The organism is Burkholderia sp. WTPI3 (assembly GCF_021483755.1).
In the GTDB taxonomy this organism is placed as follows: domain Bacteria; phylum Pseudomonadota; class Gammaproteobacteria; order Burkholderiales; family Burkholderiaceae; genus Burkholderia.
Window position 1 is genome coordinate 56492 of sequence record NZ_JAGIXF010000014.1, and the last position, 56338, is coordinate 112829.

The 56338-nt window shown below is 68.0% G+C and carries 53 protein-coding genes (2 of these 53 cut by a window edge); 33 read left to right on the top strand and 20 right to left on the bottom strand.

The genetic code is table 11. The features are described 5' to 3' along the window. Nucleotides 1-556, top strand: partial view of a biotin synthase BioB gene (gene bioB, locus J7024_RS10185; RefSeq protein ID WP_124827778.1) — the 3' portion only. 464 nt of this gene lie to the left of the window's left edge; the window shows 556 of its 1020 coding nt (coding positions 465-1020); its start codon lies off the left edge, out of view; it ends in the stop codon at nt 554-556. 147 nt (nt 557-703) lie between these two features. On the opposite strand, the gene J7024_RS10190 is transcribed toward bioB, so the two are convergent. From J7024_RS10190 to J7024_RS10200, 3 genes are all read right to left on the bottom strand, one after another. Further along, nucleotides 704-1429, bottom strand: a complete 726-nt coding sequence (locus J7024_RS10190) for a copper homeostasis protein CutC (RefSeq protein ID WP_175750967.1) — start codon at nt 1427-1429, stop codon at nt 704-706. Nucleotides 1430-1478: 49 nt separating this feature from the next. Next, nucleotides 1479-2564 (bottom strand): IS630-like element ISBmu8 family transposase, encoded by a 1086-nt coding sequence (locus J7024_RS10195; RefSeq protein WP_007180368.1) that lies wholly within the window; start codon nt 2562-2564, stop codon nt 1479-1481. 108 nt (nt 2565-2672) lie between these two features. Next, nucleotides 2673-3959 carry a sensor domain-containing phosphodiesterase gene (locus J7024_RS10200; protein WP_124827776.1) on the bottom strand — a complete coding sequence of 429 codons (1287 nt, stop codon included), beginning with the start codon at nt 3957-3959 and terminating at the stop codon, nt 2673-2675. A gap of 291 nt (nt 3960-4250) precedes the next feature. Here J7024_RS10200 and J7024_RS10205 point away from each other — a divergent pair, with 291 nt between their 5' ends. Beyond that, a complete protein-coding gene (locus J7024_RS10205) occupies nt 4251-5918 on the top strand; it encodes a Na+/H+ antiporter (RefSeq protein ID WP_124827775.1) in 1668 nt (555 codons plus the stop codon). Between the two features lie 89 nt (nt 5919-6007). Here J7024_RS10205 and J7024_RS10210 read toward each other — a convergent pair whose 3' ends face one another. Together J7024_RS10210 and J7024_RS10215 are read right to left on the bottom strand one after the other, a co-directional pair. After that, nucleotides 6008-9580 carry an indolepyruvate ferredoxin oxidoreductase family protein gene (locus tag J7024_RS10210; protein ID WP_175770229.1) on the bottom strand — a complete coding sequence of 1191 codons (3573 nt, stop codon included), beginning with the start codon at nt 9578-9580 and terminating at the stop codon, nt 6008-6010. Nucleotides 9581-11379: 1799 nt separating this feature from the next. Then, nucleotides 11380-11937: a sugar O-acetyltransferase gene (locus J7024_RS10215; RefSeq protein WP_124827773.1), complete on the bottom strand. Its 558-nt coding sequence runs from the start codon at nt 11935-11937 to the stop codon at nt 11380-11382. A 445-nt stretch (nt 11938-12382) separates the two neighbouring features. Here J7024_RS10215 and J7024_RS10220 point away from each other — a divergent pair, with 445 nt between their 5' ends. Continuing rightward, nucleotides 12383-12997, top strand: a complete 615-nt coding sequence (locus J7024_RS10220; protein ID WP_175770228.1) for a glutathione S-transferase family protein — start codon at nt 12383-12385, stop codon at nt 12995-12997. A gap of 74 nt (nt 12998-13071) precedes the next feature. On the opposite strand, the gene J7024_RS10225 is transcribed toward J7024_RS10220, so the two are convergent. Continuing rightward, nucleotides 13072-14040, bottom strand: a complete 969-nt coding sequence (locus J7024_RS10225; protein WP_124827771.1) for an ion channel — start codon at nt 14038-14040, stop codon at nt 13072-13074. 178 nt (nt 14041-14218) lie between these two features. Next, the gene (locus J7024_RS10230) at nt 14219-15238 is read right to left on the bottom strand and encodes a sulfate ABC transporter substrate-binding protein (protein ID WP_124827770.1); all 1020 of its coding nucleotides are present in this window, start codon (nt 15236-15238) and stop codon (nt 14219-14221) included. A gap of 450 nt (nt 15239-15688) precedes the next feature. Here J7024_RS10230 and dapA point away from each other — a divergent pair, with 450 nt between their 5' ends. Continuing rightward, on the top strand, nt 15689-16582 hold the full coding sequence (gene dapA, locus J7024_RS10235; protein ID WP_175750964.1) for a 4-hydroxy-tetrahydrodipicolinate synthase: 894 nt from the start codon (nt 15689-15691) through the stop codon (nt 16580-16582). Between the two features lie 63 nt (nt 16583-16645). On the opposite strand, the gene J7024_RS10240 is transcribed toward dapA, so the two are convergent. Further along, nucleotides 16646-17683, bottom strand: a complete 1038-nt coding sequence (locus tag J7024_RS10240) for a LysR substrate-binding domain-containing protein (protein WP_175770227.1) — start codon at nt 17681-17683, stop codon at nt 16646-16648. A 97-nt stretch (nt 17684-17780) separates the two neighbouring features. Between J7024_RS10240 and J7024_RS10245 the strand changes: the two genes are divergently transcribed. Then, nucleotides 17781-19058 (top strand): MFS transporter, encoded by a 1278-nt coding sequence (locus J7024_RS10245; protein WP_124827767.1) that lies wholly within the window; start codon nt 17781-17783, stop codon nt 19056-19058. 41 nt (nt 19059-19099) lie between these two features. Here the strand turns inward: J7024_RS10245 and J7024_RS10250 are convergent, their stop codons facing one another. Then, nucleotides 19100-21301: a TonB-dependent receptor gene (locus J7024_RS10250; RefSeq protein WP_124827766.1), complete on the bottom strand. Its 2202-nt coding sequence runs from the start codon at nt 21299-21301 to the stop codon at nt 19100-19102. Between the two features lie 142 nt (nt 21302-21443). Continuing rightward, nucleotides 21444-22082, bottom strand: a complete 639-nt coding sequence (locus J7024_RS10255; protein ID WP_124827765.1) for a glutathione S-transferase family protein — start codon at nt 22080-22082, stop codon at nt 21444-21446. Between the two features lie 112 nt (nt 22083-22194). On the opposite strand from J7024_RS10255, the gene J7024_RS10260 reads away from it, so the two are divergent. From J7024_RS10260 to J7024_RS10270, 3 genes are all read left to right on the top strand, one after another. Then, nucleotides 22195-23115, top strand: a complete 921-nt coding sequence (locus J7024_RS10260) for a LysR substrate-binding domain-containing protein (protein WP_124827910.1) — start codon at nt 22195-22197, stop codon at nt 23113-23115. Nucleotides 23116-23262: 147 nt separating this feature from the next. Then, nucleotides 23263-23556, top strand: a complete 294-nt coding sequence (locus tag J7024_RS10265) for a hypothetical protein (protein ID WP_124827764.1) — start codon at nt 23263-23265, stop codon at nt 23554-23556. A gap of 49 nt (nt 23557-23605) precedes the next feature. Beyond that, nucleotides 23606-25726 (top strand): phosphocholine-specific phospholipase C, encoded by a 2121-nt coding sequence (locus J7024_RS10270; protein WP_175770226.1) that lies wholly within the window; start codon nt 23606-23608, stop codon nt 25724-25726. Nucleotides 25727-25780: 54 nt separating this feature from the next. Here J7024_RS10270 and J7024_RS10275 read toward each other — a convergent pair whose 3' ends face one another. Beyond that, on the bottom strand, nt 25781-26404 hold the full coding sequence (locus J7024_RS10275) for an RBBP9/YdeN family alpha/beta hydrolase (protein ID WP_124827762.1): 624 nt from the start codon (nt 26402-26404) through the stop codon (nt 25781-25783). Nucleotides 26405-26649: 245 nt separating this feature from the next. Here J7024_RS10275 and J7024_RS10280 point away from each other — a divergent pair, with 245 nt between their 5' ends. Genes J7024_RS10280 through J7024_RS10300 form a run of 5 tightly spaced genes read left to right on the top strand, consistent with a single transcriptional unit; the run spans nt 26650 to nt 29729 of the window. Beyond that, entirely contained in the window at nt 26650-27087 is a 438-nt protein-coding gene (locus J7024_RS10280; protein WP_175750961.1) for a VOC family protein, read from the top strand. Nucleotides 27088-27091: 4 nt separating this feature from the next. Continuing rightward, on the top strand, nt 27092-28033 hold the full coding sequence (locus tag J7024_RS10285) for a 2-hydroxyacid dehydrogenase (protein ID WP_124827761.1): 942 nt from the start codon (nt 27092-27094) through the stop codon (nt 28031-28033). Nucleotides 28034-28062: 29 nt separating this feature from the next. Then, on the top strand, nt 28063-28995 hold the full coding sequence (locus J7024_RS10290) for a hydroxymethylglutaryl-CoA lyase (protein ID WP_124827760.1): 933 nt from the start codon (nt 28063-28065) through the stop codon (nt 28993-28995). Between the two features lie 24 nt (nt 28996-29019). Beyond that, a complete protein-coding gene (locus J7024_RS10295) occupies nt 29020-29526 on the top strand; it encodes a YbaK/EbsC family protein (protein WP_098550417.1) in 507 nt (168 codons plus the stop codon). Continuing rightward, nucleotides 29523-29729, top strand: a complete 207-nt coding sequence (locus J7024_RS10300; RefSeq protein ID WP_124827759.1) for a DUF1289 domain-containing protein — start codon at nt 29523-29525, stop codon at nt 29727-29729. Before J7024_RS10295 ends, J7024_RS10300 begins: the two co-directional genes overlap by 4 nt. Nucleotides 29730-29986: 257 nt before the next feature. Here J7024_RS10300 and J7024_RS10305 read toward each other — a convergent pair whose 3' ends face one another. Then, entirely contained in the window at nt 29987-30889 is a 903-nt protein-coding gene (locus tag J7024_RS10305; RefSeq protein ID WP_124827758.1) for a DMT family transporter, read from the bottom strand. 113 nt (nt 30890-31002) lie between these two features. Between J7024_RS10305 and J7024_RS10310 the strand changes: the two genes are divergently transcribed. Next, nucleotides 31003-31494 (top strand): Lrp/AsnC family transcriptional regulator, encoded by a 492-nt coding sequence (locus J7024_RS10310; protein WP_124827757.1) that lies wholly within the window; start codon nt 31003-31005, stop codon nt 31492-31494. Between the two features lie 58 nt (nt 31495-31552). On the opposite strand, the gene J7024_RS10315 is transcribed toward J7024_RS10310, so the two are convergent. Further along, nucleotides 31553-32449 (bottom strand): alpha/beta fold hydrolase, encoded by an 897-nt coding sequence (locus J7024_RS10315; protein WP_124827756.1) that lies wholly within the window; start codon nt 32447-32449, stop codon nt 31553-31555. Nucleotides 32450-32727: 278 nt separating this feature from the next. Between J7024_RS10315 and J7024_RS10320 the strand changes: the two genes are divergently transcribed. After that, entirely contained in the window at nt 32728-33687 is a 960-nt protein-coding gene (locus J7024_RS10320) for an NAD(P)H-dependent flavin oxidoreductase (RefSeq protein ID WP_124827755.1), read from the top strand. Between the two features lie 87 nt (nt 33688-33774). Here the strand turns inward: J7024_RS10320 and J7024_RS10325 are convergent, their stop codons facing one another. The 3 genes from J7024_RS10325 to J7024_RS10335 form a co-directional block, all read right to left on the bottom strand. Further along, nucleotides 33775-34737, bottom strand: coding sequence for a LysR family transcriptional regulator (locus J7024_RS10325; RefSeq protein WP_124827754.1), 963 nt, complete (start codon nt 34735-34737; stop codon nt 33775-33777). A gap of 167 nt (nt 34738-34904) precedes the next feature. Then, complete coding sequence (locus tag J7024_RS10330; protein ID WP_175750960.1) at nt 34905-35981, bottom strand: porin; 1077 nt, start codon at nt 35979-35981, stop codon at nt 34905-34907. Between the two features lie 345 nt (nt 35982-36326). Further along, a complete protein-coding gene (locus tag J7024_RS10335) occupies nt 36327-36812 on the bottom strand; it encodes a peptide-binding protein (RefSeq protein ID WP_124827752.1) in 486 nt (161 codons plus the stop codon). Nucleotides 36813-37159: 347 nt separating this feature from the next. Here J7024_RS10335 and J7024_RS10340 point away from each other — a divergent pair, with 347 nt between their 5' ends. The 5 genes from J7024_RS10340 to J7024_RS10360 all read left to right on the top strand — a co-directional run bounded on the left by J7024_RS10340 (nt 37160) and on the right by J7024_RS10360 (nt 42258). Further along, nucleotides 37160-38203 carry a bile acid:sodium symporter family protein gene (locus J7024_RS10340; protein ID WP_175750959.1) on the top strand — a complete coding sequence of 348 codons (1044 nt, stop codon included), beginning with the start codon at nt 37160-37162 and terminating at the stop codon, nt 38201-38203. Between the two features lie 533 nt (nt 38204-38736). Beyond that, nucleotides 38737-39756 (top strand): LacI family DNA-binding transcriptional regulator, encoded by a 1020-nt coding sequence (locus tag J7024_RS10345; RefSeq protein WP_124827750.1) that lies wholly within the window; start codon nt 38737-38739, stop codon nt 39754-39756. Then, entirely contained in the window at nt 39753-41033 is a 1281-nt protein-coding gene (locus J7024_RS10350) for an AGE family epimerase/isomerase (protein WP_124827749.1), read from the top strand. Before J7024_RS10345 ends, J7024_RS10350 begins: the two co-directional genes overlap by 4 nt. After that, nucleotides 41030-41938: a carbohydrate kinase family protein gene (locus tag J7024_RS10355; protein ID WP_124827748.1), complete on the top strand. Its 909-nt coding sequence runs from the start codon at nt 41030-41032 to the stop codon at nt 41936-41938. The genes J7024_RS10350 and J7024_RS10355 overlap by 4 nt, the downstream gene beginning before the upstream one ends. Before the next feature lie 98 nt (nt 41939-42036). After that, a complete protein-coding gene (locus tag J7024_RS10360; RefSeq protein WP_124827747.1) occupies nt 42037-42258 on the top strand; it encodes a hypothetical protein in 222 nt (73 codons plus the stop codon). A 63-nt stretch (nt 42259-42321) separates the two neighbouring features. On the opposite strand, the gene J7024_RS10365 is transcribed toward J7024_RS10360, so the two are convergent. Together J7024_RS10365 and J7024_RS10370 are read right to left on the bottom strand one after the other, a co-directional pair. Continuing rightward, nucleotides 42322-42516: a DUF2905 domain-containing protein gene (locus J7024_RS10365; RefSeq protein ID WP_031399528.1), complete on the bottom strand. Its 195-nt coding sequence runs from the start codon at nt 42514-42516 to the stop codon at nt 42322-42324. 10 nt (nt 42517-42526) lie between these two features. Next, nucleotides 42527-43717 carry a class I SAM-dependent methyltransferase gene (locus J7024_RS10370; protein ID WP_124827746.1) on the bottom strand — a complete coding sequence of 397 codons (1191 nt, stop codon included), beginning with the start codon at nt 43715-43717 and terminating at the stop codon, nt 42527-42529. 13 nt (nt 43718-43730) lie between these two features. Here J7024_RS10370 and J7024_RS10375 point away from each other — a divergent pair, with 13 nt between their 5' ends. The 10 genes from J7024_RS10375 (at nt 43731) to J7024_RS10420 (ending at nt 51301) form a co-directional block, all read left to right on the top strand. After that, nucleotides 43731-44474 (top strand): SDR family oxidoreductase, encoded by a 744-nt coding sequence (locus J7024_RS10375; protein WP_124827745.1) that lies wholly within the window; start codon nt 43731-43733, stop codon nt 44472-44474. Nucleotides 44475-44551: 77 nt separating this feature from the next. Continuing rightward, nucleotides 44552-44956: a dihydroneopterin aldolase gene (locus tag J7024_RS10380; RefSeq protein ID WP_096508897.1), complete on the top strand. Its 405-nt coding sequence runs from the start codon at nt 44552-44554 to the stop codon at nt 44954-44956. Further along, a complete protein-coding gene (gene ttcA / locus J7024_RS10385) occupies nt 44953-45963 on the top strand; it encodes a tRNA 2-thiocytidine(32) synthetase TtcA (protein ID WP_175750958.1) in 1011 nt (336 codons plus the stop codon). The genes J7024_RS10380 and ttcA overlap by 4 nt, the downstream gene beginning before the upstream one ends. 135 nt (nt 45964-46098) lie before the next feature. Beyond that, nucleotides 46099-47460: a bifunctional UDP-N-acetylglucosamine diphosphorylase/glucosamine-1-phosphate N-acetyltransferase GlmU gene (gene glmU, locus J7024_RS10390; protein ID WP_124827743.1), complete on the top strand. Its 1362-nt coding sequence runs from the start codon at nt 46099-46101 to the stop codon at nt 47458-47460. A 54-nt stretch (nt 47461-47514) separates the two neighbouring features. Then, nucleotides 47515-49332, top strand: a complete 1818-nt coding sequence (gene glmS / locus J7024_RS10395) for a glutamine--fructose-6-phosphate transaminase (isomerizing) (protein WP_124827742.1) — start codon at nt 47515-47517, stop codon at nt 49330-49332. A gap of 130 nt (nt 49333-49462) precedes the next feature. Next, a complete protein-coding gene (locus J7024_RS10400; protein ID WP_124827741.1) occupies nt 49463-49828 on the top strand; it encodes a type II toxin-antitoxin system RelE/ParE family toxin in 366 nt (121 codons plus the stop codon). Next, nucleotides 49821-50141, top strand: coding sequence for a helix-turn-helix domain-containing protein (locus tag J7024_RS10405; RefSeq protein WP_124827740.1), 321 nt, complete (start codon nt 49821-49823; stop codon nt 50139-50141). The genes J7024_RS10400 and J7024_RS10405 overlap by 8 nt, the downstream gene beginning before the upstream one ends. 89 nt (nt 50142-50230) lie before the next feature. Beyond that, nucleotides 50231-50683, top strand: a complete 453-nt coding sequence (locus J7024_RS10410) for a hypothetical protein (protein WP_175750956.1) — start codon at nt 50231-50233, stop codon at nt 50681-50683. Next, nucleotides 50683-50901, top strand: coding sequence for a hypothetical protein (locus tag J7024_RS10415; RefSeq protein WP_096508904.1), 219 nt, complete (start codon nt 50683-50685; stop codon nt 50899-50901). Before J7024_RS10410 ends, J7024_RS10415 begins: the two co-directional genes overlap by 1 nt. 199 nt (nt 50902-51100) lie before the next feature. Next, complete coding sequence (locus J7024_RS10420; RefSeq protein ID WP_021162112.1) at nt 51101-51301, top strand: heavy-metal-associated domain-containing protein; 201 nt, start codon at nt 51101-51103, stop codon at nt 51299-51301. A 45-nt stretch (nt 51302-51346) separates the two neighbouring features. Here J7024_RS10420 and J7024_RS10425 read toward each other — a convergent pair whose 3' ends face one another. Beyond that, the gene (locus tag J7024_RS10425) at nt 51347-52837 is read right to left on the bottom strand and encodes an aldehyde dehydrogenase (RefSeq protein WP_175761197.1); all 1491 of its coding nucleotides are present in this window, start codon (nt 52835-52837) and stop codon (nt 51347-51349) included. An 86-nt stretch (nt 52838-52923) separates the two neighbouring features. Then, the gene (locus J7024_RS10430; protein ID WP_124827736.1) at nt 52924-53475 is read right to left on the bottom strand and encodes a cupin domain-containing protein; all 552 of its coding nucleotides are present in this window, start codon (nt 53473-53475) and stop codon (nt 52924-52926) included. 458 nt (nt 53476-53933) lie between these two features. Between J7024_RS10430 and J7024_RS10435 the strand changes: the two genes are divergently transcribed. The 3 genes from J7024_RS10435 to J7024_RS10445 form a co-directional block, all read left to right on the top strand. Continuing rightward, nucleotides 53934-54116 carry a hypothetical protein gene (locus J7024_RS10435; protein ID WP_006488040.1) on the top strand — a complete coding sequence of 61 codons (183 nt, stop codon included), beginning with the start codon at nt 53934-53936 and terminating at the stop codon, nt 54114-54116. Between the two features lie 284 nt (nt 54117-54400). Next, a complete protein-coding gene (locus J7024_RS10440; RefSeq protein WP_124827735.1) occupies nt 54401-55186 on the top strand; it encodes a gamma-glutamyl-gamma-aminobutyrate hydrolase family protein in 786 nt (261 codons plus the stop codon). A 29-nt stretch (nt 55187-55215) separates the two neighbouring features. After that, nucleotides 55216-56338, top strand: the 5' portion of a protein-coding gene (locus J7024_RS10445; RefSeq protein ID WP_124827734.1) for a glutamine synthetase family protein. The gene runs 215 nt beyond the window's last position; 1123 of the gene's 1338 nt are visible here — the first part of the coding sequence; it begins with the start codon at nt 55216-55218; its stop codon lies beyond the right edge, outside the window.

Consider the following 56338-nt stretch of genomic DNA (forward strand, 5'->3'; position numbering starts at 1 on the left):
GGCGCAACAGCTCGCGAACGCCGGCCTCGACTACTACAACCACAACCTCGACACGTCGCCGGAGTTCTACGGCCAGGTGATCTCGACACGCACGTACCAGGATCGCCTCGACACGCTCGACCGCGTGCGCGACGCGGGCATCAACGTGTGCTGTGGCGGCATCATCGGCATGGGCGAATCGCGCCGCGAACGCGCAGGCCTGATCTCGCAGCTCGCGAACCTGAACCCCTACCCGGAATCGGTGCCGATCAACAACCTCGTCGCGATCGAAGGCACGCCGCTCGAAGGCACCGCGCCGCTCGACCCGTTCGAGTTCGTGCGCACGATCGCGGTTGCGCGCATCACGATGCCGAAGGCTGTCGTGCGCCTGTCGGCCGGCCGCGAGCAACTCGACGACGCGATGCAGGCGATGTGCTTCCTCGCGGGCGCGAACTCGATGTTCTACGGCGACCAGTTGCTGACCACGAGCAACCCGCAGACGCAGCGCGACCGCGCGCTGTTCGAACGCCTCGGCATCCGCGCGAGTCAGGCCGACGCGCTGGTGGAGAACGCGTAAGCGATTGCTTCGCGCAGCGCCTGCACATGAAGAAGCCGAGGCATGCCTCGGCTTTTTTTCATCCCGCGGACCCGTCCTGAAACAGGCTGCGCTGCGCGTCGTGCCCCTCGAGCGCCTGCTCTCCCGTGCGCGGTTTCGGTGTGCACGTCACACGTGCGCCGCCGCGCCGTCGAGTGCCGCGCGCACGCGCCCGACCTGCTGTTCGTCGACGGGCGCCAGCACCTCGCCGCGCGGCCGAACGCCCGAGCCGAAATGCACAGCGCGTACGCCGGTGGCGAGCACGAAATCGCCGATCGCATCGACCGTGAGCCCCGAGCCGGCCAGCACCGTGCACGTCGAGCCGGCTGCCTGCCGCACCAGGCGCGTGATCGTCGCAGCTGCGTCGAGCACCGACGGACGGCCGCCGGAAGTCAGCACCGACGTGACGGCCGGCACGCGCAGCAGCGCGTCGAATGCGGCATTCAGATCCCGCGACACGTCGAACGCGCGATGGAACGTCAGGTCGCGCCCGTTCGCAGCGGCCGCGATCCGCGCGAGCGCGTCGAGGTCGACGTCGCCGCGCGCATCGAGCGCGCCGAACACGACGCCGTTCGCGCCGGCCGCAACGGCCGCACGCACGTCGCGCTCGATCACGCGCAGATCGTCGGCGTCGTAGACGAACGAGCGGCTGTGCGGGCGCACGATCACGTTGACGGGAATCGGCACGGCGGCCACGACGGCCTCGATCAGGCCGATGCTCGGCGTGAGCCCGCCTTCGCTGATCGCGGTCACGAGCTCGAGCCGGTCGGCGCCCGCGCGGGCGGCGGCCTTCGCGTCGCCAACGGTCGTGGCGATCACTTCGAGGAGGACGGAGGAAGCGGCGGTTCGGTTCATCGGCGGCTCGCGAATCGTCAGGACAATTCGCGCATCCTAGTGGTCTGCGTCAAACAGATTGCATCTTATTCAGTTTGGCCCTGGCACGCGTGACTTTCGCGAGGATGTCGGAGGCTTTTGCTGTCCAGATGAATGGTTTCGGATGACGATTGTGCTTCTGCACGTACTGTTCGATTGTGCTGACCAATTCGGGTACCGAGCGGAACGCCGCACGTCGCAACTGGTTCACTGATAAGTCACGAAAGAAGCGTTCGACCATGTTGAGCCAAGAGGCACTGGTGGGCGTGAAATGCATGTGGAATCGCGGGTGCTTGGCAAGCCATGCCTGTACCTCGGGGTGCTTATGGGTTGCATAGTTGTCAGCGATCAAATGCAGCTCCTTGTCCTTGGGCGTGTTGCGATCGATCTTGCGCAAGAAGCTCAACCACTCCTGGTGACGATGTTTAGTCTGGCACTGGCCAATGACACTGCCATCGAGCGTGTTCATCGCGGCAAACAGCGTCGTCACACCATGGCGCTTGTAATCGTGCGTCATCGTTTGAGCGCGACCTCGCTTGAGCGGCAAGCCCGGCTGGGTCCGATCAAGTGCCTGGATCTGGGACTTCTCATCGCAGCACAGGACCAAGGCGTGCTCCGGGGGATCGAGATACAGCCCGACGATGTCCTCGAGTTTCTCGGCAAAGTGCTTGTCGTTCGATACCTTGAAGCTCTCTAACCGATGCGGCTTGAGGCCATGCGCCTGCCAGATGCGCCGCACGCTCGCCTCACTTATGCCGGCCACCGCTGCCATGCTGCGTGTGCTCCAATGCGTCGCGTTATCCGGACGTTGCTGCGTCGTCAGTGCCACAACGGTCTTGACCTTGCGCGCGGAGATCTTCGGCTTGCGCCCGGGTCGCGTCTCATCCCGCTCGATCCCCGTCACACCGTCAGCTATAAAGCGAGCGCGCCAGCGTGCGACCGTGCCTCGCCAGATAGCCAGGTCCGCACTGATCTCTTTATCTGTCTTTCCCTGCGCTGCGAGCAAAATCATCTTGGCGCGCTCAGCCAGTCGAACCGGAATCGTCCGGCCAGTAGCCCACGTCTTTAACTGTTTGCGCTGTGCTTCACTTAGCTCAACTTTCGCCGCGATTCGCATGAGTTCTCCCTCCGTATCAAGGAGACTCGTAAACCGCGATTAAGTTGCATTATTTGTGACGCACTACACTAGCCGAGCGGCGTGAACGGCGCCAGCATGCCGGGCGCGCTATGCGCCGCCGACCTCCTCGTCGCCCCAGTCGATATCGCCGCACAGCACGTGCTGCGCATCGCCGATGCGCACGGCCACCGACAGCGTCACGCACGGCTGCGCCTCGTTGATCGACAGGTACGGGCGCGTCACCTGCACGCGCCCCGGCTCGGCGATCGCCGTGCGGAAATACGGCCGGCGCAGCCAGTTCGCACCCTGCGCATCCGCGAGCGGCGAAAAGCGCGCTTCGGCGAGCGCACGATCCGCGCGCAGCACGACGTTGCGGCCCGACTGGCGGCCCCGCGCGTCGAGCAGGAAGCAGCGCGACGCATCGTCGAGCGCGAGGAAATTCCAGCACACCTCGTCGAGCGGCTCGCCGGCCGCCAGCCGCTCGGCCGCGCGCTCGAATGCGCGCAGGTATGGCGCGAGCCGCTGCGCGTCGCGCCGCTCGCGCGCCTCGGTCTGCTGACGGAAGCGCTCGGTCAGCTCGCCGATGCAGCCGGTCGCCGCCGCGCTGTCGGGCAGCCCGGGCGCCGGGCGGCCAAAGTAGTAGCCCTGCACGAAATCGGCCTCGCACGACAGCGCGATCTGCGCGTCGTGCTCGGTCTCGATCCCCTCGACGAGCACGAGCTTGCCGGCCTCGTGCAGCAGCGTGACGAGCCCGTGCAGGATCGCGGTGAGCCCGGTGCGGTGCGCCGCGTGCGACAGCATGATCCGGTCGAGCTTCACGATGTCCGGATTCAGTTGCCAGATCCGCTCGAGATTCGAGTGGCCCGCACCGAAATCGTCGAGCGCGATCAGGAAGCCCTGCGCGCGGAATGCGCGCACGGCGTCGGCGAGCCGCTCGACGTCGTCCGCGCGCTGTTCGAGCACTTCGAGCACGACGCGCCGCGGCGGCATGCCGAGGCGCTTCAGGTTCGCGAGCAGCGCGGCGGCCTGGAACGGGTCGGTGAGCACCTCGGGATGCACGTTGAGAAACAGCCACTCGCGCTCGGCGCCGAGCAACCCGAAGTTCTCGAGATGCAGCGCCTGCGCGAGCCGGTCGAGTTGCAGCAGTTCGCCCCGGCGCGCGGCCTCGCCGAACACGTCGAGCGGCGACACCGCGCGGTCGAGCCCGTCATGCGCGCGCAACAGCGCCTCGTAACCCACCGCGCGCTGGTGCGACAGGCTGAAGATCGGCTGGAACACGGTCGTGAGCGTCAGGTCGCGATACTGCGTCGCCAGACGCTCGAGGCCGGAGCTCATCTCCCGCTCGAAACGGTACGGCGACGCGGCGGCCGGACGCTCCTGTTGCTCGATCGTCATACCTTCCTCCTCGTGATGCAGTCGAATGCGGCTGACGAACGATACGGCGCACGCAATGTCATGGTGTAACCCTCGGTTGCCCGGCCCATGCCGGACGGCAGACAAGCATCAAGCAAGCTCCGTGCAAGCCGTGGACGCATGCGCCGCGCGCGCACACGGCGTCTTCGCCCCATCGTGACGCACGCCAGATGCACCGTTTCAGTGCGCACGCACCGGCGCACTCGAGCGCGCCCGTCACGCCGTCACGCTACACTCCGTACGGTCGTTTCATTCTGCACGCTTGCCGTATCGATGGAAATCGTCTTCACCGTCCTGATCCTCTTGCTCACCGTCGCGCTGTCCGGCGCGATCACGCGCGTGCTGCCGTTGCGGCTGCCGCTGCCGCTGATGCAGATCGCGTTCGGCGCGATGCTCGCGTGGCCGAAGCTCAACCTGCACGTCACGTTCGATCCCGAAATCTTCATGCTGCTGTTCATTCCGCCGCTGCTGTTCGCGGACGGCTGGCGGATTCCGAAACGCGAGCTGTACCTGCAGCGCCGCGCGATCCTGATGCTCGCGTTCGGGCTCGTGTTCATGACGGTACTCGCAGTGGGGTACTTCGCGCACTGGCTGATACCCGAGTTGCCGCTGCCGATCGCGTTCGCGCTCGCGGCCGTGCTGTCGCCGACCGATGCGGTCGCGCTGTCGGGCATCGCCGGCCGTGGCCGCATCCCGCCGCAACTGATGCACATCCTCGAAGGCGAGGCGCTGATGAACGACGCGTCCGGCCTCGTCGCGCTGAAGTTCGCGGTCGCGGCCGCGCTCACCGGCATGTTCTCGCTGCGCGAAGCGTCGGTCACGTTCGTGATCGTCGCGGCCGGCGGGCTCGCGACGGGGGCGGTCGTGTCGTGGGTGTTCAGCGCGCTGTCGACGCGCTTCCTGAACGCCGAGCAGGAAGGCGATCCGGCCCCGGGCATCGTGATGACGCTGCTCGTGCCGTTCGCCGCCTATCTGTTCGCCGAGCACCTCGACCTGTCGGGCGTACTCGCGGCCGTGTCGGCCGGGATGATGATGAACTACACGAGCTTCTCGCGTAAAAGCACGGTCGCGTCGCGCGTGCGTGCCGAAAGTACGTGGGCGATGATCGAGTTCGTGTTCAACGGCATGGTGTTCATCATGCTGGGGCTGCAGTTGCCGCACATCATCGGCCGCGCGCTGGTCGATGCGCACCACACGAGCGACGCGCTCGTCGGCCGGATGATCTTCAACGTGTGCGCGATGATGCTCGCGCTGTATGCGATCCGCTTCACGTGGGTGTGGCTGCTGCGCTGGATCGCGAGCCGCCGCGCGGCACGCCAGGGCCTCGCGGGCACGATGGCCGGCATCCGCACGATCGCGGTGATGACGGTAGGCGGCGTGCGCGGCGCGGTCACGCTCGCGGGCGTGCTGTCGATTCCCGTCGCGCTGTCCGACGGCGCGCCGCTGCCCGGACGCGACACCGCAATCTTCGTCGCGTCGGCCGTGATTCTCGGCTCGCTGATCGTCGCGGTGATCGGCCTGCCGCTGCTGCTGCGCGGCGTGCGCTCGACGCGCAACCCGCTTGCCGACGAAGAACGCACCGCCCGCGCGGCGGCCGCGCAGGCCGCGATCCGCGCGATCGATTCGTCGCACGACGCGATCTCGGTCGATCTCGACGAATCGGGCGCCGCCCGCTGCGCCGACATCTCCGCACGCGTGATGGACCAGTACCGCCGCCGCCTCGCCGCACTCGCCGAGGACGGCCCCACGCCGCGCGCGGAAGCAAAGCAGGCCGAAACGATGGAACTCCAGATGCGGATCGCGGCCGTGCGCGCGGAACGTTCGGTGCTGTACCGGCTGCGCAGCGAAAGCAAGATTTCAGATGAGACGCTGACGAAGCTGATCCGCGAGATCGACCTGTCGGAAACGGCGCTGTCGACGCGCAAGAAAGGCATCGTCTGAACACGGCGCACGCGGTGCCGCTGCCCGGCCGGCCATAAAAAACGGCGACGCGCGAGCGTCGCCGTTTTCACATCCGCCGCGCGTTCGCGTTACTTCGCGACGACGACCGGAATCCCCTTCAGCATCCCGGCGCCCTTCATCCCGTCGACGGCATGCTGCACGGCCGCGCTGGTCGCCGCGTCGATGCCGAGCTGCAACGCGAGCTCGCGCTCCGCGCGCTTCACGCCGGCGAGATTGCGCACCTTCACGTGACCGAAGCCGCGCACGCGGGCGTGCAGGTCGGCCAGTTGCGCGACCTGCGCCGCATTGGCCGCGCTCGTCACGGCGAGCGCGCGCGCGAGCGTCGTCTCGTAGTCGTCCGCGAGCGCACGCTCCATCCTGCGCTCGGCAGTGCGGCCGAACGGATCGAGCCACGTGCCGCGCAGGCTGCGCACGCGCGCCAGCGTTCCGAGCACCGGCCACATCCACTGGCCGAACACGCGTTTCTTCGGCGCGCTGCCGTCGCTGCCCGCCTTCGCGACCGTCGGCGGTGCGAGGTTGAACTTCACGCGATAGTCTTGCCCCGGCACGCCTTCGAACTGCGCTTCGAGCGCGGTACGGAACGTGCCGTCCGCGTAGAGCCGCGCGACCTCGTATTCGTCCTTCACCGCGAGCAGCCGGTAGAACGTCGTCGCGACTGCACGCGTCAGCGCATCGTCGCCTTTCGCGCGCGCCGCGTTCACGAGCGCACGGTAGCGTTCGACGTAACGCGCGCCGCCGTATGCATCGAGACGCGCCTCGCGATCGGCGATCAGCTCGGCGAGCGTCTGCGGGGCCGCTTGCGCGGCCACCGCGTGACGCGCATTCCACAATGCGTCGAGGCCTGCCGCGTCGCCGGCCGCCATCCGGCCGATCGAGAACGCGAGCTTGTTCATCGGCACCGCGACGTTGTTCAGCTCGATCGCGCGCATCATCGCGGCGAGCGACACCGGCACGAGGCCGAGCTGCCATGCGTAACCGAGCATCAGGATGTTCGCGCCGATCCGGTCGCCGAGGAATTTCGCGGCGAGCGCCTGCGCGTCGCAGCTCGACAGGTAGCCGTCGCCGGCCGCGTGATGCATCTTTTCGAGCAGGGCGTCCGCATGCAGGTTCGCGTCGGGGTCCTGCACGAACGATGCGTTCGGAATCCGGTGCGTATTGACGACGATCCGCGAACGCTGGTGGCGCACCGTCTGCAGCGCCTCGGCGCTCGCGCCGACGACCATGTCGCAGGCGAGCAGCACGTCGGCCTGCTGCGTGTCGATGCGCACCTGATTCAGCCACCGGTCGCTCGACGCGATGCGCACGAACGACAGCACCGAGCCGCCCTTCTGCGCGAAGCCCATGAAGTCGAGCACCGACGCGCTCTTGCCTTCGAGGTGCGCGGCCATGCTGATCAGCGCGCCGACCGTCACGACGCCCGTGCCGCCCACGCCCGTCACGAGCATGTCGTACGGCGCCGCGTCGAGATGCGTCGCCGGCACCGGCAGCGCATCGACGCGCACGGCGAGCGCCGCCTCGTCGAATGCCGCGCCCGCGGCCTTCTTCAGCGCCGCGCCTTCGACCGTCACGAAGCTCGGGCAGAAGCCGTTCACGCACGAGTAGTCCTTGTTGCAGGACGACTGATCGATGCGGCGCTTGCGGCCGAGCGGCGTCTCGAGCGGCTCGACCGACAGGCAGTTCGACTGCACGCCGCAGTCGCCGCAGCCTTCGCACACGGCGTCGTTGATGAACAGGCGCTTGTCCGGGTCGGGGAATTCCCCTTTCTTGCGGCGGCGGCGCTTCTCGGCCGCACAGGTCTGATCGTAGATCAGCACGGTGACGCCCGGCGTTTCGCGCAGCTCGCGCTGCACCGCGTCGAGTTCGCTGCGGTGATGGAACGTCGTGCCCGCCGGGAACAGCCCGTGATGGCCGTCGTACTTCTGCGGTTCGTCGGACACCACGACGAAGCGCGACACGCCTTCCGCCTCGACCTGCCGCGCGATCTGCGGCACCGAGATGCTGCCGTCGACCGGCTGGCCACCCGTCATCGCGACCGCGTCGTTGTAGAGGATCTTGTACGTGATGTTCGCCTTCGCGGCGACCGCCTGGCGGATCGCGAGAATGCCCGAGTGGAAGTAGGTACCGTCGCCGAGGTTCTGGAACACGTGCTTCGTGTTGGTGAACATCGCGTGCGCGGCCCAGTCGACACCTTCGCCGCCCATCTGGATCAGGCCGGTGGTATCGCGCTCCATCCACGACGCCATGAAGTGGCAGCCGATGCCGGCCTGCGCAATCGAGCCTTCCGGCACCTTCGTCGACGTGTTGTGCGGGCAGCCCGAGCAGAAGTACGGCGTGCGCTTCACCGCGTCGGCTTCGTTCGACAGGATCTGCGGCGCGACGAGATCGACGACGCGCTCGCGGCGATCGAGCGCCGGCTTGTGGCGCGCGAGCCATTCTGCGAACACCGGCAGGATCCGCGACGGGCGCAGCTCGCCGAGCTCGGACAGCAGACACGCGCCAGCCGCATCGTGCTTGCCGAGCACCCGCGGACGCGCGCCGTCCGCACGGTTGTACAGGTAGTCCTTGATCTGCTGCTCGATGACGGGGCCCTTCTCCTCGATCACCAGCACTTCGGCGAGCCCGTCGACGAAGGTCTCGATGCGTGTCATCTCGAGCGGATACGACAGGCCGACCTTGTAGATCCGCACGCCGGCCGCGTCGAGATCGGCGACCGTCAGATCCAGGCGGCGCAGCGCCTCCATCAGGTCGAGGTGCGCCTTGCCGCAGGTGACGATGCCGACGTTCGCCTGCGCGCCCGGCGCGATCCACTTGTCGATGCTGTTGGTGCGCGCGAAATGGCGCACCGCGTCGAGCTTCGCGGCGAGGCGCGCCTCGATCGTGAGGCTCGGCAGGTCCGGCCAGCGGTTGTGCAGGCCGCCCGGCGGCGGCGTGAAGCCCGCGGGAATCGGCCATTGCGTCTGCAGCGCGTCGAGATCGACGGTCGAGCCTGACTCGACGGTCTCCGAGATCGCCTTGAAGCCGACCCATGCGCCCGAGTAGCGCGACAGCGCCCAGCCGTACAGGCCGAATTCGAGCATGTCGGCGATGTTCGACGGGTTCACGACCGGCATGTGCCACGCCATCATCGCGAAGTCGCTCTGGTGCGGCATCGACGACGACACGCAGCCGTGGTCGTCGCCCGCCACCACCAGCACGCCGCCGTGCGGCGACGAGCCGTATGCGTTGCCATGCTTGAGCGCGTCGCCGGCGCGGTCGACGCCCGGGCCCTTGCCATACCACATCGCGTACACGCCATCGACGGTGCGCTCCGGGTCGGCCTCGACGCGCTGGGTGCCGAGCACCGCGGTGCCGCCGAGTTCCTCGTTGATCGCGGGCAGGAAGCGCACGCCGCTGCCGTCGAGCAGTTTCTTCGCCTTCCACAGCTGCTGGTCGACCATCCCGAGCGGCGAGCCGCGATAGCCGCTGACGAAGCCGGCCGTGTTCAGCCCTTGTGCGGTGTCGGACGCGCGCTGCATCAGCAGCAGGCGAACCAGTGCCTGCGTGCCGGTCAGGAAGATCCGGCCGCGCGTGGCGGTCAGGTTGTCGGTCAGACGGTAGTCGGATAGTGCGGGCGTGCCATCGACGGGCAGGCGAGCGGTCATGGGGATGTCTCCGGATTGTGCTGTTCTGGGCTGCGCGGGGGCGTCGGGCGACGCCGGCCGGAGGCAGCTGGATGGCTCTATTTTTTCGCGGAGAGGCGAGAAAGTTTTTTCTCATCTTGCTCGGGCGAGGCGATAGCGAGAAAAACCGCGCAGATTTCGGGCGGGATTTGAGAAAGTTTTCGCGCAGGGTGTTGGCAGGCGGTTGATGACGTGTCGGGGCGCGCGGATGGATGGCCTTGAAACGGCGAGGATGCGCAGCGGGCGGCCGGCGCGCCGGGCGACGGGCGCTGGCGCCCCGTGCGGCAGGGGTTTGAGCGACGGACGGCAAGCGCGCTCACCGATGAAATGCACAGCGTTCCGATTGGTCGGAGGTGCGAGATGTCCACATCTGCGGACTGCCCGGGCAATCGGATGCTCGCCCTCACCGTTCGGTTGCACAGGGTTTCGACTGGCGTCGGGCCGGGATTTCCACACCGCAATCGGTACCCCCGTTCGCTCGGGGGGCGGCGCTCACCATTGAAATTCACAGCGCGACGACTGAATGTCGGCGAGAGATATCCACATGGATTCATCCCCGTTTCGTCGATACGACGGTCGTTCTCGCCATTCGGGCGCATATCGGCAGCGCCCCTTGTCCACCATGCGCATGCAGCCCGGACCCGACATCTCCTACCCGCAAACGCCGGAAACGCCGTGAATTTAGTGGTGAGCTGTCGGCACGCGCACGCAGGGTGACACCGATCCGGTTGTGGATAGCTCGATCCAGAGCCACTCAAAACACTGTGAATTTCGATGGTGAGTGCCTGCGCACGATCTCGAGACGATGCCGACCGGGTTGTGGATAGCCCGATCCACGGCAACTCGAAAAGCTGTGCACTCCGACGGTGAGCACTGGCGTGGGGTCGCACGCGCGCGCCGATCGACGGGAATGGGCCGACCGCCCCAGCAACTCGAAATGCTGTGCATTCCAACGGTGAGCATCAAGCGTTCGATCGAACGAGGGTGCCGATTCGAGCGTGGACAGGCCCGAGCGACGAGCGCCCCGGCGCGTCGCAAATCTTGCCGTCAGCCGCGCTGGGACTGGCTCGCGGCCGAACGCGTACTCACACTCACCCATGAAATGCACAGCGTGCCGAGTTGCCTGGGAAGCCGGATATCCCCATCGGAACGGAACACACATGCGCGAGTGCGGTTAGAATGCGCGGCGCTCCGGGCCGTGCCAACGTAATGGAAGCGGACGCATGGTTCGATCAGGCACTTACGCTCACCGCTGAAATACACAGCGCGTCGAGTCGCTTCCGGGACCGGATATCCACACCGCGACATCCACCCGAACCTATCGCGAATCCGCATGAGCCGTTAGAATGCGCGGCGCTCCGGATTCTCGCGGAAGGCGCGGAAATCCGCGCCGGACAAGCCCTGCGGGCAATCGGACTTTGGCACTCACCATCCGGAAGCACAGCATTTTTCGTCGTTGTGCACCCCGGTTGTCCACACCCCTTGCCTCGTATCCGGCTGCATCCGGTTACCCTCACCTGTCGAATGCACAGCGTGTCGAGTGGTTTCGATGCCGGGTTATCCACAACGGAAATTGCGTGAAGATTCGCTGCCGGTGCACCGGCCGAGTCGATTTGCGCGTCTGCCCGCGATACTCGCCCAATGCCGAAAAACCACGCCGATTCGGCCTCCGGCCGAGTGCTCACCGTTCGGCTGCACAGCATTTCGAGTGGGCGGAAAGGCCAGTTGTCCACATCCGTCCTGCGGCGGCGGATCAAGCGAGCCGGCCGCCGCGAACGATCTCATTCCGCAATCGACCTGATGATCTGCGCCGGGTTTCCGCCGACGAGCGTATCCGGCGGAACGTCCCGGGTCACGACGGCGCCCGCGGCGACCACCGAATTCTCGCCGACCGTCACGCCGCCGATGATCGTCGCGCCCGCGCCGACCCACACGTTTTTTCCGATCACGATCGGCCGGGCCACGACGCAGTCGCGCCGGCGCGAAGGTTCGACCGGATGTCCGGACGTAATGAGACTGACGTTCGGCCCGATCATCGCGTCGTCGCCGATGTCGAGGCCGCCGAGATCGTAGAACGTGCAGTTCTGGTTGATGAAGACGTTGCGGCCGATCCGGGTATCGGCGCCGCCTGTCGCGTAGAACGGCGGAATCAAGAGAAACCCGTCGTCCATCGGCTTGCCGATCAGTTCACCGAACAATCGGCGGACTTCTTCCGCATCGTCGAAGGTCAGACGATTGAGCCGCGCGGTGATGGCCATCGTCCGCTTGAGGTCGGCACGCATCGCCGCCGACTCCGGCGTTCTTCGGGGAATGATTCTGGTGCGATCGTCGTTCGCCATTCCTGATCCTTGTCCGCATGCAATCGAACCGGCATTCGGTGCACGATCGCAGCGCCTGACTCACCGGACGCGATCGCGTCGCTTCGCGTTCGACTTCAATGGTCGGGCAGCCGGGTGTGCGGCGGTCCGGCCTCCTCGTTTTGCAGCATGCGGACAGGCGGCGTCGATTGCTCGTCCGACCGGTTGCGACACCACATGGCAACGTCGGCGGGACATTGCAGACGTGCGTCGCCTTGAGCAAGGCTCAAGCAATCGACTCATGACTAGTTAATTTATAACCAGTCATTTCATGACGCACCATGCATACGGGCTTTGCGCGAGACTCACCGTCGATCCGCATGCCCCGCCGCGCGTCACTCTGCCGCCCGCCCCTGTCCGAACCGCTCCCGCTCGGGTACGCTTGAGCATCCACCGAACCGACACGCACACCATACGCGGAGGCGCGATGAAGCTCTACTACTGGCCGAAAACCCGGGCATTCCGGGCGCTGTGGATGCTGGAGGAAATCGGCGCCGTCTACGAGCTCGTGCCGATCGACCTGCGGTCGCACGAACAGGGCAGCGACGCGTTCGTCCAGGTCAATCCGATGGCCAAGCTGCCCGCGCTCGACGACGGCAGCGAACCGTTCGCCGAATCCGGCGCCGTGCTGCTCTATCTTGCCGATTGCTGTCCCGGCGCCGGGCTCGGCATCGCGCCCGACGACCCGCTGCGCGGCCGCTTCCTGCAGTGGATGTTCTTCACGCCCACCTGCCTCGAGCCCGCAATGGCAGAGAAATTCACCGGCGCGTCGGGCAATCCGGTCGCCTTCGGCTGGGGCAACATCACGCGCGTGCAACGTGCGCTCGCGCAGACGCTCGCCCATAGCCGCTGGCTCGTCGGCGACCGCTTCACCGCGGCCGACCTGCTGCTCGCCAGCACGCTGAAGATCGCGTTCGACGCGCACCTGCTGCCGCATGAAGGCGTGCTCGGCGACTATGTCGCGCGCGCCGAGGACCGCGACGGCTATCGCCGCGCGGTCGCCGTCGAACAGCGCGAAGCGGCGCGCCTGCTGCATCCGTGACGCGCGAACGGCGCGGCATTCGGTGACGGCGGCCGCGCCCGGCTGCCGATGCCGGGGTGCGCCGACCGGCAGCGTCATGCAGCCGGCCCGGTCGCCTGCGCCGCCGCGCCGGCTTCGACCACCGCCCCCGGCGAACCGCGTTCGTCGGTATCGGCATCGACCGGCACGACTTCGTGAAAATGCGTGTAGTCGATGTGCGTGATGCCGCCCTCGTCGTGCATCAGGTCGACATAGCGGTGACGCCAGCGGATGTCCGCATGCGCCCATGCGTAGCGCGCCTGCATGACCTGCGAGGTCGTCTCGTCGGAACCCTCGATCGTGATCAGCAGCGACGCGTCGCGCGCGGCGAGCGATTCGGGCGTCTCGCCGAACAGCGGGCTCGCTTCGTCGATCACGTGCATCAGGTTCCAGCCGAGCAGGAAGATCGGATGCTCGCTGCGCACGAGCGGCAGATCGTGGATCTTGCGCAGCGTATAGCCCTCGTGCGTGCCTTCGACACGCATCAGCCGCAGCTTCGCCTGCGCTTCGGCGATCACGTTCTGGCGCGCATTCGCGGCGCGCACCATCAGCGTCATGCGCCCGTTCAGCGGCCGCACGATCGCGTAGCGCGCGAACAGGATCTTCGCCTGCGGCCGCGAAAACCGCGCGAACACGAGGCCGGTCGCCAGCGCGATGCCCGACATCCCGACGAAGATCTCAAACGTCGCGACGAGGTGCGCATAGACGGTCTGCGGATGCATGTCGCCATAGCCGACCGTTGCGAGCGTTTCGACGCTGAAGAAGAACGCGCCGCCGAATCCGGCCGGCGACTGGTTCGCGATCGGCGCATGGCCGAGCAGGTAGAGCGTCGCGAAGCCCCCGTTGAGCAGCAGGAACAGCATCGCGAGCGACAGGAAGAACACGGGCCAGCTCACCGTCAGCGCCCGGTGATAGAGGTCGCGCCAGCCGAGCGGCGGCATCCCGTATGCGATCACGGGGCGAGTGCCCGACCAGATCTTGCGGCCTCGGCCGCGGGAAGCCGGGGAGGACGAATCGACGTTCATCGCGCGATGCCTGAAGCAGGGAGGCGATGAGCGTAGCACGCGAAGGCGGCGGCCGGGAATGCGCGCCGATGCGTAGCCGTCGTCGCCGCGCCACCCGCACCCCCGAAAAAACCGGCCGCATGAGCGGCCGGCTTCGCAGTCATCCTGCTTGCATGCGCGCGGCGCGCGCCGCGCCGGCTTACTTCCGGTCGACGATCACGCGGTCGAACGTGCCGCCGTCGGCGAAGTGGGTCTTCTGCGCGTTCGCCCAGCTTCCGAAAACCTGTTCGACGCTGAACGTCTTCAGCGGCTTGAACTCGGCCGCATGCTTCTTCAGTACGTTCGCGTCGCGCGGGCGCAGATGGTGCTGCGCGATGATCTCCTGCGCCTGCGGCGTATACAGATAGTCGAGATACGCCTGCGCGACCTTGCGCGTGCCCTTCTTGTCGACGACCTTGTCGACCACGGCCACCGGCGGCTCCGCGAGGATGCTCGCCGACGGATACACGGCGTCGAATTCCGCGCCCGATGCGCCCGTGTCCATCAGCGCGACTTCGTTCTCGAACGTGACCAGCACGTCGCCGATGCCGCGCTGCGTGAACGTCGTCGTCGCGCCGCGGCCGCCGGAGTCGAGCACCGGCACGTTGCGGAAGATCGCCTTCTCGAAGTCGAGCGCCTGCTGGTCGGTCGCGCCCTTCTGCTTCTGGTAGCCCCACGCGGCGAGATACGCGTAGCGGCCGTTACCCGACGTCTTCGGGTTCGCGATGATCACCTGCACGCCCGGCTTCGCGAGATCGCTCCAGTCCTTGATCGCCTTCGGGTTGCCCTTGCGCACGAGGAACACCATCGTCGTCGAATACGGCGAGCTGGCGTCGGGGAAGCGCGCACGCCAGTCCTTCGGGAGCAGCTGGCCGCGCTCGGCGAGCAGGTCGATGTCGTTCGGCTGGTTCATCGTCACGACGTCGGCCTGCAACCCCTGCAGCACCGACAGCGCCTGCGCGCTCGACGCGCCGTGCGACTGCTTGATCGTCACCGTTTCGCCGGTCTGCTGCTTGTAGGCGGCGGCGAAGCTCGTGTTGATGTCCTTGTACAGCTCGCGCGTCACGTCGTACGACACGTTAAGGATCGACGTATCCGCGTGCGCGGCCGTCGCCGCCACGACCAGCGCCGCCGCCGTGCCCGTATGCAGCCAGCGGCCGATCCCCTTGATGCTTGCCATCGTGATATGCCCCGTTCAGTGGTGGTGGATGTGCGTGACGGCACGCGTACGCGCTGTCATCGAAACGTAAGCGGGCATTCTAGCGGTCGGGCGCGGCGCGCTTTCCAATCTGTCATGCAAAGCAAATCTCGAATCCTGCTAAACGGCGCGCACCGCTCGCGCATGCGCCGGATCCGGTGTTAAGATCGCCGCTCAACCCTTTTCCCGGTTCATCCATGTCCGCTGCCCTGCGCTCGCCCTCGATCCTCGCCGCCGTCGCGGCAGGTGCGCGCGCGGCCGGGCTGAAACTCAAAAAACGACGCCTCGACTGACGGGGACGTCGCGTCCCGTCAGGCGAATGCCGGACGGGATGCCCGCAGGTCGTTTCTTTTTCCTTGCTCGCATGCCTCGCGCCGGCACTCCGCCGGCGGAACGGTTCCTTCCCACTCCGTTTCCACCATGAGGTTTTGCATGCACACACGTTTCGAAGGTATCTGGCTGCCGATCATCACGCCGTTCCACCACGGCGAAGTCGATCACGGCGCACTCGCGCGACTCGCCCGTCGCTATGCGGCCGCGGGCATCGCGGGCTTCGTCGCGGGCGCGACGACCGGTGAAGGCGTGCTGCTCGACGCACGCGAACAGGACGCCGTGTTCGCGACGCTGCGCGACGCGGTGCCCGGGTGCCCGATCGTCGTCGGGCTCACCGCGAGCGCAACGCACTTCGCGGCCGCCCGCGCGCGCGAACTCGCCGCGCTGCGGCCCGACGGGCTGCTCGTCACGCCGCCCGTCTACGTGCGGCCGACGCAGGACGGCGTCCGCCGCCACGTCGAGGCGATCGTCGACGCGGCCGATCTGCCCGTGCTCGTCTACAACATCCCGTACCGCACGGGCGTAAACATCGAACTCGAGACGCTGCAGGCGCTCGCGCGCGATCCGCGCGTCGCGGGCATCAAGGAGTGCGGCGGCACGCTCGACCGGATGAGCCGGCTCGTACACGACACGCCGCTCGCGATTTTCTCCGGCGACGACAACCAGAACTTCGCGGCGCTGTGCGCCGGTGCGCACGGCACGATCGCGAGCAGCGCGCACGTGCTGCCCGAATGGCATGTGCGCATCCATGCGCTGCTGCGCGACGGGCGGCTCGCCGACGCGCGGCGGCTGTCGGTCGCACTGCAGCCGCTCGTCGCGGCGCTGTTCGCGGAGCCGAACCCCGCGCCGGTGAAGGCCGTACTGGCGGCGCAGGGGTGGTGCGAGGATGGGTTGCGGCTGCCGTTCGTGCCGGCGAGCGACGCGTTGCGGGAGAGGCTGGCTGCCATTCTTGCCCCGCTCGGCGAAATCGCACTGGATGTCGCTGCGGCATAGGCAGCGACGCGCAGCCCGGGCGACGGGCGCCGGCACAACCGGCTGCAGCGCCTGGCCGTTGCGTCACGCCGCGAGCGCCATCGCCTCCTCCGTCGCATCCCGCACCGCCTGCGTGACGATCCGCGCGAGCCGCTCGACGCTCGGCGTGATCGACGACGTGCGCCGCAGCAGCATCAACGGCAGGCCCGGCAGCGCCGGCAGCCCGAACGACGCCGCGTCGAGCACCCGCACCGACGCCGGCAATCCGTAGTGCGAGCGCACCGTCAGCCCGAGGCCGGCCGCCGCCGCGGCCCACAGCCCGGCCAGGCTCGGCGTCGTGAACGCGACGCGCCACGGTACGCCCGCGCGGTCGAGCGCGTCGGTGGCTGCACCGAAGAAACGGCACGGCCGGTCGAACACGACGAGCGGCAGCGGCTCGCCCGGCGCACGCACGGCACGAATGCCCGCGTCGCGGTCGTCCGCCGCATCCGCGTGGCCGCCGTCCGGCATGCCGAAGCTTCCCGCGCCCGCCGCCGCGATCCACCGCATCGGCACCTGCGCGATCACGTCGCTGTCGATGCCGGCCCGCGATATCAGCGCCGCCGACGCCGGGTCGCCCCACACGAGCGCGAGGTCGAGCTGGTTCGCATCGAGCCGGTCGAGCAGATCGGCATTGCGCGCGACGCGCGCCTCGATCCTCACCTTCGGATGCGCACGCGCGAAACGCCCGAGCACATCGGGCAGAATCGCCTCGCCGAAGTCCTCCTGGAGGCCGACCCGCACCCAGCCGTCGAGATTCACGCCGCGCACGGCCGCGGCCGCCTCGTCGTTCAGCTCGATCATCCGCCGCGCATAGCGCAGCATCGCGTCGCCGGCGTCGGTCAGCGCGAGCCCGCGCCCGGCCTTCACGAACAGCGGCGTGCCGGCCTGTTCCTCGAGCTTGCGAATCTGTGCGCTCACCGCCGACGACGAACGCGCGACGCGATCGGCCGCCTTCGCGAAGCTGCCGAGATCCACGCCGGCGACGAGGCTGCGCAACGCCGCCACGTCGAAGTTCGGCCGGGCCAGCGCGGCGTCGGCGGCCGCGCTCAGGTCATTGTCGTGTTCGGACATCTCGATCATCCCGTTTTATCGAACGATTTATCAAAAACTCTCCGATTTTCAGGACAAAAATAGTCCGCCACACTGGCGATGTCAATTTCCACCGGACTCCGTCGCCATGGATACCTCCTGCCTCGCCTCTCCGTCCCCGGCCGCGCGCGATGCGCGCGGGCCGGCCCATCGCTGGCGCGTGCTCGCAGCCGGCGTCGCCGCGAACATGAGCTTTTCCGCCGCCGCGGCCGGCATCCCGACCACCGCCGTCTGGATGCGCTCGGCCTATCATCTCGACAACGGTGCGCTCGGCCTCGTGCTGGGCGCGCTCGGCTTAGGCGTCGCGCTGTCCGAGCTGCCGTGGGGCATGGCCGCCGACCGCTTCGGCGACCGCCGCGTGCTGCTCACCGGCCTCGTCGCGACCGCCGCGATGCTGGCCCTGATGATCGCCACGATCGTCCCGACCGCGCATGCGGTGCCGCCGCTCATGCGCGTCGCCGCCGCGATGTGTTGCGTCGGCCTGCTCGGCGGCAGCGTGAACGGGTCGAGCGGACGCGCGGTGATGCGCTGGTTCGGCGAGCGCGAACGCGGGCTCGCGATGAGCATCCGCCAGACGGCCGTGCCGCTCGGCGGCGGCGTCGGCGCGGCGCTGTTGCCGTCGCTCGCGTCGCATGCGGGCTTCGCCGCGGTGTATGGCGCGCTGCTGCTGCTGTGCGCCGGATCGGCCGCGCTGACGTGGCGCTGGCTGCACGAGCCGCCTGACGCGCCGGCAGCGGCGCATGCCGTGCGCGTCGGGGCGAACCGCCCTGTCGCACCGCAACCGCCGGCGCGGCGTGCGCGCAATCCGCTGGCAAGCGGCGCCGTCTGGCGTATCGTGCTCGGCATCGGTGCGCTATGCGCGCCGCAGTTCGCGGTGCTCACATTCGCGACCGTGTTCCTGCACGATTTCGGCCGGCTCGGCCTCGCGGGCATCAGCACGGCGATGGTCACGCTGCAACTCGGCGCGATGGCGATGCGTGTGTGGAGCGGCCGCCATACCGATCGCCACGGCAACCGGCGCGCGTATCTGCGCGGGTCGGTATGCGTGGCGGCCGGCTCGTTCGCGCTGCTCGCGGCCGCCACGGCGGGCAGCCCGCACGTGCCGCTCGCCGCGATCGTCGCGATTCTCGTGTTCGCCGGCATCTGCGTGTCGGCGTGGCACGGCGTCGCGTACACCGAGCTCGCGACACTCGCGGGCGCCGAACAAGCGGGCACCGCGCTCGGGATGGCGAACACGATCGTATATCTCGGACTGTTCGCGACGCCGCTCGCGATTCCGCCGCTGCTCGCCGCGAGTTCGTGGAGCGTGGTCTGGCTCGCGGCGGCGGCGATCGCGGGCGCGACCTATCCGCTGTTTGCGCGATAGCGGCACAAGCGGCTGCCGTGCGCGGTCCCTGCTCGAGACCATCAGAACTTGTACACGGCCGACAGCATCGCCGAGCGGCCGTCGCCGAACTCGACGGCCGACGAGCGCGATTCGCTTCCCGACACCTGCCGCACGCGTTCGACGTAGGCACGATCAAACAGGTTGTCGACGTTCAGCTGGAAGCGCAGCCTGCGGCTCACGTCGTAGCCGACCATCAGGTTGTGCACCCAGTAGGCGCCGAGCTTGCCGTCACCCTGCGACGTCACGTTGCGCCGGCCGACGAAGTGCGAACCGTAGCCCACCGTCCAGCCCGCGGGCAACCGGTAGGTCGTCCACAGGTTGAACGCATGCCGCGGCGTGTTGCCGAGCGCCTGCCCGTCGCGGCGAGGCGAGGACGGCGAACTGAGCGTGACGCTCGCCAGGTACGTGTAGTTCGCGAACACGTCCCACTGCGGCGTGACCTTGCCGGCGGCGCCGAGCTCGATGCCGCGCACGCGCTGCCGGCCCGCGAGCGCGTAGCTGCCGTCGGCCATGCGTTCGCGCGCGTTCTTCTTTTCGGTCTGGAACAGCGCGCCGTTCAGCGCCACGCCCGCCAGCCCTTCCCATTTCGCACCGAGCTCGATGCTCTCGTTTTTCTCGGGCGCGAGCGCGCCGGTCGCCGCGCTCACGCCGGAGCCGGTGGTCACGAGAAATTCGGCGGACGGATTGAACGACGTGCCATACGCGAAATACGCGCGGCCGTTATCGGTCGGCTTGAACACGAGCGCCGCGCGCGTGCTCAGGTGACGGTCGGCGCTATCCGCGCGCTCGGTGGGCTTGCCGGCCGAGGTCCCTTCCGCCCGGCCGTCGATCCAGTCGTGCCGCAGCCCGACGTCGACGTCCCAGTAGCGGCCGAGCGAGATCGTGTCGAATGCGTACAGCGCCTTCACGACGAGCGCGGTGTCGTTGCGTGCGCTGTCCTGGCGCTGCGCGGGGCCCCGCCATACGCCAGGCGGGGCGGCGAGCGCGAAACCGTTCACCGGGTAGAACCGGTTGAGTCCGTACGAATAGGTCGTGCGGCCGTACGTCTCGCGCGAGATCTCGAAGCCCGTGACGAGCGTGTGCCCGACGCCGAACGTATCGAACGCGCTCGTGACGTTCGTCTGGTTCGCCCACATCGCCGTCGACACGTCGCGGCCGTAGCCCTGCGGGCCGGCCGGCTTGTAGCGCCCCGGCGGCAGCCCCTGCTGGTTCACGTGCGATGCGGAAATCACGGTGTCGCGATTCAGGTGCGCATAGCGGCTCAGGTTCTGCACCTTCAGGCCGGGCGACACGTCGTGTTCGACCTTCACGGTGAAGGCGTCCGACGTGATGCGTTCGCGATCGAGATTGCGCCAGCCGAAATAGCTGTCGCGCGACACGCCGGCCAGCACCTGGCCGTCGCGCGCCGGCAGCCCGTAGTCGGGCAGGTTGTTGTCGTACTGGTGAAAATAGCCGAACGTGACGCGCGTCGGCGTGCCCAGACCAAACGCGAGCGACGGCGCGACGCCCCAGCGCCGCCTGCGGATGTCGTCGCGGCCCGGCACGGCGTTGACGTGCGCCATCGCGTTCAGGCGGAACGCCGCGCGGCCGCCGGTGTCGGGCAACGGCCGGTTCGCATCGAGCGTCACGCGGCGGTAGTCCGACGTGCCGAGCGTCGTGCCGGCCTCCGTGAACGCGCCGGACTTCGGCGTCTTGCTGACCAGGTTCACCGAGCCGCCCGTCGTGCCGGCGCCGCCGAATACCGAGTTCGGCCCCTTGATCACCTCGACGGCCTCGACGTTGAACAGGTCGCTGCGATTGTTTTGCGCGCTGTCGCGCAGCCCGTCGAGCTGCAGGTTCGCGTTCGCGCCGAAGCCGCGGATATTGAACATGTCGCCCGACCCGCCGCCGCCTTCCCCCGCGTTGAACGTGATGCCGGCGACGTTCGACAGCGCTTCGCGCAGGCTCAGCGCCTGCTGTTCGTCGAGCACCGCGCGCGGCACGACGGTGATCGTCTGCGGCACGTCGAGCAGCGGCGTCGCATATTTGGCGGAACCCGACCGGTCGACGCGCGAACCGGCGTCGCGATCGTCGTGAACGACGATCGGGCTCAACTGCGGTGCGCGCCGCGGCTCGCCTTCTTCCGCACATGCCGGCGCGGCGGCACAGGTCATCATCGCGAATGCGACGGACGCAGTCGCACGACGCGGCGGCGTCGCGCTCGACAGGATGCAACGGCTCATGTTCACTCCACTCCATTGATGAGAATGGTTCTCATTCAATCGGATTGCGTGCGACATGACAATTGGACACGTCCGAACTTCGTTATCCGAACGAAACGCTGAACGAAACGGCCATGCCGCGGGACGGCCGCAGCTAGCCTCGTCAGCCGTGCTCCCGTGCCAGCGCGCGCCGCGCAGCCGGCCGTTCGGCCTCGCGCTGCGCATGCGCGCTCCACGCGGGATGCGTCGTCATATCGAGCCCGATCGCGGCGCCCCAGCGATACAGCACGAGCAGGAACGGATCGACGATCGAATGGCCGTCCGGCTCGGCCCACGTTCGCCCGTCGGCGAGCGCGGCTTCGATCGACGCGTTCGCCGCATCGATCAGCCCGCGCCCGTGTTCGCTGATCGCGCCATGCAGCGCAGGATCGCCGATGAAGCGGCCCGGGCGCCACAACGTGCCGTAGCCGACGCCGTGCACCCAGCCGACCAGCCATGCGAGCCATTCGTGGCAGCGCGCCTCGCGCAGCGGATCGTCGGGCGGCAGCAGCCGCGCGTCCGGATGACGACGCGCGAGATACGTGAGGATCGCGGGCGTTTCGGTCAGCACGCGCGGCTCGCCGGGAATCGCGAGCACGGGCACGCGCGCCTTCGGGTTGATCGCGAGATAGCGTGCGTCGAGATTCTGCTGCTCGCGCACGGACACGATCTCGACGTCGAACGGCGCGCCGGTTTCCTCGAGCGCGATGTGGGCGGCGAGCGAACATGCGCCCGGCGAAAGATAGAGACGATATGCGTTCATGATGGCGTTGCCCGGCGGGCCTGTTGAAAGATGGAACCGAGTGTAGGAACGCAGGGCCCGCCGCCGCAAACGATGAATTGTCGTGCTCGGGCATGAGTGATACTAATGCGTGATGCGACGTATCCATCTCCCCCCGCTGCAGACCCTGCGCGCGTTCGAAGCCGCCGTGCGGCTGCAGAGCTTCACGCGTGCCGCCGACGAACTCGCGCTCACGCAAGGCGCGATCAGCCAGCACATCCGCACGCTCGAGGCGCAGCTCGGCTATCCGCTGTTCACGCGCGAGCGCAACGGCGCGACGCCGACGCATGCCGCGCACGCGCTCGTGCTGCAGGTGCGCCAGGGCCTGAGCGTGCTCGAACGCGCCTTCGAGCCGGCGCTCGGCGGACGCAATCGCCCGCGCACCTGCGACGTCACGCTGCACGTGAGCGTGCTGCCGAGCGTCGCCGAGCGCTGGCTCGCGCCGCGCCTGCCGCGTTTCGCGGCCGCGCATCCGCGCATCGCGATCGTGCTGCATCCGGACGCCGCGCTCGCGCCGTTGCGCAAGCGCGACCGCATCGACGTCGCGCTGCGCTACGGACCCGGCACGTGGCCGGGCGTCGTCGCCGAGAAGCTGATGAACGAGACGGTCTTTCCGGTTGCGAGCCCCGCGTACCGCAATCGCGACGGCATCGCACCGCGCACGCCGGCCGATCTCGTGCGTGCGACGCTGCTGCGCCATGCCGCGCAACCGTGGGAGCCGTGGTTCCAGGCCGCGCGGCTCGACCTCACCGAATCCGCGCGCGCGCCGCGCTTCACCGATGCCAACGCACTGATCGACGCGACGCTGAAAGGACGCGGCGTCGCGCTCGCGCGCCGCTCTCTGATCGAGCCTGAACTCGCGGCCGGCACGCTCGTGCGCGTGTCGACGGTGCGCGTGACCGACGTGTATGCCCACTACGTGGTGTGGCGCCCCGATCATCCGCACGAAGCGGCGATCCGCACGTGGCTCGACTGGCTGCGCAGCGAAGTGCGGCGCAGAACGCCGCGCCGCTGAAACGCGGCCGCCGCGACGCCGAAAGCATTCGGTCGGCACATCGAAAGCATTTTGCGATCACGCCCCGGTCGCAAACGATTCACCGAAACGTCGCACGGCGTCGGCATACTCGAAAACGTTTCCCGTCAGCCTGCCCGGAGAGAAGTCATGCATCGCGTTGCCCTCGTCGTCGTACTGTGTGCCGCCGTCGTCACCGCCGCCTGCAGCGACGACGCGTCGCACGACGCACGGCAGGCGGCCGACGCCCCGCAACAGGCACACGCATCGCCCGGCTCCGCGAGCGCGTTCAACAACGATGCAGGCGCAAACGCCGCCGCGTCCGATGCCGCACCGCTCGCACCGCCCGTCATCCATTACCCGCCCGATGACGACGACGACGCGAAGTCCGCGACGACCGCGACGACCCCGGTCGCGCCTGACGTCGCGTCGTCGCCGCACTGATCCGCGTTCCCGTCCCTGTCCCCCGATCGCAGAACCGAGGTGAAATAACATGACGTCATCCAGCCGCCGCCGTTTCCTGCATACCGTCGCACAGTCAGCGGGCGCCGCCGTCGCGCTCAACGCCTTCCCCGAATCGATCCGCCGCGCGCTCGCGATTCCCGCCGCACGCGGCACCGGCACGATCCGAGATGTCCAGCACATCGTCGTGTTCATGCAGGAAAACCGTTCGTTCGACCATTACTTCGGACACCTGCGCGGCGTGCGCGGCTACAACGACCGCTTCCCGATCCCGCTGCCGAGCGGCCAGCCGGTGTGGTACCAGCCGTCGAAAGCGGATCCGGCCAGGCCGGTGCTGCCGTTCCGCCTGAACACGCTGACGACGAGCGCGCAGTGCGTGGGCGACCTCGATCACTCGTGGTACAAGACGCACGCGGCGATCGACGCCGGCCGCTACGATCAGTGGCCCGCGAACAAGACCGACATGACGATGGGCTATCACGTGCGCGAGGACATTCCGTTCCACTACGCGCTCGCCGATGCGTTCACCGTGTGCGACAACTACTTCTGCTCGCTGCCGGGGCCGACGCACCCGAACCGTTCGTACCTGATGACGGGCACGGTCGACCCGACCGGCAAGTTCGGCGGCCCGCTGCTCGACAACAGCGACTACGTCGACGGCGACGTGCCGCCCGCGTACCAGCTGCTGTCGTGGACGACCTTCCCGGAGCGCCTCGAGGCGCACGGCGTGTCGTGGCAGATCTACCAGCAGGGCACGACCGGCGACGATCCGTACAACGGCAACTACGGTACGAACATCCTGCAGAACTTCGCGAACTTCATCAACGCGAAGCCGGGTTCGCCGCTGTACCAGCGCGCGCAGACGGTGCGCACGCTCGACAACCTGAAGGACGACGTGATCAACGACCGGCTGCCGCAGGTGTCGTGGCTGTGCCCGCCCGCCGCGTTCTCCGAGCACCCGAAATACACGCCCGCGTATGGTGCGAACTACACGTCGCAGATCCTCGACGCGCTCACGTCGAATCCGGACGTGTGGGCGAAGACGGTGTTGTTCATCATGTACGACGAAAACGACGGCTTCTTCGATCACATCGTGCCGCCGCAGCCGCCGACATCGGCCGCGCAGGGCGTGTCGACCGTGACGACCGACGGCGAGCTGCATACGGTCGTGAACCCGGGGCGCGGCGGCAGCTACACGGCCGACGGGCTGCCGTACGGTCTCGGGCCGCGCGTGCCGATGACGGTCGTGTCGCCGTGGTCGAAGGGCGGCTTCGTGTGCTCGCAGGTGTTCGACCACACGTCGGTGATCCGCTTCATCGGCGAGCGCTTCGGCATCGACGAGCCGAACATCACGCCGTGGCGCCGCACCGTCTGCGGCGACCTCACCGCCGCGTTCGACTTCCGCTCGTCCGACGCGACGTTCCCGACGCTGCCCGACACGAGCCAGTACCGATCGATCGCGGACCAGCAGTGCACGTCGCAGCCCGCGCCGACCGTGCCCGCGACGCCGTCGCCGGTCGAGCCGCAGGAGCCCGGCGTGCGGCCCGCGCGTGCGCTGCAGTACGAACTGCACGTGAACGCGAGCATCTACGGCGGCAACACGCTGCGCATCGAGTTCGCGAACCGCGGCAACCAGGGCGCGCACTTCCACGTGTACTCGACGAACCGCACCGACGGCCCGTGGCGCTATACGGTCGGCGCGCGCCGCGTGCTGCATGCGGATTTCGACCTGACGGTGACGAACGGCGTGTATGCGTTTTCGGTGTATGGCCCGAACGGTTTCGTGCGGATGTTCTCGGGCAACGTGTCGGCCGCGACCGCGCGCAGCCGCAACCAGGCGCAGCCCGAAGTGAAGGCGGGCTACGACATCGCGAACGGCAACCTGTACCTGAAGCTGCGCAACCATGGCGCGGGCCACGTCACGCTGACGCTGACCGACAACGCGTACGGCGCGCCGGCCCGCCAGGCGACGCTGCACGGCGGCGGCGAGCACGTCGAGCAATGGGCGCTCGCGTCGAGCCACCACTGGTATGACGTCACGGTGAGCGATGGCGCGAGCGGCACGTTCTCGCGCCGCTTCGCGGGTCACGTCGAGAACGGCCGGCCGAGCTATTCGGATCCGGCCGCGGTGCGGCCCGTGTCCGCGTCGTAAGCACGGCGGCACGTCGTTGCGCGGTGCGAGCCGCGCGGCGCGCGCCGATCGGCGTCAGATCGCGTACGCGAGCGCGCGATCGACCAGCGCGGCATCGACGTTCTCGTCCGCTTCGCGAAAGCGCAGCGGCGCCGCGCAATGCACCAGCGTGTCGACGAAGTATTTCGCGCGCGGCCATGGCCCGAAGCCGGCCGCGGTATTGATGTGTCCCGCGTCGCCCAGGTTCACGAATGCGCTGCCGAGCCGCTGCGCGAGCGTGCGTGCATCGGCGAGCGGCATCCACGGATCGGTTTCGCTGCCGATCACGATCGACGGCACCGCGAGCCGGCGGGCGTCGAACGGCCCGGCGAACGTGAATTTCTTCGGGCTGGCGGGGGCGACGAGCAGCACGCCCGCGACGTCGGCCGCGTGCGGCCATTGCGCGAGCGCATGCGCGGCCGCGAGGCAGCCGAAGCTGTGCGCGGCGAGCACGAACGGGCCACGCTCGCGCTCGAGCAGTGCACGGACCGACTGCGCCCAGCCCGCGAGGTCGGGCGCATCCCAGTCGGCCTGCTCGACCCGCAGCGAGCGCGGGAACTGCCGCTCCAGCCAGGTCTGCCAGTGAGCGCCTTCGCTGCCGTGCAGGCCCGGAACGGTCACGAGCCGCGGCGGCCACGCCGATTTGCTGCATGCGCGCATGATTGCCCTCGCTTGCTTTGCTTGGAGACGGGCTTCGATTGTGGCGCGCCGCGCACGGCGGCCGAACCAATATTTTGTGCTTTGCTTTTGCACCGCCCGCCGCGCGCCCGGCCCATGCCGCGCGGGCCGGCGGCGTCATGACGGCGCAATGCGCCGCGAGACCGTAGAATGTGGGCTTCCCGCTTGCCATGCACCGGATCGGGCCGGGCGCTGCCGCGCCGGTTCCGGTCGACAGGAGACGCCCGATGTCCGCTACGCCCGCCGGCGCGCTGCGCCCGTTCCACCTCGCCTTTCCCGTGTCGAGCCTCGTCGACGCGCGCGCATTCTACGGTGGCTTGCTCGGGTGCCCCGAAGGCCGCAGCTCCGAGCACTGGGTCGACTTCGATTTCTTCGGGCACCAGCTCGTCGCGCACCTCGCGCCGAACGAAACCGGCGCCAGCGCGGTCAATCCGGTCGATGGCGACGACGTGCCCGTGCGCCATTTCGGCGTCGTGCTGTCGATGGACGAGTGGCACGTGCTCGCCGAAAAACTGCAGGCCGCGCACACGCGCTTCGTGATCGAGCCGCACATCCGCTTCAAGGGCGAGGTCGGCGAGCAGGCGACCATGTTCTTCCTCGACCCGTGCGGCAACGCGCTGGAGTTCAAGGCGTTCGCCGACATTGGCCAGCTGTTCGCGAAGTAAGCGCATGAAGCTCCTGTTCCATTCGCCGCACCAGGAAGCCGCCGCGTGGCGCGACGCGATCGCGCACGCATTGCCCGAGGCCGAGTTGCGCGCGTGGCAGCCGGGCGACACGGCCCCCGCCGATTACGCGCTCGTGTGGCGGGCGCCGCGCGAGTTCTTCACGCCGCGCGACGGATTGCGCGCGATCTTCAACCTCGGCGCGGGCGTCGACGCGCTGCTCGCGCTCGAGCGCGAGCAGCCCGGCACCCTGCCGCGCGACGTGCCGCTGGTGCGCCTCGAGGATTCCGGCATGGCGCAGCAGATGATCGAATACGTGGCGCATGCCGTGCTGCGCTACCTGCGCCGCTTCGACGAATACGAAACGCTGCAGCGCGAGCGCCGCTGGCAGACGCTCGTGCCGCATCCGCGTGCGGGCTTCACCGTCGCCGTACTCGGCCTCGGCGTGCTCGGCGCGCGGGTCGCGCAGGCGCTCGCGGCGCTCGGCCTGCCGGTGCGCGGCTACAGCCGCAGCCCGAAGCAGCTCGACGGGATCGAAACCTTCGCGGGCGACGGCGCGCTCGACGCGTGCCTCGACGGCGCGAAGGTGCTCGTGAACCTGCTGCCGAGCACGCACGATACCGACGGGATCCTGTCGGCGCGCACCTTCGCGCGGCTCGCGCCGGGGGCATATCTGGTGAACGTCGCGCGCGGCTCGCATCTCGTCGAAGCCGACCTGCTCGACGCGCTCGCGAGCGGCCGGGTCGCCGCCGCGACGCTCGACGTGTTCCAGCACGAGCCGCTGCCGGCCGATCATCCGTTCTGGCACGCGCCGCGCATCACGATCACCCCGCACAGCTCGGCCGAGACGCTGCGCGACGAAGCCGTCGAACAGATCGCCGGCAAGATCCGTGCTCTGGCGCGCGGCGAGCGCGTCGGCGGTATCGTCGACTACGCGCGCGGCTACTGAATTCGTCCTACATGAAACCGGAGACAACCATGACGTTCCCCACCGCCGTCAAGATCGTCGAAGTCGGCCCGCGCGACGGGCTGCAGAACGAAAAGACCTTCGTGCCGACCGATGTGAAGATCGCGCTAGTCGACCGCCTGTCGCACGCCGGCTTCCGCAATATCGAGGCCGCGTCGTTCGTGTCGCCGAAATGGGTGCCGCAGATGGCCGATGGCGCCGACGTGATGGCGGGTATCGAGCGCCGCGCGGGCACCGTGTATTCGGTGCTCACGCCAAACCTGAAGGGCTTCGAGAATGCGCTCGCCGCACGCGCCGACGAAGTGGTGATCTTCGGTGCGGCGAGCGAGGCGTTCTCGCAACGGAACATCAACTGCAGCATCGCCGAGAGCATCGCGCGCTTCGAGCCCGTCGCGAAGGCCGCGAAGGATGCCGGCGTGCGGCTGCGCGGCAGCGTGTCGTGCACGCTCGGCTGCCCGTACCAGGGCGAGGTGCCGGTCGCGTCGGTGGTCGACGTCGTCGAACGGTTCGCCGCGCTCGGCTGCGACGAGATCGACATCGCCGACACGATCGGCGTCGGCACGCCGAAGCGCACGCGCGAAGTGCTGTCCGCCGTCACGCGCGTGTTCCCGCGCGAACGCCTGTCGGGCCACTTCCACGACACCTACGGCCAAGCGCTCGCGAACATCTATGCGGCGCTGTTCGAGGGGATCGAAATCTTCCACGCATCGGTGGCCGGCCTCGGCGGCTGCCCGTATGCGAAAGGCGCGACCGGCAACGTCGCGACCGAGGACGTGCTGTACCTGATGCAGGGCCTCGGCATCGATACCGGCATCGATCTCGCACAGGTCGTCGCCGCCGGCGACTTCATCTCGAACGCGATCGGCCGCGCGAACGTGTCGCGCGCCGGTCGCGCGCTGCTCGCCAAGGCCCAGAGCGCGGCCGACGCCGCGAACTGCGTCTGACTCCGACTTTCACGGACTACCCCCATGACGACACCCGCTTCATTCGACTCCCTCCCCGATTCCGCGCGACGCGTCGCGCTGCTGCTGCGCGAGCGCGGCCATGCGAAAGGCATCGTGATGCTCGCCGAAACCGGCAAAACCTCGGCCGAGGCCGCAGCCGGGCTCGGCTGCTCGGTCGCGCAGATCGCGAAGTCGATCCTGTTTCGCCGTGAGTCGGACGGCGCGCCGGTGCTCGTCGTCGCGAGCGGCGTGAACCGTGTCGACGAGAAGAAAGTCGCCGCCCAGGTCGGCGCGGTCGGCCGCGCGGATGCGAAGTTCGTGCGCGACAACACCGGCTATGCGATCGGCGGCGTGTGCCCGATCGGTCATCTGGTCGAACCGGTCATGCTGATCGACGCCGACCTGCTCGAGCTCGACAGCCTGTGGGCCGCCGCCGGCCATCCGCATGCGGTGTTCAACCTGTCGCCGGCCGAACTCGTGTCGCTGACGGGCGCGCCGGTCGCGGACGTCGCGCTGCGCAACGACGCATGAGCGACGCACCGGTAACGGTCGGCACGGTCGCTTCGCCGTGCACGGACGTATGCAGGATCGACCCGCGTACCGACTGGTGCGCGGGCTGCCTGCGCACGCGCGAGGAAATCAAGGGCTGGCGGGCATCTGACGACAAGGCGAGGCGCATGCTGCTCGCGCGTCTCGATGCGCGGCGGCGCCTGCTCGCGGGAAGCGACACATAAAAAAAAGCCGTTCAGCCTCACGGGCGAACGGCATCGAGATCGGAATCCTGTGAACGTGATCAACGTCACAGCCCGCATCATACGAGCGACGCTGCAGCGTCGCATCGGGTGTTTCCCTACAGCTTCTTACGGCATTTTTCACGCACGCGCGCAGGCCCCCTGCGCGCGCAATCGCCCTGCCCGGCAACAGCCCCGACTCACCGTGCCGGAGAGCCGTAGCTGTGACCCGTAGCGGCAAACCGAACCGCACGCGCGTTTCAGTTGCGGGCCGCCGCGCGACGCGCGGGCACGAGGCGCCAGCCGAGGTTTACGCCGGCCGCCGCGAGCAGGATCAGGAGCGCGCCGAACACCTGCGTCCACGCGAGCGTCTGCCCGAACGCGACGCGATCGACGATGATCGCGACGACTGGATAGACGAACGACAGTGCCCCCGTCATCGCGACCGGCAGCTTCTGGATCGCGCCGTACAGCAGCACGTACATCAGCCCCGTGTTCACGACGCCGAGCACGACGAGATCGAGCCACTGCGCGGGCGTCGCGGGCAACGTGCCGAAATGCGCGAACGGCGCGAGCAGCACGATGCCGAGGCCGGCCTGCAGTAGCGCGAGCAAATGCGGCGGCGTGCCCTTCAGGTGCTTCGTGACGATCGACGACACGGCGTACAGGAACGCCGCGCCCAGCGACAGCGCAACGCCTTCGAGGTATTCGCCCGGCACCGCGAGCACGGCCGGCTCGACGCGCACCACGCACACGAGACCGACGAAGGCGAGCGCGAGCCACGCGATCGTCGACGCGCCGATCCGTTCTCGGAACACGATCGCGCCGAGCGCGACGAGCATGAACGGCTGCGTGTTGTAGACCGCGGTCGCCATCGAGATCGACGCGCGCGAATACGCGGCGAACAGCAGCAGCCAGTTCGCGACGATCGCGATGCTGCCGAGCGTCGCGAGCGCGAGCATGCGCGGCGAGAACAGCGAGCGGCGCAGGAAGCCGAGCGCCGCGCAGACGATCGCGAGCGTCGCCGCCCCGAACAGGCAGCGGAAGAACACGACATTGGTGAGCGGCTGCCGCGACGACATCACGAGCCAGCCGATCGTGCCGGACATCATCATCGCGACGACCATCTCGGCGCCGCCGCGGCGAATTTCGTTCGAGGCCATCAAGGACTCCGTTTGACGAGAGAGGATGACTTCGATTCTAGAAACTTGCCTTCCGTGCTTCCACGGATAAACTGAAGTAAAACAGCCAATTCACCTTCGAAAGCAAAGCGATCATGCCAAAACGCCTTCCCCCGCCTGCAGTCGCGTCGCTCGACGCAACCGACCGCGCGATCCTCGCCGCACTCGCCGAGGACGCACGCATCGCGACCAGCGAACTGGCGCGGCAGATCGGGCTGTCGGCGCCCGCCACGGCCGACCGCGTGCGGCGGCTCGAGGCGCAAGGCGTGATCGCGAGCTTCACCGTCGAGCTCGACCCGCGCGCGCTCGGCTACACGCTGCAGGCGATCGTCCGCGTGAAGCCGCTGCCGGGGCAATTGCATCTGGTCGAGGAGGTGTTGCGCCGGATCCCGGAATTCGTCGAATGCGACAAGGTGACCGGCGACGACTGTTTCATCTGCCGGCTCTACCTGCGCACGATCGAACACCTCGACGACATCCTCGCGAAGGTGACCGAGCGTGCGGAAACGAGCACGGCGATCGTGAAATCGACGCCCGTGCCGCGCCGCCTGCCGCCCCTCGCGGAAGACGTCGCCGCGCACCGCTGAACGCTGAACGCTGCACGCGCGGCGCGCTGCCGGCGCCGCCGACGCCGCTTACGCGGCCTTACGCGGCCGCATCGCGCGCCTCGAAGAACGCGAGCAGTTCGTCGATCAGCGCGACGGGCGCCTCTTCAGGAATGTAGTGCCCGCATTCGAGCGCGCGGCCGCTGACGTCGCGCGCGACCCGCCGCCATTCGTCGAGCGGATCGAAGCACCGGCCGACGATCCCGTTCGCGCCCCACAGCACGCGCAGCGGACACGCGACCTTGTTGCCGCGCTCGAGGTCCGCGCGATCGTGTTCGAGATCGATCGTCGCCGACGCGCGATAGTCCTCGCACATCGCATGCACGGCGCCCGGCTGCGCGAGCGCGGCGCGATAGGCGGCGAGCGCCTCCGGCGCGAACGGCGCGAGCCCGGCCGAACGGTTGCCCATCACGCGCTCGATGTACGCGTCGGTACGGCCTTCGATCAGCGCTTCGGGCAGCGGCTCCGGCTGGATCAGGAAGAACCAGTGGAAATACGCGGTCGCGAACGCGCGGTCGGTTTGCTCGTACATCGCGAGCGTCGGCGCGATGTCGAGCAGCATCATTCGCTCGACGGCCGCCGGGTGATCGAGCGCGAGCCGGTGCGCCACGCGCGCGCCGCGATCGTGCGCGCACACGTGGAATTGCCCGAAGCCGAAATGGCGCATCACGGCGACCTGATCGGCCGCCATCGCGCGTTTCGAATAAGGCGCATGCCGTGCGTCGCTCGGCGGCTTGCCCGACGCGCCGTAGCCGCGCAAGTCGGTCGCGATCACCGTGAAATGACGGGCCAGCGTCGCGGCGACGCGATGCCAGATCATGTGGGTCTGCGGATGGCCGTGCAGCAGCAGAAGCGGCGGCCCCGCGCCTCCTTTGACACCGAAGATGTCGGTGTCCTGCACCGTCACGCGAAACGGTGCAAACGCCTCAAACGACATGGTTTGTTTCTCGTTGGTCTGTTATGGCGATTATTGTAGGAGCGCCCGGACCGGTTCAGCGCGCGGCAGATGCCCGAACCGCTAGAAAGAGAACACTCCCTCGATTGTCGCCATGCCGCGCATTTTGCTAAGCTCGCGTAGAATCGCACGACCGTTCGTATTAATATGAACGTACCGTCGCGGAGCTACACTCGATATACCGTTCGATCGCCAAGCATGAAGCCGGCGTCGGCGCGACCGCGCCGCTTCCGGCCGCCCCTCGAGACTGGAGACATTACATGGCATTGCCCGCCGTCCTGCAGAACCTGACGCTGCCCGTCATCGCGTCGCCGATGTTCATCGTCAGCTACCCCGAACTCGTGCTCGCGCAGTGCAAGGCGGGCATCGTCGGTTCGTTCCCCGCACTCAACGCCCGTCCGGCCGAACTGCTGGACGAGTGGCTCACGCAGATCCAGTCCGAGCTCGCCGACCACAAGGCGAAGCACCCGGACGCGGTGATCGGCCCGATCGCGGTCAACCAGATCGTCCACCAGTCCAACGTACGGCTCGAGCATGACGTACGCGTGTGCGTCGAACACAAGGTGCCGATCTTCATCACGAGCCTGCGCGCGCCGGCGCGCGAGATCGTCGACGCGGTGCACAGCTACGGCGGCATCGTGCTGCACGACGTGATCAACCTGCGTCACGCGCAGAAGGCGCTCGAAGCCGGCGTCGACGGGCTGATCCTGGTGGCCGCCGGCGCCGGCGGCCACGCGGGCACGACCTCGCCGTTCGCGCTCGTCGGCGAAGTGCGCAAGATGTTCGACGGCCCGATCGTGCTATCCGGCTCGATCGCGAACGGCGGCTCGATCCTTGCCGCGCAGGCGATGGGCGCCGACCTCGCATACATGGGCACGCGCTTCATCGCGACGCAAGAAGCGCACGCGGTCGAGGACTACAAGCACGCGATCGTCAACGCGAAATCGTCCGACATCATCTATACGAACCTCTTCACCGGCGTGCACGGCAACTACATCCGCGAGAGCATCGAGAAAGCCGGCCTCGATCCGGACGCCCTGCCGGAATCCGACAAGTCGAAGATGAATTTCGGCGGCGACAAGGCGAAGGCGTGGAAGGACATCTGGGGTGCCGGCCAGGGCGTCGGCCTGATGGACGACCTGCCGAGCGTCGGCGCGCTCGTCGAGCGGCTGAAGCGCGAATACGACGACGCGAAGGCGCGGCTCGGGATCCCGCGCTGACGCACGCGGCCTGACAAAACAAAAAAGCGCGAACCGCAACGGCTCGCGCTTTTTTCATGTCCGCTCGCGGCGCGGCTGGGGCGCCGGTCAGCCCGCGCGCTTGATCCGCGTGATCGGCAGCACGCGCAGGCGCGACTCGATCGACGGGCACAGCGACTGCCCTTCGAAACGCGCGGCGAGGAAGTCGACGAACGAACGCACCTTCGCGGACACGTGACGGCGGCTCGCGTACACCGCGTAGATCGGCGCCTCGTGCGGCGGCACGGTGTCGAGCAGCACCGGCACGAGCCGGCCCGACTCGATGTCGTCGCCGACCACCTCGGTGCCGAGCAGCGCGATGCCCGCGCCCGCGAGCACGGCCGCGCGCAGCCCTTCGAGATGGTTCACGATCAGGTTGCCGCTCAGGTTCACGCGCGACGCGGCGGCCGCGTCGATCACCAGCGAATCGAGCATCGTCGAATTCGAATCGCGACGCAGGTAATTGTGGTGCGCGAGATCGGCAATCGTCTGGGGCGTGCCGTGCTTCTCGAGATACTCGGGCGACGCGACCAGCAGGATGTGCGCGGTTGCGATCTGCCGCGCGACCAGCGACGACGACTTCAAGCCGTTCGGCGCCGCGCGTACCGCGACGTCGTAGCCTTCCTCGATGAGGTCGACCACGCGATCGGACAGCGTCATGTCGACGGTCACGTCGGGGAAGCGGCCCGCGTAATCGGTGACCGCCTGCATCACGTGCCGCAAGCCGAATGCGGACAGCGACGTCACGCGCAATCGGCCCTGCGGCACGACGCTCGCGGCGCCGACTGCCTGCCCGGCTTCGTCGAGCTCCGACAGCGCCTGCACGAGGCGCTCATAGTATTCGCGTCCCGCCTCGGTCGGCGCGACACGTCGTGTCGTGCGATGCAGCAGCCGCGCGCCGAGCTGCTGCTCGAGATGCATCACGTGCTTGCTCGCCATCGCGGCCGACATCTGCATGCGCTCGGCCGCGCCGACGAAGCTGCCCACTTCGACGACGTAGCGAAACACATTCATGCTGACGAGGGTATCCATCGAACTAGCTCGCAATTCCTGGGAATTATGCAATTACGAGATAGGGTAACAAAGGCGAGGAAATAAAAAGGTCAACAAAGGCAAAACGGCGCCGCGGATGGCGGCGCCGTTTCGGGCGAAAAACCGGTGGCGCGCACGCGCGAGGCGCGCGTGCGGCGAGCGAATCGTCAGAACTTCGCGCGGATGCCTGCACCGAACGTGTTGCCGCTCGACAGGCCGCTGATGTGGTCGTTCATGTATGCGGCGTAGACGTCCGTGCGCTTGGACAGCGGATAGTCGTAGCCGACGGCCCAGGTCTGGCGCGTCTGGTCGAGGCCACCGGCGTCGCGCGAGTACGCGTACGACGCCATCGCGTTGCCGACGCCGAGCGGCACCGACACGCCGCCCTGCGCGGTATTCACGTGCCAGCTGCCCGCGACCTGGTCGTTCTTCGTGTACATGTACTGGCCGAACAGCTTCACGTATTTCAGGTCGTAGGTCGCGCCGACCAGGCCGATGCCCTGGCTCTTCATGCCGGCCACCAGCGCGCTCAGATCCTGCGGGCCGTTGTTGAAGTTCACGTACTGGTAGACCGCAGTCGCCGCGAACGCGCCGTTCGCATAGTTGAACTGCGCGCTCCACTTCTTCGAGCGGTTGTCGCCGGCCTGGTTGCCAAGCGCGTACATCGCGCCGAAATTCAGGCCGCCGAACGAAGGCGACGTGTACGACAGCGCGTTGTTCCAGCCCGAATCGCCGACCGCACCCTGGTCGCTCGGATAAGTCGGGTACGTCCCGAGGCCGAGGAACACGTGGTACACCATCGGCGAGAAGGTGTACGAATCGTAGAACGGGTTGAACAGGATCGTCGACAGGAACAGTTGCGTCGTCAGACGGCCTGCCGTCACCGTGCCGTACGGCGAGCTGATGCCGACATACGCGTTGCGCGCGAAGAACGTGTCGCCCTGGAAGCGGCCATACTGGCCGTTCTGTGCGCGGAAGAAGCTCTCCAGCGTGAAGATCGCCTTGTAGCCGCCGCCCAGATCCTCGGCGCCGTGCATCCCCCAGTACGACGTCGACATCCCGCCGCCGCCCACGTTCCATGCGCGATCGCCGCCCGGGAACTTGGTGGCGCCGACCCATTCGTCGACCTGACCGTAGAGCGAAACGCTCGACTGCGCGTAGACGGGTGCGGTTGCCGCCACGCAGGCGGCTGCGGCGATCAGCTTGACGGACGTGCGGGACGCACGGCGAGCGAATGCTTTCATGGGATCTCCAGGTTTTGTCGAATTGTCGATAAGTGGCGCGAGCGTTGTTTTTTGGAGCCGAGTGCTAGCGTCGTATGGGGCGCAGCCATCTTTACGGATCATTTGTCCGGTCAAAATTGCGCACACTTATTGCCGGTATAGCGGCAGCATTAACTTCGCGGAATTCATACATGACCCGACGCGGCGCAGCGGCCCCGCGCGGTGCGGGCACGCGACGGGACGGCCGCCTGGCGTGCGCGGGCCGGGCGCGAAAGATAGCGCAATGCGGCGGGAAAATCAGCGGAAATCTATGCGCGACTGTGGCGAATTCGCATCAGCCGGCGGGGGGACGAGCGCGCCGGGCGCTCAGTTTCGGTAGAACGGGGAGAAAAACGGCGAGTGCGCAGGCTCTTCCTGCGAGCGGGGCGGCGGCATCGGACGGCCGCCGCGCTCCTCGTTGTAGCGCGCGACGTCGGCACGGATCGAACCGGCGCGCAGCGGCACGTTGCCGCCGCCCGGCGGGCGCGGCATCTGGCGCGAATCGGCGCTGATCGGGCGATACGGGCTTTGTGCGGCGTAGTGGCCGTAGGACGGCGTCGGGCGCAAGCCCCAGCGCGAACCGTAGCTGCTCACGCCACCGGCACGGGCGCCGCCCGGCGGCATCGCGCGGCGCCAGACCTGCGCGCCGCCGGCCGGCTGGCCGTACGCGTGTATGTCGCCGCCGCCGAAACCGTGGCCGCCGAACGCACGACCGCCGCCATGCGGCGGCTGGGCGAGCGCGAGCGGCATCAGCAGCGCGCACAGCGCGCCTGCCACCCATCGTCCGACCTTCAGTTTCACCCGTTCCGTCATCACATTCAGTGCCTGTTGCGGTGCGCTGCCGGCTGTTGCCGGCCAACGCAAGCCTTTCAGCAGTAATTTATGAGCGGTCCGAAACGGTGTCGAGCCAAAAAGTGTTATGTCGCGGGCATCGGTGTAACACCATGTTACTGCTAGGTTTTTTCACTTCCGGGGGCGATCGTGACAGAACATTCTTCTGCCGTTGCGCGCACCGGCGGCCTGTGCGAACAGGCGCCCCTATATGCACCTGATTCATCAATCGATTCACACAATGAATTTGTTTATTGAATGATCCACCGGGACAATAGCGGCATTCGCGCGCGCGGTGCGCGTGCACCCGTTTCCGAATCGAGTTCCAGATGGCCCGCCCCCGTTTCCTTCCCGACAATTTCACGCTTGCGCTCGTCGGCACCGTCGTGCTCGCGAGCCTGCTGCCGTGCCGCGGCCCGGCAGCCCATGCGTTCAACTGGGCGACCAACATCGCCGTCGGCCTGCTGTTCTTCCTGCACGGCGCGAAGCTGTCGCGCGAAGCCGTCGTCGCGGGCGCGACGCACTGGCGGCTGCATGCGGTCGTGCTGCTCAGCACGTTCGCGCTGTTCCCGGTGCTTGGCCTCGTGCTGAAACCCGTGTTGCAGCCGCTCGTCACGCCGACGCTGTATGCGGGCGTGCTGTTCCTGTGCACGCTGCCGTCGACGGTCCAGTCGTCGATCGCGTTCACGTCGATCGCGAAGGGCAACGTGCCGGCCGCCGTGTGCGCCGCGTCCGCGTCGAGCCTGCTCGGCATCTTCGTGACGCCGGCGCTCGTCGGGCTGATGATCACGTCGCAGTCGGGCGCGGCCGCATCGCCGTGGAGCACCGTCGGCAGCATCGTGATGCAACTGCTCGTGCCGTTCATCGCCGGCCAGTTGCTGCGGCCCGTGATCGGCGGCTGGATCGAGCGCAATCGCGGCGTGCTGCGCTTCGTCGACCAGGGCTCGATCCTGCTCGTCGTCTATGTCGCGTTCAGCGAGGCCGTGAACCAGGGGTTGTGGCACCAGATTCCGGCGCACGCGCTCGGCGGCCTGCTGGTCGTCAACATCGTGCTGCTCGTGATCGCGCTGGTGCTGACCACGTTCGTCAGCAAGCGGCTCGGCTTCAACCGCGCAGACCAGATCACGATCATCTTCTGCGGGTCGAAGAAGAGCCTCGCGGCCGGCGTGCCGATGGCGAAGGTGATCTTCTCGGCGCAGGCGGTCGGCGCGATCGTGCTGCCGCTGATGCTGTTCCACCAGATCCAGCTGATGGCGTGTGCGGCGCTCGCGCAGCGCTGGGGGGCGCGCGACACGAGCGGCGAGCAGGACGGCCGAGATGGTGCGGCCGGCGCCGCCCGCGGGAGCGGGGCGCTGAACGCGGGCAAGCGCTGACTTGGCGAGGGCGTGGCGGCTGTGGCTGGCCGCGCCCTTGGTGATTATCGTCCCCCACCTTCCGACGGCACGCCACAACACCCGCGCCGGCCGACGCCCCGCGGCGTCGCACAGTCCTCGTTTGATCCTTCGCGCGAGCAGCCGCTGAAGTCCGGTGCCCCGTCGCTTCGGCAGCCGTGCCCATGCCCGTGCCCCATTCCCCCTCGCCCGCCTGATCGCCGGACACGCGCTCGCCGCCTCTTCCGGCCGAGCGTCGAGCTCCGTTCCGGGCTAGGTCGCCGGTTACACAGGGGATTCGCAACCCGGCGGCGGCCGGCGCGCCGATCCGTGCGCCCCCCCCATTCCCCGGCGTCTCTTCGCCGCGCTCACCTTGCCTTTTTCGCGTTTTGTTTAGTATTTTTAGTAACGGCGTTTTCGCAGATTAGCGCCTAAAAACCGGTTATTTTCGGGTATTCCCCGGTTATCCGCCCCGAATAACGCGGTGTTTTTTACTATACAATCGCCGTCACCCTAAACAAACCGGACCCCGAACGATGGGAACCACCATTCGCGACGTAGCGCGGGCGGCAGAGGTATCGATCGGCACCGTCTCGCGCGCGCTGAAAAACCAGCCGGGCCTGTCCGAGGCCACACGGGCGCGCATCGTCGAGATCGCGCAACGGCTCGGCTACGACCCGGCCCAGCTGCGGCCCCGGATTCGCCGGCTCACCTTCCTGCTGCACCGCCAGCACAACCGCTTTCCCGCCAGCCCGTTCTTCTCGCACGTGCTGCACGGCGTCGAGGACGCGTGCCGCGAGCGCGGCATCGTGCCGACGCTGCTCACTGTCGGCCCGAACGACGACGTGCTGCGCCAGATGCGCCCGCACGCCCCCGACGCGATCGCGGTGGCCGGCTTCATCGAGCCGGAGACGATCGAGGCGCTCGCCGCGACCGGCCGCCCGCTCGTGCTGATCGACCTGTGGGCGCCCGGCCTGCGCTCGGTGAATATCGACAACGCGACGGGCGCGGCGCTCGCGATGCGCCACCTGCTCGCCACCGGCCGCTCGCGGATCGCGTTCATCGGCGGCCCGGGTGCGCACTACAGCCTCGCGCAGCGCGCGATCGGCTACCGGCGCGCGTTCTTCGAGGCCGGCCGGCTGTTCGACCCGGCCTACGAAGTGACGATCGACGCCGGGCTCGACCCCGACACGGGCGCCGCGCGTGCGATGCAGCAACTGCTCGACGCGCCGGGCCCGCGCCCCGACGCCGTATTCGCGTACAACGACGCGGCCGCGCTGGCCGCGCAGCGCGTGTGCATCGCGCGCGGCGTGCGGATTCCGGAAGACATTGCGATCGTCGGCTTCGACGACATCCCGGCCGCCGCGCATGCGAATCCGCCACTCACGACGCTCGCCGTCGACAAGGAGGCGCTCGGCCGCCGCGGCGTCGAACTGCTGCTCGCCGAATCGCCCGAGCGCACCGAGATCTCCCTGCCCGTCGAGCTGATCGTGCGGGCCAGCAGTCAGCCCGCCGGCTCACCGGCGCTCGATACCGCCACGGTCACCGAATCATGAACATGCCCCCGGTCCAATCCTGCCCGGCCACGCCGGCCACCCACGCGCAAGCCGCGCCGTTCGTCGGGAACTTCCGCGATCCGTCGTTCCTGCTGTCGCATGTCGAGGACACGCTGCGCTTCTACGCGCCGAACGCGTTCGACCCGACAGGCGGCTTCTACCACTACTTCCGCGACGACGGCAGCATCTACAACCGCACGTCGCGGCATCTGGTCAGCAGTTGCCGGTTCGTCTTCAACTACGCGATGGCGTACCGGCATTTCGGCGATCCGCGCCATCTCGACTACGCGCGCCACGGCCTGCGCTTTTTGCGCGACGCACACTGGGACGACACGCTGCAGGGCTACGACTGGGAGCTCGACTGGCGCGACGGCGCGAAGCGCGCGACGCTCGACGGCACGCGCCACTGCTACGGGCTCGCGTTCGTGCTGCTGGCCGCCGCGCACGCGACGATGGCCGGCATCGACGAGGCGCGCGCGCTGATCGCGTCGACCTACGAGCTCGCCGAACACCGCTTCTGGGATGCGGCCGCGGGCCTCTACGCGGACGACGCGACGCCGAACTGGATCGTGTCGTCGTACCGCGGCCAGAACGCGAACATGCACATGACGGAAGCGCTGCTCGCGGCCTACGAGGCGACCGGGCACGTCACGTACCTCGACCGCGCGGAAAAGCTCGCGACCCACATCACGCAGCGCCAGGCCGCGCTGTCCGGCGGCCTCGTGTGGGAGCACTACCACGCGGACTGGTCGGTCGACTGGGACTACAACAAGGAAGACAGCTCGAACATCTTCCGTCCGTGGGGCTTCCAGCCCGGCCACCAGACCGAATGGGCGAAGCTGCTGCTGATCCTCGAGCGGCACCGCCCGCTCGACTGGCTCGTGCCGCGCGCGGCCGAGCTGTTCGACGCCGCGCTCACGCACGCGTGGGACGCCGATCACGGCGGCCTCTGCTACGGCTTCGGCCCCGATTTCACCGTCTGCGACCACAACAAGTATTTCTGGGTGCAGGCGGAAACCTTCGCCGCCGCCGCGATGCTCGGCGCACGCACCGGCAGCGAACGCTTCTGGGACTGGTACGACGAGATCTGGCGCTACAGCTGGGCGCATTTCGTCGATCACCGTTACGGCGCGTGGTACCGGATCCTCACGTGCGACAACCGCAAGTACGGCGACGAGAAGAGCCCGGCCGGCAAAACCGACTATCACACGATGGGCGCTTGCTACGACGTGCTCGGGACCCTCGCGCGCATGGCGCGCAGCGAGTCGACGCAATGAGCGGCGGCGCATTTCCGGCTTTCGTGTCGGCGGGCGACATCCTGACCGACATGGTGCGCGCGGGCGACGCGCAGTGGACGTCGGTGCCGGGCGGCGCCGGCTGGAACGTCGCGCGCGCGGTCGCGCGGCTCGGCATGCCGAGCGCGCTCGCGGGCTCGATCGGCGAGGACTGCTTCTCCGACGTGCTGTGGCGCACCAGCGAAGCGGCCGGGCTCGACCTGCGCTTCCTGCAGCGCGTGCCGCGCGCACCGCTGCTCGCGATCGTCCACGAGACGCGGCCGCCCGCGTACTTCTTCATCGGCGACGCGAGCGCGGACCTCGCGTTCGACCCGGCGCGGCTGCCGGCCGGCTGGATCGAGCACGTGAAATGGGCGCATTTCGGCTGCATCAGCCTCGTGCGCGAACCGCTCGCGGGCACGCTCGTCGCGCTCGCGAAGGACTTGCACGCGCGCGGCGTGAAGATCAGCTTCGATCCGAACTACCGGAACCTGATGACGGCCGCGTACCGGCCGACGCTCGAGAAGATGGCAAGCCTCGCCGATCTGATCAAGGTGTCCGACGAGGATCTGCGCCACCTGTTCGGCGGCGACGGCCCGGACGCGGTCGAAGCGGTGCGCGCGCTGAACCCGAGGGCGGCCGTGTTCGTCACGCGCGGCGCGCAGGCCGCGACGCTCTACGCGGACGGCGGCGTGCACGAGGCCAGCCCGCCGCGCGTCGAGGTGGTCGACACTGTCGGCGCCGGCGACGCGTCGATCGGCGGCATGCTGTTCAGCCTGATGGCCGCGCCGCAACGCGCGTGGCCCGAACATCTCGCGTTCGCGCTCGCCGCGGGGGCCGCCGCGTGCCGGCACACGGGCGCGCACGCGCCGACGCTCGACGAAGTCGTCGCACTGCTCGAACGGTGACGGAATGGTGACGGCGCGCTGATCGGTCACCGATTAGCGGCGCTGTACATGCTGCGCCGCAGTGCTACGATGAAGTGTCCTTTTGCGGGAGAGGCACGATGGACACGAACACGTTCACGAAAGGCATCTACACGGCCAAGGCGCATACGCAGCGCGCGGGCAACGGGCAGTTCCAGGGCTATGTGATCCTCGTCCGGGACGACGGCGACGAGACGGAGAACGTGCGCTACGACGTCCACACCACGAGTCCGAGCGAGGAAGAGGCGTTCGACGAGGCGAAGGCGCTCGCGCACCGGATCCTCGGCGAAATCGAACTGTAACGCGCAGAACCGTCACGCGCGCGCTGCGGCCTGCCCGCGACGCGCCGCCTCCTTCGGCACGACTCAGAGCAGCCGCGCCACCATCGACACCAGCATCGTCAGCACCAGCGTCGACATGAACGGGAACGGGTAACGCCGCCCGCCGAGCGTCAGCGTGACGTCGCCCGGCATCCGCCCGATGCCGAGCTTGCCGAGCCACGGCCAGCAGCGTGTCAGGATCATCACCGCGACGAACGACGTCATCAGCCAGCGCAGCATGCGGCCCCCGTCAGAGCGCGTGCGAGCGGTCGCCGCGCGCGAACGCGTCGAGCGTGCCGTCGATGCCACGCGAGAACGCGATCACCTTGAACAGCTCGCCCATCTCGGCCTCCGAGATCAGCTTCTGCACCGCGTTCGCGGCCGGCAGGAAGCTGTGGATGTCGGACGGATCGATCGCGGCCAGCGCATCCGTGATGCCCGCGTTCAGCAGGAAGCGCGCCTGCGACATGTAGCCGAGCAGATCCGCGCCGGTGCCGACGCCCGCCTCGTAGATGCCGGTGAATTCGACGTGCGCGGTGATGTCCTGCAGGCCCGGGTACAGGAACGGGTCGTCGTGCGCGTGGTGCCGGTAGTGGCACATGAGCGTGCCGCGCTCGCGCTGCGGGTGGTAGTACTCGTGCGCGGGAAAACCGTAGTCGACGAGCAGCACCGCGCCGCGCGCGAGCATCGTGCACACGGTGCGCGTGAACGCCAGCGCGGCTTCGTGCGTCTCGGTCACGTAGCCGTCGTCGACGTCGAGCGTCGCGAGCACCGGCGGCAGGCCGGCCGGCCCGACGGGCCGGTCGTCGAACACGAACGCGTGCTGCGCGTCGAGCGCGACGCCGCGCTCGAGCCATGCATCGCCCGCCTTCGCGAACAGCCGCACCGGCATCGCATCGAGCACCTCGTTGCCGATCACGACGCCGTCGAAACGCCCGGGCAGCGCGTCGAGCCAGCGCACCTTGCCCGCCAGCGCCGGGGCAGCGGCCACGATCGTGTCGCGCTGCCGCTCGCGCAGCTCGCCCGACAGGTCGACGATCCGGTATTCGTCGAGTTCGACGCCGAGTGCGTCGAGCGCCGCGAGGAGGCCGGCCGCGAGCTTGCCGGTGCCCGCGCCGAATTCCATCACGCTGCGCGTGCCGCTCGCCGCGAGCGCCTGGGCGACGGAATTCGCGAGCGTCTGCGCGAACAACGGCGACAGCTCGGGGGCCGTCACGAAGTCGCTGCCGTCGTCGGCACGGCGCCCGAACTTGCGCGCGCCGCCGCTGTAATAGCCGAGACCGGGCGCGTACAGCGCGCGCTCCATGAAGCGGTCGAACGGCAGCCAGCCGCCCGCCGCCGCGATCTCGTCGCGCAGTTGCGCGGCAAGGGTTTCGGACTGCGCAAGCGCGTCGGGGCCGGGAGCAGGTAAACTAGCGGGTTCGTGAGCTTTCGGGTTCATCCCGGCATTGTAAATGACCGTTTCAGCCGATACGTCGCCCCCGCGCATCGCGCTCGTCGCAGGCGCACTGGGCAGCGCGGCCGACGCCGCGTCGATCGGTCGGGCACTCGCAACGGAATTCGCCCGGCGCGGCTGGGACGTCGCACTGCAGCGCAGCCCCGGCACGCCGCGTGCGGCCGCCGTCGCCCTCGTCGCCGACGTCGCCGCGCTGGGCCGCCGCGCGGCCGTGCTCGACGCCGATCTGGCCCTGGAAGCCGATGCGGCCGCGCTCGTCGCGGCCTGCAGCGCGGCGCTGGGCCGGCCCGCATGCGCCGTTTTCGTGAGCGCGTGCGCCGGCACCGACGACGCGCACACGGTGGACGGCGCGTCGCTCGCCGGCGCGCTCGCGCGCAACGTGACGGCGCCGCTCGCGCTGGCCCGCGCGCTCGCCGATGCGACGCCAGACGCCGCGCGCGACGACGAAGCGCTGCGTGCGTGCGCGATCCACGTACTGGATCAGGCCCTGTTTCACCCGGCACCGGCGCAACTGTCGCACGCGCTGATGCAGGCCGCGCTGCACCGCGCGACTTCCGCGCTCGCGCTGGCGCTCGCGCCGAAGGTGCGCGTCGCGGCGCTCGTGCGCGGCCATGCGCCGCACGCGGACGACATCGCGGCGGCCGCCTGCTATCTCGCGAGCGCGCCCGGCGTGACGGGCGCGACGCTGACCGTCGACGGCGGCGAGCACCTCGTGCCGCCCGCAGCCGGCCCGAATGAATGAACCGCGCGGGCGCGCGGCCTGATCGCCGCCGCCCGCGCCGCTTTGCGTGCGCGCACGCCAATTTGACTGGGACGACCATGTTTTCCGCTCTCCTGCACCCCCGCCTCGCGGATTGCCGCAGGCTCTACCTGCGCGACTACGAGGTGCACATCAACATCGGTGCCTTCGAACACGAGAAGCGCGGCGAGCAGCGCGTCGTCATCAACATCGACCTGTTCGTGCCGCTCGCGCTGTCCACCCCCGTCGACGACCGGCTGCACGAAGTCGTCGACTACGACCTGATGAAGCAGAGCGTCACGCGGTGCGTGGCGCGCGGCCACATCCATCTGCAGGAAACGCTGTGCGACGCGATCGCCGCGCACCTGCTGGCGCACGACACCGTGCGCGCGGTACGCGTCCGTACCGAGAAACCGGACGCCTATCCGGACTGCGATGCCGTCGGCGTCGAAGTCTTTCGCATCAAGGACGAGGAACGCGCATGAACGCCCCCCACATGAACGACACGGCGGCCGAAGGCGCCGCCATCGAAGCCACCGTCGCCGAAACCGGCCGCCGCGCGCTGACGCGCCGCGAGCAGAAGGAAGCGTACGAGAACAACAAGCTGTTCAAGCGGATCGTGCGCCAGGTCGGCCAGGCGATCGGCGACTACAACATGATCGAGCAGGGCGACAAGGTGATGGTGTGCCTGTCGGGCGGCAAGGACAGCTACGCGATGCTCGATGTGCTGCTGCGCCTGCGCGAGCGCGCGCCGATCGACTTCGACATCGTCGCGGTCAACCTCGACCAGAAGCAGCCGGGCTTCCCCGAGCACGTGCTGCCCGAGTACCTGACGCAGATCGGCGTGCCGTTCCACATCGAGAACCAGGACACCTACAGCATCGTCAAGCGGCTCGTGCCCGAAGGCAAGACGACCTGCTCGCTGTGCTCGCGGCTGCGCCGCGGGATCCTGTACCGCGTGGCCGGCGAGCTCGGCGCGACCAAGATCGCGCTCGGCCACCACCGCGACGACATCCTGCAGACGCTGCTGCTCAACATGTTCTACGGCGGCAAGCTGAAGGGGATGCCGCCGAAGCTGCAGTCGGACGACGGCAAGAACGTCGTGATCCGACCGCTCGCGTACGTGAAGGAAACCGATCTCGAGAAATACGCGGAGTTGCGCGAATTTCCGATCATCCCGTGCAACCTGTGCGGCAGCCAGCCGAACCTGAAGCGCGCGGAAATGAAGGCGCTGATCCGCGAATGGGACAAGCGCTTCCCGGGCCGCGTCGACAACATGTTCAGTGCACTCGCGAACGTCGTGCCGTCGCACCTGATGGATACGACCCAGTTCCCGTTCGCGTCGCTGCGCGCGACCGGCATTGCCGATCCGCAGGGCGACATCGCGTTCGACGAGGAACCGTGCGCATCGGGCGACGAAGCGGCCGCCCCGGGCGCCGCGAAGCCTGACGCGGCCCGACCGATCTCGATCGTCCAGTTCGACGACCTGTAAGCAGGGCCTGAACACCCGCCGGAAGCGCGGCCCGCGGCCCGTTTCCGGCGCTGTCGCCCCGCCGCGACAGGCCCGGTACGACAGGGGCCGCATGCTAAAATGATCGGCTTCGAACTCCCCTGACAAGCTGGCGCCATGAATATCGTGATTTTGGCGGCAGGCACCGGCAAGCGCATGCGTTCCGCGCTGCCGAAAGTGCTTCATCCCCTGGCCGGCAGGCCGCTCCTCTCCCACGTCATCGCCACCGCGCGCACGCTGCAGCCATCGCGGCTCGTCGTCGTCGTCGGGCATGGCGCCGAGCAGGTCCAGGCCGCGGTCGCCGCGCCCGACGTCCAGTTCGCGGTGCAGGCCGAACAGCTCGGCACCGGCCACGCGGTGCGCCAGGCGCTGCCGCTGCTCGATCCCGCGCAACCGACGCTCGTGCTGTACGGCGACGTGCCGCTCACCCGCGCATCCACGCTGCAGCGCCTCATCGACGCCGCGCGCGAGGGCCGCTACGGGATTCTGACCGTCACGCTCGACGATCCGACCGGTTACGGCCGCATCGTGCGCGACGCGTCCGGCTTCGTCACGCGCATCGTCGAGCAGAAGGACGCATCGCCCGAGCAACTGAAAATCGCCGAGATCAACACCGGCATCATCGTCACGCCGACGGCCCAGCTGTCGATGTGGCTCGGCGCGCTGAAGAACGAGAACGCGCAAGGCGAGTACTACCTGACCGATGTGGTCGAGCTGGCGATCGAGGCCGGCTTCGAGATCGTCACGGCGCAGCCCGGCGACGAGTGGGAAACGCTCGGCGTAAACAGCAAGGCGCAGCTCGCGGAGCTCGAGCGCATCCATCAGCGCAACGTCGCCGATGCGCTGCTCGTCGACGGCGTCACGCTCGCCGATCCGGCGCGCCTCGACGTGCGCGGCACGCTGCGCTGCGGGCGCGACGTGTCGATCGACGTGAACTGCGTGTTCGAAGGCAACGTGACGCTCGCCGACAACGTGACGATCGGCGCGAACTGCGTGATCCGCAACGCGTCGATCGGCGCGGGCACGCGCATCGACGCGTTCACGCACATCGACGGCGCCGAGCTCGGCGCGAACACCGTGATCGGCCCGTACGCGCGGCTGCGCCCGGGCGCGCGGCTCGCGGACGAAGCGCACGTCGGCAACTTCGTCGAGGTGAAGAACGCGGTGATCGGCCACGGCTCGAAGGCGAACCACCTCACGTACATCGGCGACGCCGACATCGGCGCGCGCGTGAACATCGGCGCGGGCACGATCACCTGCAACTACGACGGCGCGAACAAGTTCCGCACCGTGATCGAGGACGACGTGTTCGTCGGCTCGGACACGCAGCTCGTCGCGCCGGTGCGCGTCGGCCGCGGCGTGACGATCGCGGCCGGCACGACGATCTGGAAGGATGTCGCCGACGGCGTTCTCGCATTGAACGAGAAGACGCAGACCGCGAAGAGCGGCTACGTCCGCCCGGTCAAGAAGAAGAGCTGAACCTTTTGCGGACGCCCGGACGGCGTCCGCGTCGACTTACAGGATTGACCATTCATGTGCGGCATTGTCGGCGCAGTTGCGCAGCGTAATATCGTTCCGGTGCTGATCGAAGGATTGCGGCGCCTCGAATACCGTGGCTACGACTCGTGCGGCGTCGCCGTGCTCGAACCCGGTGCACCGAAGCGCGCGCGCAGCGTCGCGCGCGTCGCCGATCTCGACGCGCAGGTGCGCGAATCGCACCTCGAAGGCACGACGGGCGTCGCGCACACGCGCTGGGCGACCCACGGCGCGCCGGTCACGCACAACGCGCACCCGATCTTCTCGTCGAATGCGCTCGCGCTCGTTCACAACGGCATCATCGAGAACTTCGAGCCGCTGCGCGAAGCGCTGCGCGCGAAGGGCTACGAATTCGTGTCGCAGACCGACACCGAAGTGATCGCACACCTCGTGCACAGCCTGTATCGCGGCGACCTGTTCGAAGCCGTGCGCGAAGCCGTGCAGCAACTGCACGGCGCGTACGCGATCGCCGTGATCCACAAGGACCAGCCGCACACCGTCGTCGGCGCGCGCCAGGGTTCGCCGCTCGTCGTCGGCCACGGCGACGGCGAGAACTTCCTCGCGTCCGACGCACTGGCGCTGGCCGGCAGCACCGACCGCTTCACGTTCCTCGAGGAGGGCGACATGTGCGAGCTGTCGCTCGACGGCGTGAAGATCGTCGACCGTCACGGCGTGCTCGCACAGCGCGAGATCCGCGTCGTCAGCGCATACGGCGGTGCAGTCGAGCTGGGCCCGTATCGTCACTTCATGCAGAAGGAAATCTTCGAGCAGCCGCGCGCGATCGGCGACACGGTGCCGCAAACCGAAGCCTTCGATGCGACGCTGTTCGGCGACGCGGCCCCCGCCGCGTTCGCGGACATCGACAGCCTGCTGATCCTCGCGTGCGGCACGAGCTACTACTCGGGCCTCACCGCGAAGTACTGGCTCGAATCGATCGCGAAGATCCCGACCCAGGTCGAGATCGCGAGCGAATACCGCTACCGCGAATCGGTGCCGAACCCGCGCCAGCTCGTGCTGGTGATCTCGCAGTCGGGCGAGACGGCCGACACGCTCGCCGCGCTCAAGCACGCGCAGTCGCTCGGCCACACGCATACGCTCGCGGTCTGCAACGTCGCGACGAGCGCGATGGTGCGCCTCACCGAGATGCAGTTCCTCACGCACGCGGGCACCGAGATCGGCGTCGCGTCGACCAAGGCGTTCACGACGCAGCTCGTCGCGCTGTTCGTGCTGGCCGCGACGCTCGGCAAGCTGCGCGGGCACGTCGATGCCGCGCAGGAGGCGGAATTCCTGAAGCAGCTGCGTCACCTGCCGGCCGCGCTGAACAGCGTGCTCGCGCTCGAGCCGCAGATCATCGCGTGGTCGGAGGAATTCGCGCGCAAGGAAAACGCACTGTTCCTCGGCCGCGGGCTGCACTACCCGATCGCGCTCGAAGGCGCGCTGAAGCTGAAGGAAATCTCGTACATCCACGCCGAGGCGTATCCGGCCGGCGAACTGAAGCACGGGCCGCTCGCGCTCGTCACGGAAGCGATGCCGGTCGTCACGGTCGCGCCGAACGACACGCTGCTCGAGAAGCTGAAGTCGAACATGCAGGAAGTGCGCGCGCGCGGCGGCGAGCTGTACGTGTTCGCGGATGCCGACACGCAGATCGTCAATGACGACGGCCTGCACGTGATCCGGATGCCGGAACACTACGGGCAACTGTCGCCGATCCTGCACGTCGTGCCGCTGCAACTGCTCGCGTATCACACGGCGTGTGCGCGGGGCACCGACGTCGACAAGCCGCGGAATCTCGCGAAGTCGGTGACGGTGGAGTAAGGCTGCCTGTCCGGACGGGCCGTCGCCGGTCCGTCCGAACGTCGCATCGGTGTGCAGCCGGCCGTTTGGCCAGGTCGAAATATGTACCACGTAGTGGCATATAATCCTGTGCCGACCCGACTGGCTCGACATGTCTGCTTCCGTACGACGCATCTTCAAGACGAAGTGGTTTCACAAGGCAGCCGGAAAAGCGGGAATCGTCGATGGCGAGCTCTGCCGCGCGGTGCGGGAGTTGGCCCGCGGCCGGGGCGTCGATCTCGGCGGCAACGTCTGGAAGAAGCGCCTCGACGGGAATCGCCAGCGCGGGATCGTGCTGGGCAGGATCGGGCATACGTGGGTGTTCGTGTTCCTGTTCGCGAAATGCGACCGCGACAACATCGACGCCCGTGAACTGCGTGCCATCAGAAAGCTCGCTGCGGATGTCGGCCGACACGCCGACAGCGACATCGCGACGCTGGTTACCCTGAAAGAGTGGGTGGAGATTTGCAATGGCTAAGAGTCGATTCAAGAGCGACGCGACGGAGGCGATCCACAGCGCCGCGTCGGGCCTTTATCGCACGCAACTGATCGACAAGAAGACGATGCGCGAGTACGACGAGCTCTGCATCGAAGCCGCGCCGCAGTTCGATCCGGAAGCGATCGCCCGGATCCGCAAGTCGGTCAACGTCAGTCAGAGCGTGTTCGCGCTCTACCTGAACACCACGACTTCGACGATCCGCCAATGGGAACAGGGCGACAAGCGGCCGAGCGGCATCGCCGCGCGCATGCTGCAGATCGTCGAGAAACACGGGCTCGAGGTGTTCTCCTGAGCCGGCATTCCCCGAATGCGCATGAGCGGCCGCGCCCCGCACCGGGCATCGCAACACGTGCGAGCCGCAAGGAATATGACGGAGAGACAATGGTAAGACTGTTTGGATGCGGATTGCTGGCGCTGACGTTCGCGTCGACGGGCTGGGCCGCCGAGCACTACGTCGAAGTCTGGAACCCGCCCGAGGCACGGCTGCCGGCCCCGCACGCGCCGGACGCCCGTATGCCGGCCTCGCATGCCGGCAGCAAGGCCGCGGAAAAGCACGCGAGCGTGCAGCCGAAAGCCGTCGTGAAGCCGCACAAGCGCCGCGTCGCGCAGGCCGTGAAAGTCGTGCCGCATCACCCGCCAGCCGCCACGGCGGAAGCGCCGAGCGCGCCGCGTCCGGTCGCGCAGCCCGCACCGGGCCGGCTCACGGTGATGCAGCCGGCCACGCCCGACACGCCGCACGCACTCAATTTCTCCAATATCCCGCGGCAATACACGCCGGACGGCAACGTGCTGCGGGTCGGCACGGGCAACCGTTCCGCGGAGGTGACTCGATAATGGAAGCGCAGACCTATCTCGGCTACCAGATCTGGGGCCACGCGATCCTGCAGCAGGACGAGATCCTGCAACCCGAACGCTTCGCGGCGAGCGGCACGATCACGCAGAACAACCGGCTCGTCGAAGCGTCGGGCGTGCTCGGCGTGTTCGACACCGAGGACGACGCACGTGAAGCGGGGCTCGAATGGGCCCGCGCATGGATCGACAACCACCGCTGAACCTCGCGCGGCGCGGCGCGGCGCGGGCCAGCGTCACCCTTCCCGCCTTTTCACGCTCTCTCAGCGGCGTTCCGTTGCCCGCCGTATCGCGCCCGCTTCACCGCGCAGCCGTACGAACCGGCACGAATGCGCTTGACCTTCCCACCATGGCAAGCTTCATGCTGGGTCTGCTCGTCAATCGTCAACTCAGGAGAACACGATGGAATTCGAAGTCCAGGACATGACCTGCGGCGGCTGCGCCAATGCGATCACGCGCGCCGTGACGGCCGCCGACCCCGCCGCGAAGCTCGATATCGACGTCGCCGCGAAGATCGTCAAGGTCGAATCGGCGCAAGGCGCCGAGCGCGTGCAGTCGATCATCGAGGCCGCGGGCTTCCACCCGGCGCTGCGCACCGCCTGACGCACGCGGGCGCACCGCCGGCCGGCGACGCGCCCGCGCGCTGCCTCAGCGCAGCCGGATCAGCGTCGACTTCAGCTCGGTGTACTTCTCGAGCGCGTGCAGCGACTTGTCGCGGCCGTTGCCCGACTGCTTGTAGCCGCCGAACGGGAAGTTCATGTCGCCGCCCTCGTCGTAGCAGTTCACCCACACCGTGCCCGCGCGCAGCCGGCGCGACACCTCGTGCGCGGTCGTCAGGTTCGACGTCCACACGGCCGCCGCAAGCCCGTACTCGGTATCGTTCGCGATCCGCACCGCTTCGTCGACGTCGTCGAACACGATCACCGACAGCACGGGCCCGAAAATCTCCTCGCGCGCGATCTTCGCATCGGGCTGCACCTCGAACACCGTCGGCTCGACGTAGAAGCCGCCCGTCTCCTGCTTCACGCGCGTGCCGCCCGTGACCAGCCTGCCTTCGCTACGCCCCGCGTCGATATAGCCGAGCACGCGCTCGAGCTGGATCCCGTCGACGATCGCCCCCATCGACACCGACGGATCGAGCGGATTGCCGGGCACGTAAGCGCGCGCGGCCGCGACCAGCTTCTCGATGAACGCATCCTTGATGTCGCGATGCACGAGCAGGCGCGAGCCGGCCGTGCACATCTCGCCCATGTTGTAGAAGATCGCGCCGGCCGCGGTCCGGGCTGCGCGGTCGAGATCCGGGCAATCGGGCAGCACGATGTTCGGCGACTTGCCGCCGAGTTCGAGCCACGCGCGCTTCAGGTTCGACTGCGCGGCGTATTGCATGATCAGCTTGCCGACCGCGGTGGAACCGGTAAACGCGATGCAGTCGACGTCGCGATGCAGCGCGAGCAGCTTGCCCGGCTCGCCCGCGCCGGGCACGACGTTGAACACGCCGGCCGGGATGCCGGCCTCGTACGCGAGCTGCGCGACGCGGATCGCGGTCAGCGGCGACTTTTCCGACGGCTTCAGCACGACACTGTTGCCAGCCGCGAGCGCCGGGCCGAATTTCCACGCGGCCATCAGGATCGGGAAGTTCCACGGCACGACCGCCGCCACCACACCGACCGGCTCGCGCGTGATCAGCCCCACGAGATGATGGTCGGCCGGCGCGACTTCGCCGCCGACCTTGTCGATCGCCTCGGCGAACCACTCGACGCAATACGCGGCGCCCGGCACGTCGACCGTCGTGGTGTCGCCGATCGGCTTGCCGGCGTCGAGCGTCTCGAGCAGCGACAGTTCGTCGAGATGCTCGCGCATCAGTGCGGCCCAGCGCAGCAGCACGGCCTTGCGCGCGCGCGGGTTGAGCCCGGCCCATACGCCCGCGTCGAATGCACGGCGCGCGGCGGCAACGGCCGCGTTCACATCGGCTTCGCCGCAATCGGCCACCTTCGCGAGCACGCGGCCGTCGATCGGGCTCACGCAATCGAACGTCTTGCCGCCGTGCGCGTCGCGCGCCGCGCCGTCGATGAATGCGCGCCCTTCGATCTCGAGCGACGCCGCCTTGTCCTGCCAGTCAGCCAAAGTCAACTTGTTCATTCAGGATGCCTCAATGGTTGTGGCATTCGCGCTGCGGCACGCCGCACAACGACAACACGCCCGGCGGCGAATGCGGGGATGCGCGGTCAGAAGGTCGCCGGCGAATTGGCCGACACGACCTCGCAGAGCTGTTCCGCGCTGGGATTGCGAAAACGGTGTGGCAAACGACTTTCGAAGTAGTAGCCGTCTCCGGGGTCGAGCAGCCACGTCGCGCCGTCGACGGTCAGCTCGAGCCGACCCGATACGACGATGCCGCCCTCATGCCCCGCATGCACGAGCATCTCGGGGCCAGTATCGGCAAGCGGCTGATAGACCTCGCGCATGATGCACATGTTGCGGTCCTTCACGCCCGCGCCGACGAGATGGAAGGCGAGCGCATCGTTGCCGAGGTTCGGCATCTCGTCGCGGCGCGACACGATCGAGCGCGATTCGACCAGCTCGAACGTGAAGAACTCCGCGAGACTCATCGGGATGCATTCGAGCAGCTTCTTCAGCGAGCCGACCGACGGGCTTACGCGGCCCTGTTCGATCAGCGAGATCGTGCCGTTGGTCACGCCGGCCCGCTTCGCGAGTTCGCGCTGCGACAGGCCATGCTTGTTGCGCACGAAACGCAGGCGCTCGGCGACTTCGGTGGACATCGATTCGGTTTCGGACACGATAGGAGTGCGGTGAAAAAGTGAAACGGCGCATTAGGCATCCGTTGAATATTCTAATCACTTTATCCCGCGCATCAGAAGGGAAAACCCTGCAAGGTGTTCGAAATAATGAACACCCCTCGCATCATTCCGTTTACGAATATTTTGTTCGCAGTGCTCGGGGAAAGCCCTGACGCACGAGTCTCAAAAAACATTTGACGCCGTTTTTGGCTCGTATATGCTGGCTCTCAGGTCAACGTCATTGACCATTCATCGGTAGCAAAAAACGTTATCGCAACGCAAGAATTGATGCCGATCAATGTAAATGACGCGGATCCGGCACCTCGATTATTTTAAACGCCCAGCGCGCCGAAACGATCAGGTGTTCAATACTTTCAACATACCAGTCGAGTGTAATCGTGAGAGTCCGTGGCCCTCTGGTGAGGTGGGATCGAGGCGATGTGCGAAGTCTGCGCAGCGCTGTTCCCGCTTCCGATGGCAGTTGCGGCTGGCATAGTCCTCGCCTGCTGCACCTGTCGATCTACACCATTCTGTCCCGTCGTTCCGTTCGGCGTCACAACGCCGTTTCCGCACGCGCATTCGTGGCCGTCGATACCGACGAAGTCGCGTCGCTGCTGCCATAGCGCCTCTCCCCCTTTTTTCGTCGTTCGTTTCTGTTGCCTGTTCGTCGATGCGCATCGTCGCTGCGTTGACGGAACGCGTTCGCGCATTCGCTGCCGCGGCGCGCGCGCAATGAAACGAACGACAGCCTGACCGTCGCGCGCAGCGCGGATCGCCACACCGTCCCGTTGCGCCCATTCATCAGCGGCCTTGCGCTTCTCGCCAGGCTGCGGGGTCAAGTCGCGCCTGCGTTTTGCCGTCTTCCGCACGATGCACGCGACAGCCCTATGGATAACTGATTGACGTCATGGAAAGGAAACCCCTCGTCGGCATCACTGCCGACCTCACGCAGATCGGCGCACATGCGTCGCACACGGTCGGCGACAAGTACGTCGCCGCGATCGTCGACGGCGCGCATGCGCTTGCCATGGTGTTGCCCGCGCTCGGCGATCGCCAGTCGGTCGAAGACGTGCTCGATACGGTCGACGGGCTGCTGTTTACCGGCAGCTATTCGAACGTCGAGCCGCACCTGTATGGCGGCGAGCCGAGCGCGCCCGGCACGAAGCACGACCCCGCACGCGATGCGACCACGCTGCCGCTACTGCGCGCGGCGATCGCCGCAGGCGTGCCCGTGCTTGCCGTGTGCCGCGGCTTCCAGGAACTGAACGTCGTCTGCGGCGGCACGCTGCATCAGCGCGTGCACGACGTGCCGGGCCTCGCCGATCACCGCGAGGACGACGACGCGCCGATGGACACGCAATATGGCCCCGCGCACGCGGTGCGGCTGACGCCCGGCGGCGTGCTGCACACGCTCGCCGGCGGCCGCGACGACGTGCACGTGAACTCGCTGCACAAGCAGGGCATCGCGCAGCTCGGCGCCGGCCTCGCCGTCGAGGCTGTCGCGCCGGACGGCCTGATCGAGGCCGTCAGCGTCGTCGACGCCCCGGCGTTCGCCCTTGCAGTGCAATGGCATCCGGAATGGCGGCATGCGCAGGACCCGCTGTCGAGCGCGATCTTCCGCGCATTCGGCGACGCCTGCCGCGAACGCCGCAATGCCCGCACGCGCGCCACGGCCGCCGCCGCGCTCGCCTGAGCGCACCGACCCACATAACGAGAACAGACATGCAAGACATCGAAGACTTTCTGAAGCAACACCGGATCACCGAGATCGAGGCGATCATTCCCGACATGGCCGGCATCGCGCGCGGCAAGATCACGCCGCGCAACAAGTTCACGTCCGGCGAATCGATGCGCCTGCCGCAGGCCGTGATGGTGCAGACCGTCACCGGCGAATATCCGGAAGACGGTTCGCTGACCGGCGTGACCGATCCCGATATGGTGTGCGTGCCCGACACGTCGACCATTCGCCTGATTCCGTGGGCCGTCGACCCGACCGCGCAGGTGATTCACGATTGCGTGCACTTCGACGGCTCGCCGGTCGAAATCTCGCCACGCTACGTGCTGCGCCGCGTGCTGGATCTGTACAAGGCGAAAGGCTGGAAGCCGGTGGTCGCACCGGAGCTCGAGTTCTACCTGGTCGACATGAACAAGGATCCGGACCTGCCGCTGCGTCCGCCGGTCGGCCGCACGGGCCGCCCCGAGACGGGCCGCCAGTCGTATTCGATCGAGGCCGTCAACGAATTCGATCCGCTGTTCGAGGACATCTACGAGTACTGCGAATCGCAGAACCTCGACATCGACACGCTGATCCACGAAGTCGGCGCCGCGCAGATGGAGATCAACTTCATGCACGGCGACGCGCTGTCGCTCGCCGACCAGGTGTTCCTGTTCAAGCGCACGGTGCGCGAGGCGGCGCTGCGTCACAACATGTACGCGACGTTCATGGCCAAGCCGATGGAACACGAGCCGGGCTCCGCGATGCACGTGCACCAGAGCATCGTCGACGAGGAAACGGGCCGCAACCTGTTCACGTCGCCGGAAACGGGCGGCGCGACGTCGCTGTTCTACAACTACCTCGCAGGGCTGCAGAAGTACACGCCCGCGCTGATGCCGATCTTCGCGCCGTACATCAACTCGTATCGCCGGCTGTCGCGCTTCATGGCCGCGCCGATCAACGTGCAGTGGGGCTACGACAACCGTACGGTCGGCTTCCGCATCCCGCACTCGGGCCCGGCCGCACGCCGCATCGAGAACCGGATCCCGGGCGTCGACTGCAACCCGTACCTCGCGCTGGCGGCCACGCTCGCGGCCGGCTATCTCGGCATGACGCAGCGCCTGGAGCCGA

Coding starts and splice junctions, on each gene's coding strand:
- J7024_RS10240 (WP_175770227.1), bottom strand. CDS start 17,683: ATGATCGAGATGTCCGAACACGACAATGACCTGAGCGCGGCCGCCGAC.
- J7024_RS10365 (WP_031399528.1), bottom strand. CDS start 42,516: ATGCTGCGCTGGCTGATGACGTCGTTCGTCGCGGTGATGATCCTGACA.
- J7024_RS10205 (WP_124827775.1), top strand. CDS start 4,251: ATGGAAATCGTCTTCACCGTCCTGATCCTCTTGCTCACCGTCGCGCTG.
- J7024_RS10370 (WP_124827746.1), bottom strand. CDS start 43,717: ATGAACCCGAAAGCTCACGAACCCGCTAGTTTACCTGCTCCCGGCCCC.
- J7024_RS10280 (WP_175750961.1), top strand. CDS start 26,650: ATGTCCGCTACGCCCGCCGGCGCGCTGCGCCCGTTCCACCTCGCCTTT.
- J7024_RS10405 (WP_124827740.1), top strand. CDS start 49,821: ATGGCTAAGAGTCGATTCAAGAGCGACGCGACGGAGGCGATCCACAGC.
- J7024_RS10200 (WP_124827776.1), bottom strand. CDS start 3,959: ATGACGATCGAGCAACAGGAGCGTCCGGCCGCCGCGTCGCCGTACCGT.
- J7024_RS10265 (WP_124827764.1), top strand. CDS start 23,263: ATGCATCGCGTTGCCCTCGTCGTCGTACTGTGTGCCGCCGTCGTCACC.
- J7024_RS10295 (WP_098550417.1), top strand. CDS start 29,020: ATGACGACACCCGCTTCATTCGACTCCCTCCCCGATTCCGCGCGACGC.
- J7024_RS10310 (WP_124827757.1), top strand. CDS start 31,003: ATGCCAAAACGCCTTCCCCCGCCTGCAGTCGCGTCGCTCGACGCAACC.
- J7024_RS10410 (WP_175750956.1), top strand. CDS start 50,231: ATGGTAAGACTGTTTGGATGCGGATTGCTGGCGCTGACGTTCGCGTCG.
- J7024_RS10335 (WP_124827752.1), bottom strand. CDS start 36,812: ATGACGGAACGGGTGAAACTGAAGGTCGGACGATGGGTGGCAGGCGCG.
- J7024_RS10245 (WP_124827767.1), top strand. CDS start 17,781: ATGGATACCTCCTGCCTCGCCTCTCCGTCCCCGGCCGCGCGCGATGCG.
- J7024_RS10305 (WP_124827758.1), bottom strand. CDS start 30,889: ATGGCCTCGAACGAAATTCGCCGCGGCGGCGCCGAGATGGTCGTCGCG.
- J7024_RS10375 (WP_124827745.1), top strand. CDS start 43,731: ATGACCGTTTCAGCCGATACGTCGCCCCCGCGCATCGCGCTCGTCGCA.
- ttcA (WP_175750958.1), top strand. CDS start 44,953: ATGAACGCCCCCCACATGAACGACACGGCGGCCGAAGGCGCCGCCATC.
- J7024_RS10440 (WP_124827735.1), top strand. CDS start 54,401: ATGGAAAGGAAACCCCTCGTCGGCATCACTGCCGACCTCACGCAGATC.
- J7024_RS10315 (WP_124827756.1), bottom strand. CDS start 32,449: ATGTCGTTTGAGGCGTTTGCACCGTTTCGCGTGACGGTGCAGGACACC.
- J7024_RS10300 (WP_124827759.1), top strand. CDS start 29,523: ATGAGCGACGCACCGGTAACGGTCGGCACGGTCGCTTCGCCGTGCACG.
- dapA (WP_175750964.1), top strand. CDS start 15,689: ATGCACACACGTTTCGAAGGTATCTGGCTGCCGATCATCACGCCGTTC.
- J7024_RS10415 (WP_096508904.1), top strand. CDS start 50,683: ATGGAAGCGCAGACCTATCTCGGCTACCAGATCTGGGGCCACGCGATC.
- J7024_RS10255 (WP_124827765.1), bottom strand. CDS start 22,082: ATGAACGCATATCGTCTCTATCTTTCGCCGGGCGCATGTTCGCTCGCC.
- J7024_RS10195 (WP_007180368.1), bottom strand. CDS start 2,564: ATGCGAATCGCGGCGAAAGTTGAGCTAAGTGAAGCACAGCGCAAACAG.
- J7024_RS10275 (WP_124827762.1), bottom strand. CDS start 26,404: ATGCGCGCATGCAGCAAATCGGCGTGGCCGCCGCGGCTCGTGACCGTT.
- J7024_RS10285 (WP_124827761.1), top strand. CDS start 27,092: ATGAAGCTCCTGTTCCATTCGCCGCACCAGGAAGCCGCCGCGTGGCGC.
- glmS (WP_124827742.1), top strand. CDS start 47,515: ATGTGCGGCATTGTCGGCGCAGTTGCGCAGCGTAATATCGTTCCGGTG.
- J7024_RS10290 (WP_124827760.1), top strand. CDS start 28,063: ATGACGTTCCCCACCGCCGTCAAGATCGTCGAAGTCGGCCCGCGCGAC.
- J7024_RS10330 (WP_175750960.1), bottom strand. CDS start 35,981: ATGAAAGCATTCGCTCGCCGTGCGTCCCGCACGTCCGTCAAGCTGATC.
- J7024_RS10425 (WP_175761197.1), bottom strand. CDS start 52,837: ATGAACAAGTTGACTTTGGCTGACTGGCAGGACAAGGCGGCGTCGCTC.
- J7024_RS10250 (WP_124827766.1), bottom strand. CDS start 21,301: ATGAGCCGTTGCATCCTGTCGAGCGCGACGCCGCCGCGTCGTGCGACT.
- J7024_RS10400 (WP_124827741.1), top strand. CDS start 49,463: ATGTCTGCTTCCGTACGACGCATCTTCAAGACGAAGTGGTTTCACAAG.
- J7024_RS10260 (WP_124827910.1), top strand. CDS start 22,195: ATGCGACGTATCCATCTCCCCCCGCTGCAGACCCTGCGCGCGTTCGAA.
- glmU (WP_124827743.1), top strand. CDS start 46,099: ATGAATATCGTGATTTTGGCGGCAGGCACCGGCAAGCGCATGCGTTCC.
- J7024_RS10360 (WP_124827747.1), top strand. CDS start 42,037: ATGGACACGAACACGTTCACGAAAGGCATCTACACGGCCAAGGCGCAT.
- J7024_RS10210 (WP_175770229.1), bottom strand. CDS start 9,580: ATGACCGCTCGCCTGCCCGTCGATGGCACGCCCGCACTATCCGACTAC.
- J7024_RS10430 (WP_124827736.1), bottom strand. CDS start 53,475: ATGTCCACCGAAGTCGCCGAGCGCCTGCGTTTCGTGCGCAACAAGCAT.
- J7024_RS10345 (WP_124827750.1), top strand. CDS start 38,737: ATGGGAACCACCATTCGCGACGTAGCGCGGGCGGCAGAGGTATCGATC.
- J7024_RS10420 (WP_021162112.1), top strand. CDS start 51,101: ATGGAATTCGAAGTCCAGGACATGACCTGCGGCGGCTGCGCCAATGCG.
- J7024_RS10355 (WP_124827748.1), top strand. CDS start 41,030: ATGAGCGGCGGCGCATTTCCGGCTTTCGTGTCGGCGGGCGACATCCTG.
- J7024_RS10320 (WP_124827755.1), top strand. CDS start 32,728: ATGGCATTGCCCGCCGTCCTGCAGAACCTGACGCTGCCCGTCATCGCG.
- J7024_RS10230 (WP_124827770.1), bottom strand. CDS start 15,238: ATGGCAAGCATCAAGGGGATCGGCCGCTGGCTGCATACGGGCACGGCG.
- J7024_RS10325 (WP_124827754.1), bottom strand. CDS start 34,737: ATGGATACCCTCGTCAGCATGAATGTGTTTCGCTACGTCGTCGAAGTG.
- J7024_RS10350 (WP_124827749.1), top strand. CDS start 39,753: ATGAACATGCCCCCGGTCCAATCCTGCCCGGCCACGCCGGCCACCCAC.
- J7024_RS10270 (WP_175770226.1), top strand. CDS start 23,606: ATGACGTCATCCAGCCGCCGCCGTTTCCTGCATACCGTCGCACAGTCA.
- J7024_RS10215 (WP_124827773.1), bottom strand. CDS start 11,937: ATGGCGAACGACGATCGCACCAGAATCATTCCCCGAAGAACGCCGGAG.
- J7024_RS10225 (WP_124827771.1), bottom strand. CDS start 14,040: ATGAACGTCGATTCGTCCTCCCCGGCTTCCCGCGGCCGAGGCCGCAAG.
- J7024_RS10190 (WP_175750967.1), bottom strand. CDS start 1,429: ATGAACCGAACCGCCGCTTCCTCCGTCCTCCTCGAAGTGATCGCCACG.
- J7024_RS10220 (WP_175770228.1), top strand. CDS start 12,383: ATGAAGCTCTACTACTGGCCGAAAACCCGGGCATTCCGGGCGCTGTGG.
- J7024_RS10380 (WP_096508897.1), top strand. CDS start 44,552: ATGTTTTCCGCTCTCCTGCACCCCCGCCTCGCGGATTGCCGCAGGCTC.
- J7024_RS10340 (WP_175750959.1), top strand. CDS start 37,160: ATGGCCCGCCCCCGTTTCCTTCCCGACAATTTCACGCTTGCGCTCGTC.